General features: G+C 67.8%; 50 protein-coding genes and 1 riboswitch (3 of these 51 cut by a window edge). Of the genes, 27 read left to right on the top strand and 23 right to left on the bottom strand.

What is annotated here, in order from left to right:
* On the bottom strand, positions 1 to 3 hold the beginning of the coding sequence (locus tag ABLG96_RS01085; protein WP_353649590.1) for an ADP-ribosylglycohydrolase family protein. 1467 nt of this gene lie to the left of the window's left edge; 3 of the gene's 1470 nt are visible here — the first part of the coding sequence; it begins with the start codon at positions 1 to 3; its stop codon lies beyond the left edge, outside the window.
* Positions 1 to 884, bottom strand: the 5' portion of a protein-coding gene (locus ABLG96_RS01080; protein WP_353649589.1) for a DUF6569 family protein. 1 nt of this gene lie to the left of the window's left edge; 884 of the gene's 885 nt are visible here — the first part of the coding sequence; the start codon lies at positions 882 to 884; the stop codon is cut by the window's left edge — 2 of its three bases fall inside, at positions 1 to 2. The genes ABLG96_RS01085 and ABLG96_RS01080 overlap by 4 nt, the downstream gene beginning before the upstream one ends.
* A gap of 340 nt (positions 885 to 1224) precedes the next feature.
* On the opposite strand from ABLG96_RS01080, the gene ABLG96_RS01075 reads away from it, so the two are divergent.
* Positions 1225 to 1890 (top strand): NUDIX domain-containing protein, encoded by a 666-nt coding sequence (locus ABLG96_RS01075; protein ID WP_353649588.1) that lies wholly within the window; start codon positions 1225 to 1227, stop codon positions 1888 to 1890.
* A 20-nt stretch (positions 1891 to 1910) separates the two neighbouring features.
* Here the strand turns inward: ABLG96_RS01075 and ABLG96_RS01070 are convergent, their stop codons facing one another.
* The 3 genes from ABLG96_RS01070 to ABLG96_RS01060 form a co-directional block, all read right to left on the bottom strand.
* Positions 1911 to 2342: an HNH endonuclease signature motif containing protein gene (locus tag ABLG96_RS01070; RefSeq protein WP_353649587.1), complete on the bottom strand. Its 432-nt coding sequence runs from the start codon at positions 2340 to 2342 to the stop codon at positions 1911 to 1913.
* Between the two features lie 355 nt (positions 2343 to 2697).
* Positions 2698 to 5058, bottom strand: coding sequence for an Hsp70 family protein (locus ABLG96_RS01065; protein WP_353649586.1), 2361 nt, complete (start codon positions 5056 to 5058; stop codon positions 2698 to 2700).
* A 22-nt stretch (positions 5059 to 5080) separates the two neighbouring features.
* Positions 5081 to 5761: a hypothetical protein gene (locus tag ABLG96_RS01060; RefSeq protein ID WP_353649585.1), complete on the bottom strand. Its 681-nt coding sequence runs from the start codon at positions 5759 to 5761 to the stop codon at positions 5081 to 5083.
* Positions 5762 to 6152: 391 nt separating this feature from the next.
* Between ABLG96_RS01060 and ABLG96_RS01055 the strand changes: the two genes are divergently transcribed.
* The 4 genes from ABLG96_RS01055 (at position 6153) to ABLG96_RS01040 (ending at position 10174) form a co-directional block, all read left to right on the top strand.
* Complete coding sequence (locus tag ABLG96_RS01055) at positions 6153 to 6800, top strand: hypothetical protein (protein ID WP_353649584.1); 648 nt, start codon at positions 6153 to 6155, stop codon at positions 6798 to 6800.
* A 208-nt stretch (positions 6801 to 7008) separates the two neighbouring features.
* Positions 7009 to 7455 carry a hypothetical protein gene (locus ABLG96_RS01050; protein ID WP_353649583.1) on the top strand — a complete coding sequence of 149 codons (447 nt, stop codon included), beginning with the start codon at positions 7009 to 7011 and terminating at the stop codon, positions 7453 to 7455.
* 246 nt (positions 7456 to 7701) lie between these two features.
* Entirely contained in the window at positions 7702 to 9303 is a 1602-nt protein-coding gene (locus tag ABLG96_RS01045; protein WP_353649582.1) for a hypothetical protein, read from the top strand.
* A 1-nt stretch (position 9304) separates the two neighbouring features.
* On the top strand, positions 9305 to 10174 hold the full coding sequence (locus ABLG96_RS01040; protein WP_353649581.1) for a hypothetical protein: 870 nt from the start codon (positions 9305 to 9307) through the stop codon (positions 10172 to 10174).
* A gap of 531 nt (positions 10175 to 10705) precedes the next feature.
* On the opposite strand, the gene ABLG96_RS01035 is transcribed toward ABLG96_RS01040, so the two are convergent.
* The 4 genes from ABLG96_RS01035 to ABLG96_RS01020 are packed head-to-tail and all read right to left on the bottom strand — an operon-like array spanning position 10706 to position 14539.
* Positions 10706 to 11509: an energy-coupling factor transporter transmembrane component T gene (locus ABLG96_RS01035; protein ID WP_353649580.1), complete on the bottom strand. Its 804-nt coding sequence runs from the start codon at positions 11507 to 11509 to the stop codon at positions 10706 to 10708.
* Positions 11506 to 13251, bottom strand: a complete 1746-nt coding sequence (locus ABLG96_RS01030) for an ATP-binding cassette domain-containing protein (protein ID WP_353649579.1) — start codon at positions 13249 to 13251, stop codon at positions 11506 to 11508. The genes ABLG96_RS01035 and ABLG96_RS01030 overlap by 4 nt, the downstream gene beginning before the upstream one ends.
* Positions 13248 to 13859 carry an ECF transporter S component gene (locus ABLG96_RS01025; RefSeq protein ID WP_353649578.1) on the bottom strand — a complete coding sequence of 204 codons (612 nt, stop codon included), beginning with the start codon at positions 13857 to 13859 and terminating at the stop codon, positions 13248 to 13250. Before ABLG96_RS01025 ends, ABLG96_RS01030 begins: the two co-directional genes overlap by 4 nt.
* The gene (locus tag ABLG96_RS01020; protein WP_353649577.1) at positions 13856 to 14539 is read right to left on the bottom strand and encodes a YkoF family thiamine/hydroxymethylpyrimidine-binding protein; all 684 of its coding nucleotides are present in this window, start codon (positions 14537 to 14539) and stop codon (positions 13856 to 13858) included. Before ABLG96_RS01020 ends, ABLG96_RS01025 begins: the two co-directional genes overlap by 4 nt.
* A gap of 52 nt (positions 14540 to 14591) precedes the next feature.
* Positions 14592 to 14699: riboswitch (TPP riboswitch) on the bottom strand.
* A 551-nt stretch (positions 14700 to 15250) separates the two neighbouring features.
* Between ABLG96_RS01020 and ABLG96_RS01015 the strand changes: the two genes are divergently transcribed.
* The 8 genes from ABLG96_RS01015 (at position 15251) to ABLG96_RS00980 (ending at position 21155) form a co-directional block, all read left to right on the top strand.
* Positions 15251 to 16222, top strand: coding sequence for a histone-like nucleoid-structuring protein Lsr2 (locus tag ABLG96_RS01015; protein WP_353649576.1), 972 nt, complete (start codon positions 15251 to 15253; stop codon positions 16220 to 16222).
* Positions 16223 to 16307: 85 nt separating this feature from the next.
* Positions 16308 to 16841, top strand: a complete 534-nt coding sequence (locus ABLG96_RS01010; protein WP_353649575.1) for a hypothetical protein — start codon at positions 16308 to 16310, stop codon at positions 16839 to 16841.
* A complete protein-coding gene (locus ABLG96_RS01005; protein WP_353649574.1) occupies positions 16838 to 17485 on the top strand; it encodes an RES family NAD+ phosphorylase in 648 nt (215 codons plus the stop codon). Before ABLG96_RS01010 ends, ABLG96_RS01005 begins: the two co-directional genes overlap by 4 nt.
* Before the next feature lie 91 nt (positions 17486 to 17576).
* Positions 17577 to 18503, top strand: coding sequence for an NYN domain-containing protein (locus ABLG96_RS01000; RefSeq protein WP_353649573.1), 927 nt, complete (start codon positions 17577 to 17579; stop codon positions 18501 to 18503).
* The gene (locus tag ABLG96_RS00995; RefSeq protein ID WP_353649572.1) at positions 18463 to 18858 is read left to right on the top strand and encodes a hypothetical protein; all 396 of its coding nucleotides are present in this window, start codon (positions 18463 to 18465) and stop codon (positions 18856 to 18858) included. The genes ABLG96_RS01000 and ABLG96_RS00995 overlap by 41 nt, the downstream gene beginning before the upstream one ends.
* A gap of 594 nt (positions 18859 to 19452) precedes the next feature.
* A complete protein-coding gene (locus ABLG96_RS00990) occupies positions 19453 to 19755 on the top strand; it encodes a hypothetical protein (RefSeq protein ID WP_353651632.1) in 303 nt (100 codons plus the stop codon).
* Positions 19719 to 19817: a hypothetical protein gene (locus ABLG96_RS00985; RefSeq protein WP_353651341.1), complete on the top strand. Its 99-nt coding sequence runs from the start codon at positions 19719 to 19721 to the stop codon at positions 19815 to 19817. The genes ABLG96_RS00990 and ABLG96_RS00985 overlap by 37 nt, the downstream gene beginning before the upstream one ends.
* A gap of 759 nt (positions 19818 to 20576) precedes the next feature.
* Positions 20577 to 21155 (top strand): DUF2510 domain-containing protein, encoded by a 579-nt coding sequence (locus tag ABLG96_RS00980; RefSeq protein ID WP_353649571.1) that lies wholly within the window; start codon positions 20577 to 20579, stop codon positions 21153 to 21155.
* Between the two features lie 206 nt (positions 21156 to 21361).
* Here the strand turns inward: ABLG96_RS00980 and ABLG96_RS00975 are convergent, their stop codons facing one another.
* Positions 21362 to 21859 carry a hypothetical protein gene (locus ABLG96_RS00975; RefSeq protein ID WP_353649570.1) on the bottom strand — a complete coding sequence of 166 codons (498 nt, stop codon included), beginning with the start codon at positions 21857 to 21859 and terminating at the stop codon, positions 21362 to 21364.
* On the opposite strand from ABLG96_RS00975, the gene ABLG96_RS00970 reads away from it, so the two are divergent.
* Entirely contained in the window at positions 21852 to 22610 is a 759-nt protein-coding gene (locus tag ABLG96_RS00970) for a hypothetical protein (RefSeq protein WP_353649569.1), read from the top strand. The genes ABLG96_RS00975 and ABLG96_RS00970 overlap by 8 nt on opposite strands.
* A gap of 184 nt (positions 22611 to 22794) precedes the next feature.
* On the opposite strand, the gene ABLG96_RS00965 is transcribed toward ABLG96_RS00970, so the two are convergent.
* From ABLG96_RS00965 to ABLG96_RS00950, 4 genes are read right to left on the bottom strand one after another with little or no spacing between them, the layout of a single operon-like run.
* The gene (locus ABLG96_RS00965; RefSeq protein WP_353649568.1) at positions 22795 to 23982 is read right to left on the bottom strand and encodes a Wadjet anti-phage system protein JetD domain-containing protein; all 1188 of its coding nucleotides are present in this window, start codon (positions 23980 to 23982) and stop codon (positions 22795 to 22797) included.
* Positions 23979 to 27374, bottom strand: a complete 3396-nt coding sequence (locus ABLG96_RS00960) for an ATP-binding protein (RefSeq protein ID WP_353649567.1) — start codon at positions 27372 to 27374, stop codon at positions 23979 to 23981. Before ABLG96_RS00960 ends, ABLG96_RS00965 begins: the two co-directional genes overlap by 4 nt.
* Positions 27371 to 27994, bottom strand: a complete 624-nt coding sequence (locus ABLG96_RS00955) for a DUF4194 domain-containing protein (RefSeq protein WP_353649566.1) — start codon at positions 27992 to 27994, stop codon at positions 27371 to 27373. The genes ABLG96_RS00960 and ABLG96_RS00955 overlap by 4 nt, the downstream gene beginning before the upstream one ends.
* Entirely contained in the window at positions 27991 to 29448 is a 1458-nt protein-coding gene (locus tag ABLG96_RS00950; protein WP_353649565.1) for a DUF3375 domain-containing protein, read from the bottom strand. Before ABLG96_RS00950 ends, ABLG96_RS00955 begins: the two co-directional genes overlap by 4 nt.
* Before the next feature lie 118 nt (positions 29449 to 29566).
* Between ABLG96_RS00950 and ABLG96_RS00945 the strand changes: the two genes are divergently transcribed.
* The 9 genes from ABLG96_RS00945 (at position 29567) to ABLG96_RS00905 (ending at position 40861) form a co-directional block, all read left to right on the top strand.
* Positions 29567 to 32899, top strand: a complete 3333-nt coding sequence (locus ABLG96_RS00945; protein WP_353649564.1) for a DEAD/DEAH box helicase — start codon at positions 29567 to 29569, stop codon at positions 32897 to 32899.
* 62 nt (positions 32900 to 32961) lie between these two features.
* On the top strand, positions 32962 to 33849 hold the full coding sequence (locus ABLG96_RS00940; protein ID WP_353649563.1) for a hypothetical protein: 888 nt from the start codon (positions 32962 to 32964) through the stop codon (positions 33847 to 33849).
* Positions 33839 to 34576, top strand: a complete 738-nt coding sequence (locus ABLG96_RS00935) for an HIRAN domain-containing protein (RefSeq protein ID WP_353649562.1) — start codon at positions 33839 to 33841, stop codon at positions 34574 to 34576. The genes ABLG96_RS00940 and ABLG96_RS00935 overlap by 11 nt, the downstream gene beginning before the upstream one ends.
* A gap of 479 nt (positions 34577 to 35055) precedes the next feature.
* Positions 35056 to 36342: an extracellular solute-binding protein gene (locus tag ABLG96_RS00930; protein ID WP_353649561.1), complete on the top strand. Its 1287-nt coding sequence runs from the start codon at positions 35056 to 35058 to the stop codon at positions 36340 to 36342.
* Between the two features lie 11 nt (positions 36343 to 36353).
* On the top strand, positions 36354 to 37334 hold the full coding sequence (locus ABLG96_RS00925; protein ID WP_353649560.1) for an ABC transporter permease subunit: 981 nt from the start codon (positions 36354 to 36356) through the stop codon (positions 37332 to 37334).
* Positions 37331 to 38257: a carbohydrate ABC transporter permease gene (locus tag ABLG96_RS00920; RefSeq protein ID WP_353649559.1), complete on the top strand. Its 927-nt coding sequence runs from the start codon at positions 37331 to 37333 to the stop codon at positions 38255 to 38257. Before ABLG96_RS00925 ends, ABLG96_RS00920 begins: the two co-directional genes overlap by 4 nt.
* On the top strand, positions 38254 to 39306 hold the full coding sequence (locus ABLG96_RS00915) for an ABC transporter ATP-binding protein (RefSeq protein ID WP_353649558.1): 1053 nt from the start codon (positions 38254 to 38256) through the stop codon (positions 39304 to 39306). The genes ABLG96_RS00920 and ABLG96_RS00915 overlap by 4 nt, the downstream gene beginning before the upstream one ends.
* Positions 39306 to 40028: a glycerophosphodiester phosphodiesterase gene (locus ABLG96_RS00910; RefSeq protein WP_353649557.1), complete on the top strand. Its 723-nt coding sequence runs from the start codon at positions 39306 to 39308 to the stop codon at positions 40026 to 40028. The genes ABLG96_RS00915 and ABLG96_RS00910 overlap by 1 nt, the downstream gene beginning before the upstream one ends.
* A complete protein-coding gene (locus tag ABLG96_RS00905; RefSeq protein ID WP_353649556.1) occupies positions 40025 to 40861 on the top strand; it encodes an inositol monophosphatase in 837 nt (278 codons plus the stop codon). The genes ABLG96_RS00910 and ABLG96_RS00905 overlap by 4 nt, the downstream gene beginning before the upstream one ends.
* Before the next feature lie 34 nt (positions 40862 to 40895).
* Here ABLG96_RS00905 and ABLG96_RS00900 read toward each other — a convergent pair whose 3' ends face one another.
* Together ABLG96_RS00900 and ABLG96_RS00895 are read right to left on the bottom strand one after the other, a co-directional pair.
* Entirely contained in the window at positions 40896 to 41792 is an 897-nt protein-coding gene (locus ABLG96_RS00900) for an endo alpha-1,4 polygalactosaminidase (RefSeq protein WP_353649555.1), read from the bottom strand.
* A gap of 87 nt (positions 41793 to 41879) precedes the next feature.
* Positions 41880 to 42812 (bottom strand): hypothetical protein, encoded by a 933-nt coding sequence (locus ABLG96_RS00895; RefSeq protein WP_353649554.1) that lies wholly within the window; start codon positions 42810 to 42812, stop codon positions 41880 to 41882.
* Between the two features lie 617 nt (positions 42813 to 43429).
* On the opposite strand from ABLG96_RS00895, the gene ABLG96_RS00890 reads away from it, so the two are divergent.
* A complete protein-coding gene (locus ABLG96_RS00890) occupies positions 43430 to 44029 on the top strand; it encodes a hypothetical protein (RefSeq protein WP_353649553.1) in 600 nt (199 codons plus the stop codon).
* 259 nt (positions 44030 to 44288) lie between these two features.
* Here the strand turns inward: ABLG96_RS00890 and ABLG96_RS00885 are convergent, their stop codons facing one another.
* From ABLG96_RS00885 to ABLG96_RS00860, 6 genes are all read right to left on the bottom strand, one after another.
* Entirely contained in the window at positions 44289 to 44864 is a 576-nt protein-coding gene (locus tag ABLG96_RS00885) for a dihydrofolate reductase family protein (protein ID WP_353649552.1), read from the bottom strand.
* Positions 44865 to 45164: 300 nt separating this feature from the next.
* Entirely contained in the window at positions 45165 to 49076 is a 3912-nt protein-coding gene (locus ABLG96_RS00880) for an Ig-like domain repeat protein (RefSeq protein WP_353649551.1), read from the bottom strand.
* Between the two features lie 572 nt (positions 49077 to 49648).
* Complete coding sequence (locus tag ABLG96_RS00875; protein ID WP_353649550.1) at positions 49649 to 50467, bottom strand: carbohydrate ABC transporter permease; 819 nt, start codon at positions 50465 to 50467, stop codon at positions 49649 to 49651.
* On the bottom strand, positions 50464 to 51441 hold the full coding sequence (locus ABLG96_RS00870) for a sugar ABC transporter permease (protein ID WP_353649549.1): 978 nt from the start codon (positions 51439 to 51441) through the stop codon (positions 50464 to 50466). The genes ABLG96_RS00875 and ABLG96_RS00870 overlap by 4 nt, the downstream gene beginning before the upstream one ends.
* Positions 51416 to 52909, bottom strand: coding sequence for an extracellular solute-binding protein (locus tag ABLG96_RS00865; RefSeq protein WP_353649548.1), 1494 nt, complete (start codon positions 52907 to 52909; stop codon positions 51416 to 51418). The genes ABLG96_RS00870 and ABLG96_RS00865 overlap by 26 nt, the downstream gene beginning before the upstream one ends.
* 113 nt (positions 52910 to 53022) lie before the next feature.
* Positions 53023 to 54177, bottom strand: coding sequence for a PfkB family carbohydrate kinase (locus ABLG96_RS00860; protein WP_353649547.1), 1155 nt, complete (start codon positions 54175 to 54177; stop codon positions 53023 to 53025).
* 171 nt (positions 54178 to 54348) lie between these two features.
* Between ABLG96_RS00860 and ABLG96_RS00855 the strand changes: the two genes are divergently transcribed.
* Positions 54349 to 55098 (top strand): DeoR/GlpR family DNA-binding transcription regulator, encoded by a 750-nt coding sequence (locus ABLG96_RS00855; protein ID WP_353649546.1) that lies wholly within the window; start codon positions 54349 to 54351, stop codon positions 55096 to 55098.
* Positions 55095 to 56456 carry a 6-phospho-beta-glucosidase gene (locus ABLG96_RS00850; RefSeq protein ID WP_353649545.1) on the top strand — a complete coding sequence of 454 codons (1362 nt, stop codon included), beginning with the start codon at positions 55095 to 55097 and terminating at the stop codon, positions 56454 to 56456. Before ABLG96_RS00855 ends, ABLG96_RS00850 begins: the two co-directional genes overlap by 4 nt.
* Before the next feature lie 131 nt (positions 56457 to 56587).
* Here ABLG96_RS00850 and ABLG96_RS00845 read toward each other — a convergent pair whose 3' ends face one another.
* The gene (locus ABLG96_RS00845; protein ID WP_353649544.1) at positions 56588 to 57292 is read right to left on the bottom strand and encodes a spermidine synthase; all 705 of its coding nucleotides are present in this window, start codon (positions 57290 to 57292) and stop codon (positions 56588 to 56590) included.
* A 61-nt stretch (positions 57293 to 57353) separates the two neighbouring features.
* Here ABLG96_RS00845 and ABLG96_RS00840 point away from each other — a divergent pair, with 61 nt between their 5' ends.
* A protein-coding gene (locus ABLG96_RS00840) for a nucleotide pyrophosphohydrolase (protein ID WP_353649543.1) crosses the window boundary here: on the top strand, positions 57354 to 57671 show its 5' portion. It continues 57 nt past the right edge of the window; only the first 318 of its 375 coding nucleotides appear in the window; its start codon is at positions 57354 to 57356; its stop codon lies beyond the right edge, outside the window.

Here is a 57671-nt window from a genome sequence, read left to right as displayed (position 1 = left end):
CATGACGTCAGCTGCAGGAGGGGGTGGGTGATGTTGAGGGCGGACAGGTGGGCGATGCGGCCGTCGTGGGTGGCGACCCCGCGCACCCACAGCTTCGGGGTCTCAGCGATCATCGAGACTCCGAGGCCGGCGTCCTCGTGGCCGGTGAAGATGTCGACCAGCTCCAACCGGGCCGCCATCCGCCGGGCCCGACGACCGGGAGTCGGTTCCGCGTGCGGACCGACTGCCATCATCGCGTCCATCCGGGCCGCCTGCAGGATGGCGGGCAGGTGCTGGGTCAGCGCGGCCGGCGAACCGAACAGCTCGAGGCCCAGCGGCTGGTCGCCGAGGGCGATGAGCACCCCGCTCTGACCGGGCAGCGTGGGCGGCGGCTGATGGTGAACCAGGTGGTCTACCTCCAGAGTGCCGAGCTGATCGACCAGCGAGGACGTCGTGCTGTGCGCCATCGACTGGTAGCGCTCGACGTCGCTCCACACCCGGGACTGCCGCTCGTGCTCCGGGACGCGCAGGGCGCGCTGGACCAGCGGCGTGGCCCGTCTCAAGCGTCGCTCGTGACCACCGCCTCCGCCCCACCGGCCCTGTTCGACACAGGCGACCGCCACCCGGTCGCGGCTGTGCGGCGCCAGGATGACGTCGCGCACCAGAGCCCGGCTCTGCCATCCACCTTCGAGCAGTTCACCCTCGAGCATCAGCGCCGGCCGGGTGCCGCGGTTGGACAGCTCCAGCCAGGGGACGCTCGGGCCATCGGTCAGTTCGCCGACCTCAACCTGGGCGGCTGTACCGGTGACCAGGCCGCGGATCGGCGTGGCCGAGGTCCAGACCGGGAAGACGGTGATGCTGGACAGGTCGGTGCCGTTGCCGACGTGCAGCTGGGGGATCCTCATGGGTGACTCCTTCGATCTGTCAGAGCACATTTTGCGCTGATCTGATCTAAAGTTACAACAATGGTCCGACAGTGGGCTTGACGTGCAGTGATGCACTGCGAACCACCGGTGATCGAGCGGCGAAGGAGTCGAGATCAGAGGGTCTCGACTCGTTCCTCGCTCGACCATCGGGTTTTTGGTGATCGAGCGACGAAGGAGTCGAAGGGGACCGCCGGATTCATCGGTGATCGAGCGACGACGGAGTCGAGGTCCCAGAGCGGGAAGATGGGTCACGGGGTCTCGACGCGCTCGTTCCTCACTTGCTCGACCACCGAATTTCGGAAAAGGATGATTCAGAGTGATGGCTGGACATCGGGACAGTGCTGGGCGCCGGGTCGAGGACTACCCGCGGCCGTCCGTCGCGGTCGACACCGCGCTGTTGACGATCGTGGACGGCGTGCTGTCGGTGTTGCAGGTCCGTCGTCCGCACGTGCGCGGCTGGGCGCTGCCGGGGGCTTTCCTACATCCGGGCGAGCGGCTGATCGACGCGGTGAGAAGGTCGCTGCAGACCAAGGCGGGGATCGCCGGCTGTAGTCCGCGGCAGCTGCACGTCTTCGACAATCCCGACCGCGACGATCGCGGCTGGGTGCTGTCCGTCGCGCACGTCGACACCTGCCCGGAGTCGGCGCTGGAGACCCGCTTCCCGAACGACACCCGCCTGGTGCCGGTGAGTTCACCGGGCCGGCTGCCCTACGGGCACGACCAGATCATCGACTACGCCGTCGCCGATCTCCGAAACCGGTACAGAGCCTCCCCGGACCCGGACGGGCTGCTGCCCGAACCGTTCACCCTGCTGCAACTGCGGGAGCTGCACGAGGCGGTGGCCGGAGAGCCGTTGCAGCGCGACGGTTTCCGGCGCGCGATGCAGCCGCTGCTGGAGCCGACCGGTGAGCTGACACAGGGGCTGCGGGGGCGGCCGGCGGCACTGCTCCGAGTCATACGGGCCGACCCATCGCAGCGGGTATGAGCCTCGCCCGCCAACAGAAATCAGGCTCCGGTAGGAGCTGACTCCGGCCTGCTCTGCGCCCGCTCCCGCCGTCGCGCTGTCCGGGCAGCGCCCAGTGGGCGTCGGACACTGTTCCATCGGATCTCGTCATCGACCAGGTGCTTCGGTTGATGAGGAACGATCTGCGTCTCGAAGAACTCGTCGATCCACTCGTCCTGCTCAGTGGATGTCGGCTTCATGCGTTCGGCGGTCTTCGTCCGGTGGCAGGAGACGCACAGCAACTGTAGGTTCGACGGATCGTTGCTGTCACCCAGGATGTGGTCGATTTCGTCCCCCGGCTCCCCACACTGCACGCACTTCAGGGCATCGCGACTCCGGATCAGCTCTCGCAGATCTGCAGACAGCCGACGACCGTTCTCGTTGTATCCACCCGCCAGCAGGAAGGCAAGTTTGGTACTGATGGCGAACTGCACCTCTGGGTCACGCCATCGCTCGGGATCTCTCCACACGCGCCGGATGTACCGAATGACCTTCGCAGTCTCTTGACACAACCCCGAGCAGTAGAGACCGGACACGTCGTCGGCAAGAGGGGCCAGACAGTTCGCGCAGTGGTCGTCGAGGAAGACCGGCGCCGCAGCAGTCGGTTTCGGATGCCGGTTCGGAACCGAGCGATTCAGTGCTGCCTGCATCTGCTCGAAGCTGCTCGTTCCGCTCACGACTGACCCCTCCAGGTTGACCGGCAGGTCCGTTGATCACGACAGCGATCGATCTGTGTGCTGGACGCATCAGGGGCATTCGGCACGTGACGGCCACGACAGCCCGGTTGAATCAGCACTGCTCGTCGGCCAGCGGTTCACCGCTGTCGATGAGCTGCTTGACGGTCGATCCATCCAGTTGCTCGCTGATGGAGCAGGCAACGGAACGGGACGCGACGGGCCCGAAGAAGACCGCGTAGATGGGGTTGCCCTCGAGGTTCTGCACCAAGCTGGTGCACTCACGATCGGTGCGCAGGTAGCTCGTCCCCGGATTATCGGTCAGGAAGCGCTGGACATCGGTGCCGTAGGCCCCGGGCGTCACTGCCGCTCCTACAAAGACCACGAACTCCCCGTCGCACGGCACCGACGAGATCGGCACCGTCAGGTCCAGATCGCCGGGGTCGACCGGCGCTACTGGCGTAGTGGTGGTCTGCACCGTTGCGATGGGCTCGGGTGCGGTGCGTCGGTCGTCCGTCGGCACGGACAGGGCCTCTGCCTGGGCAGCTCCGTCGACGCATCCCCCGACGAAGTCCGCACGGTTCGCTGCCTCTACTTCGGCCAGATGCGCCTCGTACGAGCAGCTCTCAGCGAGGTCACCGTTGTCGCGAGCGGCGATCTCGGTGTGATGTTCCCTGCCCGTCTGATACCCGACCCGGTACACCGCGACAGCGGTGAGACCGTCCACGTCGACCGCGTTGCTGTCCTCGACCGCATCGAGCGTGCCGGCAAAACACCCGTCGATCCAGTCCCGCGACTGTGCACCTCCGATGAACGATCTGCGGTCATCGGAGCACCGGGTGGCGATCACCCGCTCAGCCTGATCGCCGGACGCGGGCACGAACGCCTCGGTGTCCTCCCGTGCCACCTGGTAGCCCTGGCGGTAGGCCACCGACTGCGTCCTGCTCCCCGGCACAGGTACCCGAGACGTGATCAGCGCCGTGGTGACGGGCACCGTGGTGGCGGGCGGTGCGCTGAACACGCTGGAAGGTGGCGTTGACCTCGGCGTGCTCGTGCCGGCCGACCGGACGCTCGAGCGGACAACGGGCGACGACACAGCCACCGGAGGAACCGGCGACGAAGGCTCGCTCATCGGCGAAGCCACCAGTGGCCTCGACCCGGTCTCAGGGGACACCGCCGTGTTCGCAGAACGTGGCAGGAGTAGCACCGTCGCCGCTGCGATCGCGGCGATCACCACCACCGCCCCGGCGAGGATGAGGGGCCGCGAGGATCGACGTTCCCGCGGGACTGTGTGGCCCTCCGCAGAGACTGCCCTGCGGGCCGGAATCGACGTGGTGACAGCGGAGTCCGCGGCACGTGCGCCCGGCAAGCCGGCCTGGGTCGTCCGCACGGTGTCCGTGCTGCGCGGAAGGGTCAGTGCTCCCAGAGCCACTGCAGTCTCGGGCTGGTCGAGCGCAGCTGGGGTGACCCCCAGGACCTCCTGGATGGTCCTCGCCACCAAGGGGATCCGTGATGAGCCGCCGACCAGGAAGATTCCTGCCAGGCGCTGCGGCGTCGTACCCGCCTGTCGGATCGTCTCCTCCAGGACCACGACCGAGCGCATCACCTTGGCGCGGATGAGCGATTCGAACTCGTCACGGGTGACGTGCACGTCCGGCATCGGGTCTGGCATCGCCAGGTCCGTCTGCGGATACCGCGACAGCGACTCCTTGGCCGAACGGATGTCCTCCGCGAGAGCCCGCGCAGCCCGCCGGGAGGACGCGTCAGACGGACGCAGTACCCGCGACCAGGCGTCTGCATCGACACCGTTCGCGACCTCGGAAGCGTGCTCGAGCAGAGCCTGGTCGAAATCCAGCCCGCCCAGATCCGGAAGCCCTCCCTCGGCCAGCACGGACAACTCACCCTCGCCGGAGCCCTGCGGACGACCGATCACCGCGACGTCGAAGGTTCCCCCGCCGAGGTCGTAGACGGCGACGGTCCCACCCCGCGACAACTCCCGACCGGGGATCCTGGTGAACTGGGCCGCCGCGGCCACCGGCTCGGGAAGCAGCGTGATGTTGGCCAAGCCGGCAGCGCGCGCTGCCGCGAGCAGCACATTGCGACGCGGCGCCCCCCACTGCGCGGGATGGGTCAGAATGACCGTATCGGGTGCCGAGCCACCCGTCTGACGAGCAGCTTCGTCCCGAACTGTCTGCAGCACAGCAGCAATGAGGTCGACCACCGGAACCGGAGTCGCTCCGAGCAGGACCTCGCCCTCGTCGATCCGGCGTTTCGGATTCGCTTCGAACCTGCTCGGATCGATGCGCGCACTGCGCAGGGCCTCGCGTCCGACCAGCAGCGTGTGGTCGTCCGCCAGGAACACAGCGGAAGGGAGCAGGCCGGATCCCTCGAATTCGAGGGTGTGTGGCGCGCGACCGGGGCGTTCGAGCGCGGCGACCGTGTTGGAGGTGCCGAAGTCGATGGAGAGCGTGATCATGCCCGTCCTCCGGGTGGCCGACTCATTCGCCGATCGTGCCGAAGTAGAAGAGCGTGTCACCGACGAGTTCGGCCTTCAGCTTCCCTCGGCTGGCCACCTCCACCAGGTAGACGTTGGAACCTCCGACCACATCGGAGATGGAGAACGACATCTTGCACGACGTCCCTGAGATCTCGGACTTGTCCAGAGACCCCGCCCCGGCGTTGTTGTTGGTCCCGTCGTACACGATCACGGTCGCACCGGTGGTGAGATCGTCGTAGCCGGAGTCCCCTTCACAACCACCTGTGACGGGCTTCCAGTTGTCCGCGCCTTGGATCTGGATCGAACCTTCGAGGCTCAGTGTCGCCGGCGCCTCCGGTGTCGCGGTCTCGGTTTCGGTTTCGGTCTCAGTTTTGGTCTCACTCTCGGTCTCCACCTTGGTGACAGTCTTCGGCGCCGGAGTGCTGACGACAGTCGCCGTGACGGTTGCTGTGGGCGTCGGTCGCGCGGCGAAGGATGCCGCACTGGTGTTTGCGCCGTTGTCGTAGCCGATGGCGGCGCCAGCCACTCCGGCACCGACTGCCACCACGACTGCGACGGCTATGAGCGTCGGGAGGAGCCACCTGCGCGTGGTGGTGGGGCCGCTCGGGGCGGGGTCTCCGCCGACCGGCCGTGGTGAGCCCTGCGAGTACAAGTTCTGATCGTTCGACTGCCAGTTGGTCATGCGCAAACGCCCCCGTTGACTGGGCTGCCGTGCGCACCCCCCTGTCGCACAGGTTAGGCCGAACGAGTGAACACCGTCAAGAGTTCATGATCCATACGGATGCCCGACCGGCAGCACGATGTAGCGCGGGAAGTCTGGCCGCGCTCCCTTCACCTTCGTCTGCCGTGGGATTCGGTCCGCGCATGAATGGACGGGCGTTCGCGCGGGGACCTCCGCACCGTCTTCCACGCGGAGATGTTCTCCGCGCAACAACCTCTGCGCGGCCGGACCCGGTGTGCGCAGTCACCAGGCACAGCGGCCGGAGTTCTCCACAGGCAGCGCAGATCTTCACACAAGCTCACATGATGAGCTACCGTGAGTCCAGACCAGTACGTAGAGGTGGAGGACGGTCATGACAGTCATCCACTCCCCTGAGCTCGAAGCGCTGGACGAACTCATCGCAGCGAGCCCGAAGACGCACGGCGATCACGACCGGGAGCTGCTCCGTCGCTGGCTGGACAAGATCCGGCGGCTCGAGGAGTTCAGCGGCGTCACCCTCGACACCCTGGTGGACGCGCTTCCCGATGAACCTGTGCTCGACGCGCGACCGGAGGCGGGTTTCACCGCCGACGAGCTGCACGCCCTGGAGTCCGTCGGCGCAGATCTCACCCCGCTGCCGCTGCTGGAACGTCCCTCGCTGCACACGAGCCTGCGCTACCGGCAGCTGCTCGACACTGCACTGAGCACCGCGGAGGCCGCCGTCCGTCTGGGTGTCGACGGCAGCCGCATCCGCCAACGGCTCGGCAACCACACACTGCTCTCCCATCGGGTCGGCAGTGCTCATCGACTGCCGTCATTCCAATTCACCGACGACGGTGAACTCCCTGGCTGGTCGAAGGTCGCCCCCCACGTCGCACCGAGCTGGCATCCGGTCGCAGTCGAGCGCTTCTTCACCAGCCCTCACGTCGATCTGGTGCTCGACGACCAACGCGTCTCACCACGGGAGTGGCTTCTCGCTGGGGGCCCACCCGAGACAGTCGCCGCACTCGCCGGTGAGTGAACGACTGCCCGACCCCAACCCGCGCGCCTGGCCGTCCGATCCACACCGATGGATCTTGGAACTACCGACCGGGACGGCGCTGAGTCGACTCTTTCCCGCCGGCGGTCCACACCCGACCCGATGGAACACCTTCCGCAGTTGGGGCCCCACCGGCAGCCGCTTCGACCACCACCCAGACCCCGTCGGCGACCACCCCACCATGGGTGTCATGTACCTCGGCAGGGCAGGAATCATCCAACACAGCAAGGCATATCCCGCATTCACCTGTTCGATCGGCGAGTACTACCAGGGCCGGAAAACTGTCGACCCGGACGGAACTCTGGATCATCACGCGGTCTTCACACTGGCGCGGCCGGTCAGGGTGCTCGACATCGGCGACACCGACTGGGTCACGAGCGCCGGCGGGAACGCCGCGATCTGCTCGGGCGAACGGTCCCAAGCTCGCAAGTGGGCCAGGGAGATCCATCTCCGTTACCCCACGATCGAGGGCATCGCCTACTCCTCGTCGGTGAATCCCGCCGGACGAGCAGTCGCCCTCTGGGAGCGTGCCGCGACCTCACTCCCACCAGCGCCCGCACTGTCAGCACCTCTGCGCTCCATGATGAACGCCGTCGAGCGAGCGGCGGCCCAGATCGGTTACGGCGTCATCCTCTAGGCCGTCTGGCATCGGACTGGCCGCACGTCTCTGTCCATTGGCCGTCCCCGGTGCCGGCGTCGCTGAGAACCGAACCCGTCTCGTCAACAACCCGAGAGCGTCGGTCCAGCCGGGGGGCTGATGCGCTCTCCCCGCTCGGGCGGGCCCACGCGCGAGTTGTCCACATTCTCGCGCACTCTCGTTCCGGCCACTCCGACTTCCCTACCGTGATTCAGGACTGGAGATCAGGGGACGGGGGTCGATGAGATGTTCACGCTGTGCGGCGATCCGGCTTCGATCCGGGGCTCGGGGCGGCAGTGGTCGTCGTTCGCGCAGAGCGCGACAGCTGCCGGTGACGACATCCTGCGGCTGGATGCCCAGCAGTTCCTCGGCGACGAGGCCGACACCTACCGGCAACGGATGAACGACGGGCTCCCGCCCCAACTCGCCCGGACCGCAGAGAGTTGGGGCATCGTCGGAGCGGCGCTCACCCTGTACGCCGATGAGTTGGAGTCCTACCAGAGCAGACTGGCGCGGCTCGATGCCGATGCGCAGCACCAACAACAGCTGGTTGATTCACGCCGAGCGAATGTCGACCGCGCACGCGTCGCAGCCCGCCAACCGGGCGATGATGCTGCGGCGCAGGCAGTTCCAGCTGCCCGGGCTGCCGATACCCGACTGACCGAAGCGCAACTCACGGTGCAGCGCACCACCGACGCCGCCAACGGCGTCCTCGCCGAGCATCGCCAGTCGGTGGCACGGTGCGGTGCCGAGATCGACCGGGCGAAGGTGCTGCGCTTCGAGGAACCGCCGGGGTTCTGGGGACGGGTGTGGAACGCGGCCTGCACCTGGGTAGCCGAACACGCGGACGTCATCAGGTTCATCTCCGGCGCGCTGAAGCAGCTGTCGTCGATCGCCGGGCTGTTGGCGATGATCCCGATCCTCGCTCCGGTGATGGGTCCGATCGCGATCGGTGCCGGCGCAGCAGCAGTCGGCCTCGATGCCGGCGTGAAGGTGATGACCGGTGAGGGCGACTGGGGCCAGATCCTGATGGACGGCGCCTCGATGATCCCGGGGGCCCGTGCCGCAAAAGTGGTGGCCGTCGGCACCGTCGGAGTGACCGCGGTCAACGTGGCCCAAGGCAAGGCCGGCTGGGAAGACCTCGCGATGACGACCGCGTTCGGAGTGCGCGGGCTGAAGAACAGTGGCGGCGCGAAGTACCCCGGGTCGAAGACGGCCAACAGTGCGAAGCCCTCGTGGATGGGCGATCGACCCAACCGCAAAGAACTCCGCGAATACCGGGAGGTCCCCTTCCGCGAGGTCGAACGCGAGCCCTACTGGCCCCGGAACCCTGACGACCGTCTCCGCACAGGTCAACCGGTCTGGCACGACCCGCTCGTCACCACTGTCGGAGGTGACGACGTCACGATCCTGAACCGAGGCCACGCGGGAACCTCTCCGGGCGAGCACGATGTAGTCGTGCACGGACTCGCAGATGGTCGCCCCACAGCGCCTCAAGGTTTCACCAGGCACGAGGGACGAGGCAACGACCATGCCATCGGCACCGGACAGGTCGCCGATGCTGTTCGTGCCTCACCTCACTACGTCCCCGGGACACCGGTCAGGTTCATCTCCTGCCACGCCGCCCGGGGCAGCGCCCAAGAGCTCGCTGATCAGCTGGGAGTGCCCGTGCGTGCCTCGCAGCACGAAGTAGCCCTCGACGAAGATGGGATGGTCTGGGCGAAGCACTTCGACGAGAACGGAGACCCGTTCGCTGTCGAGGCTGAACTCCAGCAGTTCTGGCCCAAGTCGTCGGACAGTCCATCGATGGTGCCGTCAGGTCCGCGCCCGAGCGAGAAAGGTGAATGACGTGCTCAAGCCTTTGGGCATCTTCGGGACGCCATTTGCCGGTGACACAGGCCTTCTCTGGCCGCTGACCCAGCAACTACATCCTGACTTGCGCGAACCCATCGCGCGCTACCTCGAGCAGGGCGTGCTGATAGGCCCGTCATGGATGAGTGCCATCGATGATCCGTTGCAGGGGCGGGCGAGTTGTCGCAGTCCCGGGAACTGGATGACCGACGGGATCTACCACTGGCGCGACTCTGCTGCTGCCTTCGTGCGTGAGTACGGCATCGGGCTGTCCGAAGAGGTTGTCGACCACTGCCTTCACGAGCAGGGCAACTTTGCGGAGGCGCAGGGCCGGACCAGGGAACTGTGGACCGAACTGCACGAGACGGTCCTGCCAACCCTGTCGGAGGGCGGCAACATCGGTTTTGCGCGCAGCGCTTGGCGGGAGGCGTCGACGATCAACGCCATCAACACTGCATCGTTGAGAGTCATCGGCGACGTGTGGGGTAAAGACGCTGACACAGCAGTGATGCGAGTACTCGCTCAACGCCCCCTGCCCTATGCGGTCCACCGAGCGGTCGCCGCCCGATTTCGCCGATCTCCGGTGGTCATCGAGAACACCCGAGACCGTTCCGACGATGTCCTGCACCCCGCGTGGACGAGAGTCGCTCCCCGGACGATCCGCACCGACGGCAAGTACGTCTGGCGGGAGGACTACGCCCACTACGTCCGCCTGCACGGTGTCGCAGCACCGGTCGATTTCGTCGCCGATGCCATGACCTACCAGCCACCAGAGATCACCGCTGCTGTTCTTCGTCAGATCCGAGAGTTGCTGGACTCTGGCGATCTCGCACGCCCCGAGCGTCGTTGGATGCCAGTTTCCGGCTGACCGTCCGCAGCCGCTCACGTTCGGGTCACCCGCTCACGTTCGATCGTGAGCAACGTGGCGAAACGTGAGCGGCTGCGGGCCAGGACGGGATCTCGACTCCTTCGTCGCTCGATCAACGGGGGTCGCTCGATCAACGGGGGGGTCGCTCGATCAACGGGGGGGTCGCTCGATCGACGGGGGTCCGCTCGATCGACGAAGCGGGAGACGGCCTCGGATGATGCTGTCTGGTTGCAGCCGACGGTCTGCGGGTTGACCGGTTCCAGGGTCTGCAGTGCTGTGAATGCCAGGGAACCTGCTGCGTCGACGGTAAGGATGCCAACACCGACCAGCATCAGGTCGCTCCTTGACCGGATCGACGCGAGCACCGACCCGGCGCCGGCTCGACGCAGCTGACGGGATCAGCCACTCACTGGTACGGCGTCGGAAGTGTCGACGCCCGGCCATGTCCGAGGCTTGTCGATCAGCAGTACGAGACCCAGCCCGGCCGCGCCGAACAAAGTCGATCAACACTCGCCGCCGAGGTCATCGTCATCAAAAGAGCGCACCAGGTCCCTGCAAGATTCCCAGGGCCGCGCTGCCGACGACCACAGCGGTGAGGACGGTGAGGACACCGGCGGCGAGCCGCCAGTCGGCGCCGGTCACCCGGACCGGCCGCCAGGTCGTCCGCGGCTCGAGCCCGAGACCGCGGGACTCCAGCGCCTGGGCTGTCCGCTCACCTTTACGGACCGAGACGATGAGGAGTGTGAAGACAGCCCCGGCGAGGTGTCGCGGATTCCGCGGTGGGCGGGCGTCGCCGCCGCGCAGGTCCGCCCGCACGGTGTGAGCGTGGCGAATCGTCGACCATTCCCGGGGCATCTCCTGGAGCATCCGGTACCCGGCGAGGATCGCGTAGGTGACCCGGGCGCCGAGGCGGGCGTTCTGGTGCAGGCTCGTCATGAGCGCGACCCCGTCAGTCGAGAGCAGGAACCCGACGGCGAGCACCCCGATGAGCAGGGTGCGGGCCGCGAGCGCGGCCCCGACGCTCAACCCTTCCTCGGTGACCCGGAGCGGGCCGGCCTGCCAGATGACCGTCCCGGATCGGGAGAGCACGTTGACGACGAACACGCTGAACGCGAAGGCGAGGAACGGCACGTGGGCGAGGGCAAGCGTGCGCGCCGGTACTCGCACTGAGATCGCGACCCCGACCAGCCCGAGAACGTACAGGACGGCTGGGGTGATCGGGTCGAGGAGGAACATCGCGGCGAGGGAGACGATGACGAGCAACGCGAGCTTGACCGTCGGATTCCGGCGAGCAAGCGGGGATTCGGCGGCAGCGGCTCCGGTCAGGACGCTCATCGGATCACCTCCTTGAGTGTGGATGTGGTCACGGCGTCGTCCAGCTGGCCCAGCACGCGTGCGACTGCGCCGGCCGTGTGAGCCAGGAGCCAGGCAATGAGCGGAGGCAGGCTCAGCCCCGCCCGGGCGAGCGCCGCTGCATCGGAGAACACCTCTTCGGTGGGGCCCTCGGCGAGTACCCCACCGTCGCCCAGGACGATGACGCGATCGGCCAGACCGCCCACGAGCCGCAGGTCGTGGCTCGCCAGGACGACAGCGCCGCCGCGCTCGGCGACGTCCCGCAGGATCGCGGCGGTCGCGATGGCATCACGCCGGTCGAGCCCGAGGGTGGGCTCGTCGGCCAGCAGCACGGGCCGGTCGTGGGCGAGCATGGCGGCCAGGCTGAGCCTGCGTTTCTCACCGCCGGAGAGCCGAAACGGATTCTGGTCGGCGAGATGGGTGAGCCGGTGGCGGCGCAGCTGCCCGTCCACCACCTCCTTCGCGGTCTCCGGCGGCAGCCCGTGACCGATCTCCTTGCGCACGGTCGTGGCGACGAACTGGTGCTCTGCGTTCTGGAACACCAGGCCCGGCCGCGGGCCCTGCACGGTGCCCACGAGTGGAGGCAGGAGCCCGGCCAGGGTGAGCAGCAGCGTCGACTTCCCGACGCCGTTGGCGCCGAGGACGGATACCACTTCCCCGGACCGTACGGTGACATCCACGTCGGACAGAAGCGGCGGACATTCCTGCAGGTCAGGCACGGGTCGTCGACGGTCGCGGCGCTTCTTCCGGCCTGCAGGCGCCTCCGGGCCGACCGTGATGGCGCGGGCCGACAGGAGCACCTCTTCACCGGACCGGTGGGGAACGGGTCCGTCGGCGAGGGCATGCAGCAGGTCGGCGTTCACTTCTGTTCCGAGCCCGCCCGCCGCACCGGTGAGCGCGTACAGCTCGGCATCCAGCGGCAGCCAGCAGCCGGCCGCGTGGAGGGTGCCGGCGTGGTCGCGCAAGACGATGTCGGTCGGTCCGTCGGCCAGCACCGTTCCGGCATCGCCCAGAACGAGAGCTCGACCGGGCAGCCCGGCGGTCCCGGCCACGCCAGCCCATTCGTCGAGCCGATGCTCGACGAGGACCATCGCGGGCCGGTACCTCTCGATCGCCCCGGCCAGCGCCCCGCGCACCGAGGCGACCCCGGCCGGGTCGAGCATCGATGTCGGCTCGTCGAGCAGGAGCACCTCGGGCTCGGTGATCAGGGCCGCCGCGACGGCGACCCGCTGAGCCTCCCCGCCGGAGAGACGTGCGGTAGCCCGGTGTCGCAAACCGGCGGCGCCGACGGCATCCAGGACGGCACTGACCCGCGGACCGATGGTCGCCGGCTCGGTCGCCTGATTCTCCAGCGGCAGAGCGAGCTCCTGTTCGACCTGCGGCAGGCAGACCGCCGCGGACGGGTCCTGGGCAAGGACCCCGAGGTGCCGGGACCGTTCGACGACGGAGCTGGCATCACTCGTCCCGGCGACGATCACCCCGCCGGTGATGTCCGCGGTCACGGTGTGCGGGACGACCCCGGTGATCACGTGCAGGAGCGTCGACTTACCCGACCCGGACGCGCCGAAGACGACCATCTGTTCTCCCGGTGCGAGCCGCACCGACACCGCGCGCAGCACGGGCTCGTCGCGCCGGGCAAAGGCCACGGTGATGTTGTCCAGCTCGACGACGGCCGCACCGCCCGCCCCGTCGGCGCAGACGGCCGGCGGCGGCCGGCTACTCACCGCTGGCCCAGCTCGCGGCCGATCGCGAAGTTGTCGACAACACCGGTGCGGGCCAGGGCGTCGACGATGAGCTTGGCGAGCAACCCACCCAGGACGATCCCGGACAGGGCCTGCATGGCCAGGCGCAGGAAGAAGATGTCCTGTCCGTACCAACCGGACCGGAAGGCGGAGTAGAAGAACACCAGGCCGGCGCCGAGAAGGCCGGCCAGGGCGAAGACGCCCCAGCCGAATCGCCGGTACCTCGTCAGTGCGAACGGCAGCTCGCTGCCCGCGCCCTGGATGGCTGCGGCGATCAGAAGCGTCGGGCCGACCGGCGAGCCGAGAAAAACGACCTCGATGACCGCGGCGAGGATTTCGGCGATCACGCCGGCGAAGGGCCGGCGGATGATCGCGACGGCGATCGGGGAGACCAGGAGCCATCCGCCGAACAGGATGTGTTGGGAAAGGTCGCCGGCCGGACCCATCAGGATGCTCAGCCCGTTCCAGCCCTGGACGAGCGCCCAGTAGGCGAAGCCGAACACGACACCCAGGACGACGAGGAGGACGAGGTCCTTCATGGCCCAGCCGCGATGGGTCCGGATGGGAGAAGAGTTGCGTTTGGCGGTCACGGCGCGTTCGTTCCTTTCGAGTCCTCGGCCGGGCTCGGCGAGCCCACCGAGACGGTGAGGTGGGACACGACGTGCGGGACGACGGCGCCCACCTGAGCCCACGCGTCAATGGCGGTGGCCAGGACCTCGGCCACGTCGCCAGTCAGCTTCGTGGCGTAGTGATTCGCCCGGGCCGCGGCGCCCCGGGTACGCGCGGAGGCGATTGCGGACTCGATGTGCGACATGTGGTCGCCGTGACCGGAACCGCCGTCCAGGAGCGGGTACAACGACCACTGCGCTGCCGCACGGACACCGGTGGGCTCCAGCTCCACCGGCGCCGCGCTGGGCAAGCCGGTGACGTCCAGGTCGCAGGACACCTCACCGGGGCAGCCCCGGGACAGGAGGATATGGGTGACAACGTGCCCCCCACCGCAACGCTGAGACACGGCGGCGATGAGGGCAACGGCGAACGCAGCCAGTCGCTGCTCCGCGGGCTCGGTGCGCGCACCGACGTAGCTGCTGACCTCGTCGGTCTCCACAACGAGGCCGTCGCTCAGGCCGTCGCCGGTGACGTCGGCGAGCGCGCCGAGGATGACGTTCGCGAAGTCGTCGCAGTGGGGGTGGACGCTCAGCCGCATTCCAATGCCGAGCTGCTCAGGCGTCGCAAAGGTGGCCACCTGCTGGTCGTGCTGGGTGCTCATCACGGGTCCCCTCAGGCCCGCGGATATATCAAGGACCCGCGCCGACTTCCGATGTCGGACAGGCACCCTGCTCCCTACGCCGGTACGAACCGGATCAGGTTGACGGGTCTGCGGGCAATCCGCACTCTCAGCGCCGATCGGCGCTCCCCGGGGGTCTCTCCCAACCGTACCCCCAGCGCACGGCTGTCCCGTCTCGTGGCAGGAACCCTTGTCAACACAGAGACCCAGCGACGCGGCCATCAGCCGCGTCTACTGTCCACGGCCGGCGTGGTCGACCTGATCGGCGTCGTCCGGCATTGAATGGGCGGACGTTCCCAGCGTGAGCGGCTGCCTGATCAGGACGGGATCTCGACTCCTTCGTCGCTCGATCAACGGGGGGGTCGCTCGATCGCTCCCCGGACCCTGCCGCTCATGTTCGGGTCAGCCGCTCACGTTCGACCGTGAGCGAACGTGCCCAGCGTGAGCGGCTGCGTGATCAGGACGGGATCTCGACTCCTTCGTCGCTCGATCAACGGGGGGTCGCTCGATCGCTCCCCGGACCCTGCCGCTCATGTGATCAGGACGGGATCTCGACTCCTCCGTCGCTCGATCAACGGGGGGTCGCTCGATCGCTCCCCGGACCCTGCCGCTCATGTTCAGGTCTATACGGGATCTCGACTCGTTCCTTGCTCGATCAGCGCTGGGACGACGCGCTCGTGCCACCATGGAGCGGTGCCGGACGACCTGCTGATCGCGCGCAACCCCGAACCCGACTCGAAGCTGCCCTACCTGGTCCGCATCCCGCTCGGGGCCGAAGGAATCGTGGTGAAGGCGCGCGAGACGTGGCCCCGAGCGTCGAAGGTGTTCTGTCACCGGTCGACCGAGTGGCCGGCGGACGCGGAGATCATCGAACGCTGGCCGGTGCGCGCCTGCACCCGCCGCGGACCGGCCATCGACCTGATCCTGGAGCGTGCGCGGGAGAACCGGTCGCAGTTCGTCGTCACGATGGCCCGCGGCCGCGAGATGGTGTTCTGGCAGTCGCCCCGGACGACGAAGCAGGCCCGCCCGAACGTCACCCTGCCGAGAGCCCGCGCCCACGGGCAGGTCCTGGAGATCCTGGTCGACAGCGCCGAGAAGTACCCGTGGCGGTTCTCGGCGCAGCAGGCGACCACCCGCCGGCAGCGCCTGACTGCCGGCGACTACGCGGTGGAACTCGACGGCGAGGTGATCGCCGCCGTCGAACGCAAGACCCTCGAGGACCTCGCATCCTCCCTGCTCAACGGGAAGCTGCGGTATGCGGCAGCCGAACTGGCGACGCTGCCTCGCGGCGCGATCGTCGTGGAAGACCGCTACAGCAAGGTCTTTGACCTGCCGCACGTCGCCGGCGCCACGGTCGCCGGGGCGTTGGCCGAGTTGCAGGCCCGCCATCCGCAGATCCCGGTCGTGTTCACCGAGAGTCGGCCGCTGGCGCAGGAATGGTCCTACCGCTGGCTGGGTGCCTGCCGGGCAGAACTGCTGCAGCACAGAGCATCCGAGGACACCGACGAGTTCGTACCGGCCGGCCCGGTACCGCCGAAGCCAGCGAGCGAGGCCAGCGCCGCCGAAATCCGCGCCTGGGCCGAAGAGACCGGCGTGCAGGTGAACGCGAAAGGGCGGATCCCGGCGACGGTGCGGGCGGCTTTCCAGGCACGGCACGACAGCTGACCGGCCGGCACCGGGGCCGCACATTCGTGCCACCCTGAACGTGCGATTCCGTGCACTGCTCTTGATCGCACGGTAAGCTCGTCGCATGTCCACTCTCGACCAGCTGCTGGTCCGCCATCACGTCGATCTCGACCAGGCCGAGCGGGCCCTCCGACAGATCCTCGAGCCTGCTGTGCCCTTGACCGCCGGCCAACTCGCGGAGTTGGCGGACTCCGGCTTCCATCTGGATGCTCATATCGACACGACCCACGCGCTCAGCGCCGAAGCAGTGCGCCAGAACCAGCTCGCAACCGCCCACACCGGCGCCGAGGTGGCAGCCAACAATGCCATCTCTGCTGGACGAGTCCGCAGCCGAGCCGCTGCAGGCGAGCTGGTGTCGGTACTGGTCGACGGGGTGCAGCGGTTCCCCCGGTTCCAATTCGACGAGGCGGGCCGACTCCGACGGGGTCTGGACAAGGTGTCCCCCCACATTCCCGACGACTGGTCGTGGATCGGCTACGACAACTACCTGGCCACCCCGTCACTGGCTCTGGACGGCGACATCGTGACCCCCATCGCCTGGCTGGCGGCCGGAAAACCGGCAGCCGTCGTCATCGCCAACATGGGCAACAATTGGTGAGCGGCACGCCCAAGTTCCCAGGCCCTCCTGCGGCCCTGCCACCAGTCGACCAACGGGGCGATCTGATCGAGATCAGCGGACCGCTGTGGCGGATCTTCCCCACGACCAGCGTGCATGCCACAGCCTGGAACACGTTGCGGCGCTGGGGACCTGTCGCGGCTCGCTTCGACCCTCACCCGCCACCCCCAGCCGAGCATCTGGACCACGGAGTGCTCTATGCCGGTGGCGATGCGGTGACCGCCCTGGCCGAAGCGTTCGGGACCAACCGCACTGTCGACGTCCGCGCCGGGAGTCCCTGGCTGGTCAAGTTCACGCTGGGTGCTGGTCCGGCGCAGTTGGTGGACCTCACCAGCACCTGGCCGACCAGAGCCGGTGCATCCCAGGAGATCTGGACCTCACCCGATCGACGACGGACCCAGAGTTGGGCCCGGGCCATCGCCGCCGCGTTCCCCGATCTCGGCGGGCTGCACTACGGCTCGTCGATGCACGGAGACCGCGCCTTCAACGTCGCCCTCTGGGAACCTGCGGAAGCGGCACTGACCGCTGCCACCGTCCACTTCGCAGAACCGTTGGCCCATCCGGCGTTGGCTGCGATGATCCAGGACGCCTGCGGCCGACTCGGCTACCACTTCCTCGGCCAGTAGGCCACGTCGGGATCTGCTGCTGCTCCCATCAGGCTCGAGGACGGGACCGCAGTTACGCTGCAACCTGCTGAGCCGACCGGGGACGTGAGCGATGAACCGCTGCGCAGTGTTGATCGACGCGGGTTACCTGCTGGGAGCGGCTGCGTCCGTGCTCAGCGGTGACGCCAACCGGACCCGACTGGCAGTCAACTACGCAGAGCTGATGCGAGCGATCGCCGGCGAGGCCGCGGAGCAGACCGGGGTGCCGGTGCTGCGGTTACTGTGGTTCGACGGAGCACGCGACGGTCGGCCGACCCAGGACCATCGAGCTCTGGGTCTGCTGCCGGACGTGAAGGTCCGGCTCGGGCTGACCGTCACCCACGGCGGACGCGTACAGCAGAAGGGCGTCGATTCGTACTTGCGACGTGACCTCACCACCCTGGCCCGCAACGGGGCCATCTCGGACGCGGTGCTGATCGGTGGTGACGAGGATCTGCGGCAGGGCGTCGACGAGGCCCAGGACCACGGCGTCAAGGTGCATCTGTGCGGTGTCGAGGCTGCCGCGACGGAGTACAACCAGTCGCACACGTTGATCGCCGAAGCCGACCGGCGCTGGATCATCAGCGCAGCGTGGATCGGCCGGTTCGTGACGCTCCGCCCGGTCGGGCAGCCGACCGCGCCCGCGGTTCCCTCCCAGGAGCCTCTCGAGCCGGTGGGCCCGGGGGCTGGAGCCCGAGGCCCCACCGCAAGCGGTCGCGGCCGAGCAGCCCGTCCCGTCCGAGGCGCCCGTCAGCCCCGAGAAGCCGCCCGCGCCGAACCAGCACACGCCCGTCGAGTCGGCGCCCGCCGCAGCACCGACGCCGACACCTCCCCGCTCGTCCCCGGTGGTTCCGCCGGTGCTGCACCGACCGGGCCAGCCGACTGTGCCGCCGGCCGAGACGGTTGTCGCGACCGGAGCCGACCTGGAACGGTTGCGGGAGTACATCCGGGGCGGCGGAGTGAGTCATCTCGGGACTCCGGCAGCGCCGCCGACGCCTGACCTGCCGCGACTACGCGAGCTGACCGACGACCGGCAGAAGTGGTCCGACAACGAGGAGGACGCCAACACCGGCGCCCTCACCGCCGAGGAGATCGGACACCGCTACGGGCGACGTTGGGCGATGCGCGCCGACCCTGCCGACCGGTCCACGATGCTCGCGCTGCGTCCGCGGATGCCACGTCACCTGGACGCTGAACTGCTGCGCTACGCCAACGATCTCGGCTTCGACACCTGGGAGGACGAGCAGCAGAAGGTTCGACATCCGGGCCGCCGCCTGGGAGTCGATCGCCGCCGAGCCGTCACCGGCCTGAGCGCGGGCTGGCCCGCGCCACGATCCAGCTTCAGTGCCCGGTGACCGGAACCTCCGGACCAGCGCATGTGGACAAGCAGATGCGACGAGCTCCGCACGGCATTACCCTTCGACCCGGAAGTCCGCGCAGCGTGAACGGGGCGACAGTGGTTCCATTCAAGCGACTGACCTGGATCGTGATCTCTGCTGCGGTCCTGGAGACGTCCGCCTGCACCTCCCAGCCGGCACAACCACCGACCCAGTCCCTGGTCCCGATCACCGTCAGCCCGTCGGTCGCCGGCGCCATCGAGACGAAGACCGGCCCAAAGTTCAACTTCGGACGAAAGAACAACTTCTATCGGAGCTCGATGGTCCGCACTACGTCTGCCTGCACCGTGTCGCCGCGCCTGACGATTTCGTTTCCGATGCCATGACCTACCAGCCACCGGAGATCACCCCCGCGGTCCTCCCTCAGATCCGAGAGTTGCTGGCGTCCGGCGAGCTGGCTATGCCCGAGCGCCGCTGGATGCCGGAGATCGGCTGATCGGGCGGGCGACTACGCAGTGGAACTCGACGGCGAGGTCATCGTCGCTGCTGAACGGCAACCTCCGTTTTGCGGCGGCGGCGGCGCTGGCGTCGCTCCCGCGGACTGCCATCGTCGTGGAAGATCGCTACGGCAGGGTGTTCGCACTGCCGCACGTCGCCGGCGCCACCGTCGACGAGGCGCTGGCCGAGCTGCAGGCTCGTCAGCCCCAGATTGCCGTCGTGTTCGCGGAGATCCGACCGCTGGCGCAGGAGGGGTCCTACCGATGGCTCGGAGCGTACCGGGCAGAACTGTTGCAGCGGAACGTATCCGAGGAATCCGGCACGTTCCGGCCGGCTGGCCCGGCTCCCGCTGCTCGCCGGCAGCTGCGACCGCGGCAGAGATCCGCGCCTGGGCTGCACGCATCGGCGTGGAGGTGAACCTCAGGGGCCGCATCCCGGCGGCGGTGCGGGAGGCATTCGAGGCGGAGCAGCCGGGCTGACCGCCGCAGCACGCGGCGGACCCGGTTCGGCGGGTCGCCTGCCACAGAGCCGATGGCCCAGCCAAGCGCAGGGCGCCCTGCCTGCGCGTGCTCCTTGTGGACAACCGAGCGCCATCGGCCGGTCCGCGATAGGCTCCGCGGAATATGCCGGACGGGGCGGTACACAACGTCGGCGGGGGTCGATAGTGCGCCACGTCAAGTGGTGGACGATCGCTGAACGGGGGGCACTTGAATGAACGGCCTTGGATTGATATCCACGGGTGTGTGGTCGGCACGACCTCGCTCCTGGACCCGGACTTTGCGTGGTCCCTGGCCGGGCGGTCGGCAACCGGATGCACGGTCTCGCGCCGGCCGAGCCCACGCCGCACGCGACCTACACCCGTGTTTCAGCACGACACTTCTCGGCGCCTGGCCATCAGGAACATCCCCATCGCGCCGGCAATCGATCACGCGCCGCTGCCGCACACCACTCCGCTCCCGGGCGATGACCGTTCGATCTGCGGTCATCACAACGCGCCGCGGCCACCACGCCGTGACCGAACCGGCCAGGGTCAGTCTCGACAGTCACACACTCGATGACGATCCCCCGGACCGCGGGCCGTGCCGTGCTGAGACCCGGCATGCCGCGTGCCGCCTTCAGCAGAAATTGATCCGTGGACACAACCACACCTGTTGCAGCCCAGGCCATCGCACCACATGCCTGTGGTCACGCACCACGACAACGTCACAAGAGACAACCGTTGAGAAGACAGGATTCAGATGACGCAAGCAGGGTGGTACCCGGATCCGCACAACGCTGCGGGGCGGCGCTACTGGGACGGCGACGACTGGACGGAACGCACCGATCCACCTGCAGCTGCGCCGAACCTCCCAGCGATCACCGTCGTGGAATTGGACAAACAATCCTCCGCTGAGTCGACCTCGGCTGAGTACGGTTCGGGCTGGTATCCGGATCCGCAGCAGCAGGGTGTGCAGCGCTACTGGGACGGAACCGCATGGACCCAGCACACAGCGCCTGCAGTCCACCAGGCCGCATTCGGCAGCAGCCAACAAGTGGTGATCGTCAACAACTCCCAGAAATCTTCCGGTCTCGCGTTCATCCTCGGACTGGTGTTCGGGCCGCTCGGAATGTTGTACGCCACCGTGCCCGGCGCGATCCTCATGTTCCTGTTCATGACGATCGTCGGGTTCATTGTTGGCTTCGCCACGTTCGGGTTCGGGCTGGCGGTGTTCCTTCCGCTCAGCTTCGTCATCTGTGGGATCTGGGCCGCGGTGTCCTCGAACCGCAAGAATGTGAACCCGCACATCGTCATGGCCAACAACAGCTACCACCACTGACCGGCGGTGCAGGTCCCACCGCACACCTCTCCTGTCGGCGCCGAACCTCGAACAGCACCCAGCTGACAGGACTGGCGCGAGCGGGGTGAGTCTCCGCTCACCTCGTAGGGCGAGTGAAACCCGCGGCACGTGCCCAGGTCGCTGTGCTGAGCCTGGGTCGCAATCGGCAGCTCAGCGGCTCCGCTGGGGCAGGGGCAGCGACCGGGTCAGATCTGGAACGCATGTTGCCGGAGCCGCTTCCGCACAGAAGAATTGAAGAAGGGGAGGAGAACCATGAGGGTTCGCAACTGGTTGAGGAACGCGACCGTCGCAGCAATCGCGACCGTGTTGGTCGCCGGCTGCGGAGGAGTCGTTGCGGGCCAGCCCGTGTCGGCCGGCACGCAGCCGAGTCGGGCGTCATCTCTGGCGCCGTCGGCAAACCCGGGCAGTTCGTCGACGTCGAGTAGCGAGTCAACCACGACGCCGTCCTCATCGACCAGTACACCTTCGGCGGCCGGAACGCCCTCGACGCCAACGGCCACCCCGCCCTCTACGTCGGACCCAGCTGCGCCGAGCAGGCCGTCCCCGCAGTCGACAGGTTCGTTCGAGCGGCCAATCTCGCCGTCTCGAACCACCATTGTCGCAACGCCGCGCACCGCCGCCTCCACCGACCTCCGTCCGGCGGATCCGGTGTGGCCGGGAACGGATTGGGCGAAGGTGATCACCCCGGTTCTCGGATGCACGGCCGGGCCAGCTGACGTCATCCAGACCCCACAGTCAGCCGACCTCGACGATGACGGCATCCCGGAAGCGGTGATCACCGCGCAGTGCCCAACCAGTACTTCGCCCAGTTCGGTCGTGGTTCTCGCGTTCTCCGGGGTGTACGCCCCGTCTTCCGCGAAGGGGCTCCTCGCGAGCTACGCGGCCGCGGAGCGATTCGTGTCCGCAACCACCACTGTCGCGCCCGGCAAGATCGCCGTCGCCGGCGTCGGGCGCTCGATGGCGACAGCCAACTGCTGCCCGGACGTGAAGGTCCGGTTGACCTACACCACCATCGGTACCGACCCGAAACCAGTAAGCCGCGTCGTCGAACTGCTCCCCACGACCGAACCGGGCTCCTATCGCGGGTTCATCACCCCGTCCAAGAACATCGTCTGTGGGGCATTGTCGCCGGACATGCCGGAGAAGGGCGCGATTTGCAACTTGACCGTCGTCGACTACCCCACCCAGGCCTGCGACGACGAGACCGAACCCGGGAACGTGTGGATCGTCGACCCATCCGGGCGGATACAGCAGAACGAGCCGAAGACGTGCCGCGGCGACCAAGCCATGTACCGCTACCGGGTGCCCATCCCGTACGGGACCACCGTGGTGATCGGCTCGGTGTCGTGCGCGGTGAGTGAGCAGGGTGTCACGTGCACAAACCGAGATGGGCACGGCATCACCATGTCCAGGTCCGCGTGGAGAGTGTTCTGACCGATCACCTTCGTAGCCCTGACCGCAGCGGCCCTGCATTTCGCGGAGCCGCTGGCCCATCAGGCCATGGCCGCCGTGATCCAGGACGCCTGTCGTCGTTTCGACTGTCACTGCCGCGGAAGAGTCGCCCACCCCACCCCCCAGTCTGCGCCGACGGCGACGGGCGCGTTCCTGCCCCCGTCGACTACTGCGCCTCCAGCCGGTCCAGCACCCAGTCCCAGTCGAGGCGCTCCTGCTCCAGCCGCAGTGACGGTGCGTGGACATCTTCGACGAGCTCCTGGTAGAGCAGCTGCTCGTCGTCGAGCAGATGATCGAGGCGGGCCCTGGTCGGCTTCGGATCACGTCCCCAGCGGTCGCGGTGCTGCAACAAGGTACTGCGGTCCATCAGCATCGAGCGGGTGTGTGGGAGCTGGCTGCGCACCAGCGACAGGATCGCGAACCCGTGGCTGTCCAGGTCGCCGGCGTAGGCAACACTCGGCGCTGAACGCATCCACGGCATCCTGCCGAGCCGGCCCGCAGAGAATCCAGCGCCCCAGATCACCACTCCCTCCGCCGGGATCGGTACTGCGGCATACGTGACCAAGTTCTCCACGATGAGCACCTGCTGCACGGCGACCTGCAGCCGAGCCGCCTCCTCGGGTCGTAGCGCCAACTCCGACACCGCGGATGGAAGTCCGAGAAAGCCTGCATCACATCGGATCCGGACCAGATCGGGTACGGACTGCAGCCCGTACCGTTCCGCGAACTGCCTGGTCCTGGATCGCTCGGAGCTGATCCGTCCGGTCGGCATCACGGCGTCCAACAGGGCAGCGATCACACTGAGATTCGTTTCGATGAACTTGGTGTCGATCCCGTCGAGATCGATCTCGCGCAGATACCGGCCGGCGCCTCGCTCGGCGACCCACCGGGTCGCGCGCAGGATCCGCTGCCAGTCCGCGGACACCCCGATCACCCGCAACGGTTCGCACAATACCCACGGCTCGGCCTGTGGCAACAGCTCCCAGGTCTCCGCGAGCGCCTCGTCCAGCGCCCGCGCCTGCCGCGCGACCCCGAGCAGCCGCCACGCCTGCTCGTACTGCTCGACCACCGCCCGGCTGGGAAGCTCGTTGCGTCCTACCGAACGGCCACCCACCGCCCTGTGCTGCAGCGAGAATGCCGCCCCGTTCGCGCTGGCCTCGAGCAGTGCCGTACGCCATCGACCTACTCCGGTCAGGTCTTGCGCCAGCTCCGTCGCCGTCGGACCGCGCAGCGGCACCTCCACCCTCGGGAACGGCTCGCGTTTCAGGTAGGCCCGCGGCAACGACCCGTCGTCCCAGCGCCGCCGCAGCTGCGCCCGGACGTGCTCGGGTGTCGACCAACCCGCCGCGCTCATCGTCCGACGGCCTCGGCCACCAGCGCCGCTTCCCGGGCAGCGCGTTGCTGCTGGAACTCGGTGATCGTCAACGTTTGCAGGCGCGATCGGTCGCCGGTCCGGTTCTCGACGAATCCCACCGCGCTGACGTGCGGTTCGATGATCCGCACCTTCTGCAGCGGGGTGACGATCAGCAACTGAAGACCGAGTTTGCCGAACAGGTCGAGGGCATAGCGCGTCGAGACGTCGGACCCACGCCCGAACGCCTCGTCGATCACCGCGAAGCGGAAGTCCTTCGACGCCCGCACCCCCCACTCCAACCTGAACTGGTAGGCCAGTGAGGCAGCCAGGATCGTGTATGCCAGCTTCTCCTTCTGCCCACCGGATTTGCCGTCGGAATCGGTGTAGTGCTCCCACTCCTCGCCGGTCTCCCGCGACCGCTCGGACGCCGCGAAGGTGTACCAGTTGCGCACATCGCTGACGTACTGCGTCCACCGACGATCGACCTCGGTCAGACCCTCCCGCCCGACGAATCGCTCGATGATCTGCTGGACGCGCAAGAACCGCTCCTCCGAGTACCGGTCGTCGTGCGCGAGTGCGTCGTCGGTGCACGCCCGCAACGCCTCCCGGAACTCACGCACCTCCGCGTTGACGGTCGGCTGGGCGACCAGCCGGATCAGGCGGCCGGGGTTGTACTCGATCGTGTGCAACGATTCGTTGATCACGTCGATCCGTTCCCGGATCTGCCGGGCCGCCTTGTCCAATGACGCCTGAAAGCTGGCGATCTCGTGGATGGCGTTCGTGTTCAGCTGGCGTTTGAAATCGGCCTCGAAGCGGGGCAGGTCGTCGTGCGCGATGCGTTCGTGCAGGGTGCGGAACTCACCGGCGGATGCCAGATCCACATCCACGTCGACCGTTTCTGTGGGCCATTCCTGCCGGAACTTCTGCATCATCCGGACGGCTCGTTCGCCGATCGATTTCTGTCTGACCGTGTATTGGTCCTTGGTGCGAGCGAGTACGGAGCCCAGTTCACGCTCGTGCGCGGCGCACTCCGGCAGGCTCGCCGGCAGCGCGGCAAGCGCGGCCAGGGTGTCGTACGACGTGCGCATGACGGTGATGTGGTCCGGCTCGACGGCCTGCACCCGGGAATCGGCGGCGCGCCGGTCATTCTCGTTGTCCTGCACTCGCTGTCGCAGGGCACCCAACCGTCCCTCGAGCTCGGTACGCGAATGCTCGGCGGTGTCGATCTCATCCTCCACCCGATCCAGCTGCGCGGTCAGCTGGGCGAGCGCTGCGTTGCCCTCCCGCAGCGTGCGGGCCTCTGCTTCCAGCCGGTTGACGGTCGCGACCGCAGACCACCAATCGAGCTCGGTCCACGTCCGGTACTCAGCCAGACCCACCAGGTGTTGGATCCGCGTCCGGCACTGCTGCTCGCCCTCGACCGCCGTGTCGAGCGTCGATCTCAGTGTGGTGGCCTCGCGCTGGATCTGTCCGGCCCGCTCCAGCAGTGCGGCGATCTTGTCCTGGTTGCTCCAGCCGAGCACCCACCGGGTGCGATCGTCCACCGCGAAACGATCGTCCTTCTCGTGTCGTCCGCCGGCGGATTTCAGCTGGCCCTGCCGGGTGACGGCCTTGCTGTGCTGGGCGAACTCGGCCATCGTGTCCGCGCACACCAGATCCGCGCGGCGCAGCAGTTGGTTGTCCATCCACTCGGCGAAGCCTCCCGGCTTCACCTCGAGCACATCGGCGAGAATCATCCGATCTGCCAACGGTTTCGGGGTCATGGTGACCCGCGGACTGACCCGGTAGTAGACGAACCGCCCGTCGAGGTGGTGGTCGTTGACCCAGGCGGCGGCTCTCTCGTACTGCTCGCTCGGCACCAGGACCGACAATGCGAAGCCGCGCAGCACGCGCTCCGCGGCACCGTGCCACTGCGCGTGTTCGGATCGGACCTGGATGAGCTCGCCGGCGAACGGCAAGCTCGCGGCGTCGACGTCCAACGCCTGAGCCAGACGTTCGCGCAACGCCAGACTGCGATGGTCGATGTTGGACTGGCGGCCCTCAAGACTGCGCAACTCCAGGTTGACCTCACGACCAAGGTCGTCGACCCGGCGTTTCTCGACGGCCAGCTCGGTGCGTCGATCGCCGAGCTCGTCGATCTCGGCTTCCGCGGTCGTCCGCTGCTCGGCGACCAGCGCGACGGATGCGGCGAATGACCTCGCGTCGGTGATCGGCGGCAGGCCCGCTTCGGACACCAGTAGTTCGTGACGCCGGAACCGCCGCCGTCGCTCATCCCGCCGTCGCGACTCCTCGTCGATCAGCCGTTCCAGCTCGCCCAACCGCTGGCCACCGGCCGTGTCTCGGGCCGAGATCAGCCGGTCGCGGTCGACCCGCAACGCCGTCAACTCCGCACCCTGCCGCTCGTGCTCGGCCTCCGTCTGTGCGAGTTCCGCAGCGAGCTGCGCGCCGAGTGCGTCCGACAACGTCACCAACTGCTCGGCGATCCAGATCGGCAGCGCCGTCGTCAGCGCATCCGCGCGCACGAGGTCGGCGGCCAGCTCGTCGTGTTCGTGCAGCGCCACCACCAGCGGTTCCAACTGTCCCAGCTGCACACTCGCGGTGCTGACGGCGGCGTGCGCCCGCGACAGGTCCTCGAAATGCCCCACCAGCGAGCTAATCCGTGTTGCAGCATCAGCACTCTCGAGCATGTGCGCCCGGACGAACTCGGTGAGGCTGCCCACCGACTTCATCGAGATCGTCTGGTGCAGCAGCTCCAGCGCCTGCTCCGAGCCGATGCCCAGCAACCGGCGGAACCGGGTGCCGTATTCCGGGAAGTGATCGTGGACCCCCGCCCCGGAACTGCGCAGTCGACGTTTCAGACCGGCGATCTCGGCCCCGAAATCGGCGAAGTCCGCGCTGATGTCCAGGGCGCGCTCCGCGGTGACGAAGAACCTGTTCGGTGTCCCCTGCCCGGTGTCCCGCATCCAGAAGACCTGCGCCAGGGTCACTTCCTCGTCGCTGCCGGCATTGGTGAACACCGCCAGCACCACCGAGTAGTGGCGATGATCGCGCAGACCGACCGGTCGCGACGATCCGGTGCTCTCGCTGAGCTCGGACCTGTAGTGGCCCAGCACATACGATCGCAGCGACCGTTCCCTGGTCTCCGCGCCCGCAGCCTTGTTGTAGTTGATCCGGTTGGCGGGCAACAACAATGTGGTGAGCGCGTCCACCAGCGTGGACTTGCCGGAACCGATGTCGCCGGTGAGCAGGGCGTTGTCGCCGCCGAGCCGGAGTGTCACCACCTCGTCGTGGAACGTGCCCCAGTTGTAGACCTGGAGCCGGTCGAGTCGATAACCCGGTCGCGCATCGACCGGTGCGCCGAGTTCCAGCGAGGAGAACAGTCCGTCGCTCACCCGCCGTCACCCGCTTCGTCGTCGCGCCCGACAGCCGCGTACTCCGCCAGCCGACGATCGAACTCGGACAGCCACTGGGCGTCGATGAAGGCCTTGATGATCCGGCGGACCTCCCAGGACGGCGGCCCGCTGGACACCGGGCGCAGGAAGCCCAGGTCGACGACCTTGGCGATGGTCCGGTCGACCTGATCGACGATCTTCGCCTCGTTCGTCGAGTCGCCGAGGAAGGTGCGCAGGTCGTCCACGAGCCGGGTGCGGGTGAGTACCAGCCGTCCTTCCCCGCTGGTCGCGTCGAATTCTGCGACGGCCTTGCGGACCAGGGCGAGCAGCAGGCTCACCGGATAGGAGAGTCGATGGCGCGGGATCAGGCGCGGCAGCGGTGCGTCCGGATCGTCGGGCAGGCTCGTCAGGTACGCATAGCCTTCGGCCTCGTCGATCCTGACCTGCAGTCCGAGGACGGCGAAGTGATCGCGAACCGCGTGCTGCAGGGTGAGCAGGTGCCGCCACTGCAGCTCGTGCTGGTCGCGGTACACCGCCCCACGCATCAGCGCGATCGCGACCACCGACAGCGGCGCCGGTCCCGTCTCGCTCCGGTCGGGAAGAGAGTTCGGGACGGTCACGGGTGCGCTCCTCGAACGGCCCGTCGACGCACGAAGGTGACCTCCGGGACACCGACCACGCGGTCGTTGCCCGCGTCGTCCACGATCGGCACGGCGGAGGGCGGCGCTGACGGATCGCCGACCACCTCGAAATCGTCCTCGTCCAACCCGAGGTAGCCCAGGATCTCGGCGAGCCCCTGCTCGGGAGGGTGATCGTGCAGCAGCTGCGACAACGACACCTGGTCACGTCGCCGGAGAGCTGCGCGGGTCAAGCCGGCCAGCTCGGCAGAGTCGACGTGGAACTGGTCGAACAGCACCGTCGGATCGACGACCGAGGTCGATGCGAGCACCTGGGTGTCGGCGAAGGACGCCGTCATCGAGGGCGCGTACAAGGGCCGGGACAGCGCCAGGTTGATCCGCGGGGCGACGGCATCGAGCTCGGTCTCCACCGCCGGCCGGGGCTGCTCACGCAGGACGAGGGCCGACCGTTCGATCGAACGCAGCAGATCCATCACCCGCCGATTCTCCAGCCAGACCTTGTCGTCGAGGAACCGGCGCAGCTGCTCCGACAGAGTGCGGACGGTCTGCTGGGTGCGCTCCGCGGCATCCATCCAGCCGTAATGGACATGGCGCACCGATCTGTCGACGCTGATCTGGTCGAGCTCGGTGAGTTTGTCGAGCAGCTCCGTCAGCTCCTCCTGGCTGCTCCGGGACAACAGGAACTCGTAGAACGCCTGGAAGCTGCGCCCCTGGTCGGAGGCGGCGATCGAGTTCCGGTCGCCGAGCAGTTCGTCCAACAGGTCGCCCTTGGAGCCTTCCCACCCCGCGATCCGCTCCCGGGTTGCACGATCCAGAGCGCGGAAGTTCTCCTCGACCTCCCGGAAGTCGGCCAGCAGGTCACGGGCTGTCGCGGTGAAGTGCTGGTAGCGGTCGGCCAGCGCCGTGCGATCCAACGGAGGGTCCAGCCCCGCCTCGGCTCTGGCCAGTTCGGCATCGATCTCCGCCCGCCGATCGGTGAGCGCAGCAATGCGGCCGGCGGGATCCACCGATGCGCCGTGCACCATCTGCCGCAGCAGCTCGATGACCGTCTGCAGCCGTGAAGCGGTACCGACGAAGCTGCGCGCCTCCAGCCCGACCACCCAGGCGTAGGCCTTCTCCAGATCGGAGGTCGCGTCGTAGTGCGGTTCGTCGGACTTCTCCGGGTAGTACTTCCGCAGCCAGCCGTGTTCGGTGTCGCACCAGGTGTCCAGGTACTCATGGGCACTCCGTGGGTAGGCCGGGCTCGCGGCATCCTGGTTGAGCGCATGCAACTGGTCATCCAGCCGGGCCATCAGCTCGGTCTCGGGCAGGCTGCGGGCGTTGTCGACGACGAATGCCACGCCGAGCACGCTCAACACGAGCGGCGCCGAATCTGCGCGCAGCAACCGCCATGCGGCCGAATGGGTCCGCAACGAAGCGATCCGATCGTGCTCCATCCCCGCCTCCGTGGTCGTCTCCGGTCAGTCTCAATCAGTTCATCACGACTCCCCGACAGCCGGCCGGTCCACGATGCCCGTCCGGGTGCACCGATCCGGGGAGGTGAACCGCTGCGCTGTGCTGATCGACGCTGGTCGACGCTGGCGGCCGGGGCGTTCGCGATCTTCGGCCGGCCTATCTCGACATCCGCACCGCCGCCTGGGAATCGATCACCGCCTACCCCTCGCTACCCTGACGCACGTGCCCTTCCCTGAGCTCACCGACCAACTGATCCGGACGATCGTGGGGACCGCCACCTTCGAGCGCGGGCAGGTCTACTTCGCCCAGGGTCGGGTGGAGTACGTGGTCGAAGAGGAGGACGGCACCGTCAGCGGCGTCGTGCGGGGATCGGCGCGGCGGCCGTACGAGGTGGTGCTGCTGCCCCTCGGGAGCGGATTCACCAGCTGGTGCTCCTGTCCGATGGAGATGGACTGCAAGCACGTTGCCGCCGTGGCAATCAGTCTGATCCGGAGCGCCCGGCAGACGCACACCCCCCGGAAGGCGGACTGGGAGCGGACCCTCGGTGGACCGAGCAGCGCCACCGCCTCAGGCGGCCGCGGCAGAACGCAGCCCGGCCTACCGGACCCGCTGGCGCTGCGCTTCGAAGTTGCCTCCGATCGTGACGGTCGGCGGCGGCTCAAGTTGACCGTGCACGGCCGCACCAAGTCCGGCACCTGGTCCAAAAGCGCGATCTCCTGGAGCCAGTTCTCCCCGGGCTACGGCCGATCCTTCGACCGTCACCCTGCTGCCCCGGTGCTGACCGAACTGCAGGCGGCGGCAAACCCGGACAACTACTACGGTTACGGCTACGGCGCACAGCCGGTTTACCTGGACGCCGTCGGTCCCGGGATCTGGCGGTATCTCAACCGACTCACCCGAGCAGGCGTCAGCCTCGTCAGCGGCACCGGCCCGACGTCGACAGCGGTCCGGCTGATCAAGGAACCGCTGCGGACCTTCCTCGACCTGCGCCGAGCGGGTGCCGACGTGCAGCTCAGTGGCGAGTTCGCCGGTCCGGTGACCATGCCCGACGGACCGGTAGTCGTCGTCGGGAGCGCGATTCCGCTCGGCCTCGCGCAACTTCCCGAGGATGCACCCGACGGTCGACTCACCCTGTGGCGCTTCGCTTCCGACCCGCCGGAGGCGTTCTTCCGGTTGATCAGTGCGCCGGCGGTGATTCCGGCCGACGAACTGCCGTGGTTCCTGACCGGCTACCTGCCGACCCTGCGGGAGGAGATCGACGTCATCTCCTCCGACGACTCCGTCGAGCTGCTCGAGCCCGAACCGCCCCGCCTGCGGTTGCACGTCAAGCTGATCGGACCGCACCGGGCTGTCCTGGAGTGGTTCTTCGACTACCCGATCGGCGATCGTCGGCTGAGCGCGAACGCTTCCAGGCCGTCCGGCGAGCCGTTCCGCAACCCCACGCTCGAGCAGGAGGCCGTTCAGAACCTGCCCACGGGACTCCCAGGCCTCGACGTCCCCACGGACCCCTCCGACCCGATCTCGGGTTCGGCGGTGTCCGGTCGGGCGCTGGTCGACGTCGTCGCGGTGACAGTTCCCGCTCTGCGCGCCGCCGGGGTCGAGGTCGAGGTGGACGACATGGTCCCCGACTACCGGGAAGCCGTGGACGCGCCGGTGATCGAGCTGGGAGTCAGCGACAGCGACACCCGTGACTGGTTCGACCTCGCTGTACGGATCACGTTGGAGGGCATCGAGATTCCCTTCGCCAAGGTGTTCCAGGCACTGGCGATCGGAGAGCCGCTGATCCTGGACGACGGCCTGATCGTCGATCTGGATCGGCCGGAGTTCCATCGTCTGGCCCACCTGATCGAGCAGGCAAGGCTGATGCTGGATCCCCAGACCGGGAAACCGCGGCTGAGCGTGCTGCAGGCGGGGCTGTGGGAGGAACTGGTGACACTCGGCGTCGTCACCGAGCAGTCGCAGCGTTGGCGCGAGCTCGTGACGAAGCTGCAGCACGTGCCGGCGGAGCCCGTACCCGTACCCGTTGCGCTGCAGGCAGAGTTGCGCCCGTACCAGCAGGACGGCTTCGGCTGGCTGTGCCGGCTGGTCGACCTCGGGCTCGGTGGTGTCCTGGCCGACGACATGGGCCTGGGAAAAACCGTGCAGGGGCTCGCGCTGATGCTGCATCTGCGGGAGACCCGCCCGGTGGCCAAGGTCCTGGTGGTGGCGCCGACGTCGGTGGTCGGCAACTGGGTGGTGGAGGCCGGCAAGTTCGCTCCAGGCCTGCGGGTGACCGCGGTGACCGCCACCGGTGCCCGCCGGGCCGAGCCGCTGGCCGACCTGCATGCCGCGTCGGACGTGGTGATCACGTCGTACGCTCTGCTGCGCCTCGAGGACGCCGACTATCGTTCCCTGGACTGGGATCTGGTGATCCTGGACGAAGCTCAGCAGGTGAAGAACCGGCAGTCCAAGGCCTACCAGGCAGTCCGGCGGTTGAACGCGAGCACGACGATCGCCATGACCGGCACACCGCTGGAGAACTCGATGATGGACCTGTGGTCGATGCTCTCCCTCGTCGCACCGGGGATGTTTCCCGATCCGGAGCGGTTCCGAACCGATTACGCGCTGCCGATCGAGAGTGGCCGGGATCCTGAGCTGCTGGCAGTGCTGCGCGGTCGTATTCGTCCGTTCATGCTGCGCCGTACCAAGGATCGGGTGGCGCTCGACCTCCCGGCGAAGCAGGAGCAGGTACTCACCGTCGAGCTCGCGCCCCAGCACCAGCGCGCCTACCAGACACGTCTGCAGCGGGAACGGCAGCTCGTTCTGGGTCTGCTCGAGGCCGACGAGACCTCCGGCGCCGGCCGCATCCAGATGCTCGCGGCCCTCACCCGACTGCGCCGCCTCGCACTCTCGACCGACCTGGTCGAGGGCAGCCCACCTGGGATCCCGTCGGCGAAGATCGAGCTGCTGGTCGAGCACCTCGTCGAGCTGGCCGCCGAGGGTCACCGCGCCCTGGTGTTCAGTCAGTTCACCGACTACCTGAAGTTGGCGCGAACACGACTGGACGCCGAGGGGATCCGCTACAGCTACCTCGACGGGCGGACCCGCAACCGTCAGCAGCGGATCGCCGAGTTCGTCGACGGTGACGCGCCGGCGTTCCTGATCAGTCTCAAGGCGGGCGGTTTCGGTCTGAACCTGACTGCTGCGGACTACGTCTTCATCCTGGACCCGTGGTGGAACCCGGCTGCCGAGGCGCAGGCCATCGACCGCACCCACCGCATCGGCCAGGACAAGCCCGTCATGGTGTACCGCCTGATCTCCGCGGACACCATCGAGCAGAAAGTGCTGGAGCTGCAGGAGACCAAACGCGACCTGTTCCGCCGAGTGGTGGACGAGTCCGACTTCGTCAGCACCGCAATGGGTGTGGACGACCTGCGGGCGTTGCTGGACTGAGTCGTGGGCTGCCGGGTGCGCGCGCTCGACTTGCTGTCGGTGCGGTGCCGGACACTGATCGCATGTCTTCATGGGAATCGGTGGACGTCACCGACTGGACGGTCGTGGACGACGAGCCGATGGGCACCAAGGACAAGCGCTGGCTGGAGGATCCGGACGGTCAGCGATGGCTGTTCAAATCCTGCCGGGTCAAGAACGAGGTGGTACGCGGCGAGGACTGGGCTGAGTGGATCACCTGGAGGCTTGCCGGCATGCTCGGGGTTCCCGCCGCTCAGGTCAGGCCGGCCCGACTCTCCGGTCACCACGGGGTGTTGTCCCTGTCCATGGTCGAGCGCGACGAGCGGCTGGTGGCCGGGAACGAGCTGCTCGCTCGCGGGGACGGCACCTACGACGAATCAGTTTCGCGGTCGAATCCTCGCTACACGCTGAGTGCGGTACACGGGGCCCTCGACGGCATGCCGGGACTGTCATTCGTGGCACGGCCGACATCGTTCAGTGCGTTCGACGTCTGGGCGTCCTATGTCCTCCTTGACGCCTGGGTTGCCGGCCGGGACAGACACCACGAGAACTGGGGGGCCATCGAGGCCCCCGATGGATCGCTACGACTGGCTCCGTCGTTCGATCACGGCAACGGGCTGGGGTTTCAGGAATCCCCGGCCCGGCACGCGGCGCTCAGCGCTGATCCAGAGGCGCTACGGCGCTGGGCCGAGCGTGGACGGAGTCATCACTTCGCCGGACGACCTTCGCTGGTGGAGGTCGCACATGGTGCGCTCCGGATGGCGCATCCCGATGCCGAGCGGCACTGGCTCGATGCGCTCGCCGACGTGGACCAGGACCAGGTCCGGGACGAGATCCGTCAGGTGTCCGCCGACGTACTGTCGGAGACGAGCGCTATGTTCTGCCACAGGCTGTTGACCGTGAACCGGAGGAGGTTGCTCGATGTCCGCTGAAGTCTCTGCCGTTGGCGTCGCTGCTGAGACCGGCCATCCCCGGACCTTGCTGCTGATCTGGCAGAATCCTGACACTCGAGTGTTCCGTCGCGTCGGTGAACTCGTGGAGCTGGCCGACGGGATGTTCACTTTTCGGTACCTCGACGGGGCACGAGACGACGGCGCCTTCCGACCGCTCGCGCAGTTCCCCGATCTCGAACGTCTCTACGGGCCCGGCCGCCTCCCTTCCTTCTTCCGGAACCGAGTGATGTCCCGGCACCGGGACTCATATCGGGAGTACCTGCGCTGGATCGGGCTGGACGAAGCCCTCGACACCCCTGTCGAGGTGCTACTACGAACTGGTGGTTCCCGGGCGACCGACACCTTTCATGTAGTTGACGACCTCCGCCAGATACCGGGTGGACCACTTGTCAGTCGATTCTTCGCATCGGGGATCCGCTACCTGCCCGGGGCCGAAGAAGCTCTCGCCGGCGTCGCTCTCGGGCAGCGCCTGGAGCTTCGTCCGGATCCGGCCAATGCCTACAACGACCGCGCGATGCTCGTTGCCGTTGTCGATGGCCGTCCCGTCGGCTACGTACCGGAATGGCTGCTCGAGGATCTCCATGAGCTTCGTGGCCGAGCACGTTCACTGTCGGTCATCGCCGAGCTGGTCAATCTCGATGCACCCTCGCATCTGAAGTTGCTGTGTCGAGTGGAGGCCGTCCTCGCCGGCCCAGCGGGCGACTGAGGTTCGACGGCGTAGCCGCGCGGCCGGCGACAGATTCTGGAAAGACCTCGCCAACAGGCCGGCAGCATCGCCGGGATCGACAACTGCGTGAGCCTGTTCTGACTCGCCACGTACCGGTGCCCCCGTTCGACCTCCTGTCGGGTCGGGCGGGGGCACCAGTGTGAGCGGCGATCTGTTGCGGGATGGGGTCTCGACGCGCTCCTTCGTCGCTTGCTCGACCATCTCAGAGTCGTGTGCTGAACGACGGGGCGGGTCGATCGCATGGGTCTCGACGCGCTCCTTCGTCGCTTGCTCGATCAACGGGGAAGTAGCTGGCTCGATCAGCGGGAAGTCGCTCACTCGATCACAGACAGTGCGCGCGGATCACCCATTGGGGAGCCATTCACCCGCAGGACACCCGGGCCTCGACTGGCAGCCACCGGGGAGATCGACGATGATCTGCCCCAGCAACTTGCCCGGGCACACCAATGGAGGTCGCCGTGCGTGCAGTCAAGATCGTGGTCCCGGGTGCTGTCGCACTCACCGTGCTGCTCGCCGCGTGCGGTGGCTCCACCGACATTGCCGGCGGGTCGAACACCCCCGCTGCCGCGCCGTCGACTGCAGCGGCGGCGCCGGCCACCAGCGGCGACTCGTCGACCTCTGCCTCCAGCGGGGACGCGACGAACTCGTCGGCCCCGGCGAGCTCGGCCGCCGGCAAGTACACCAAGGCGGCATTCACCTGCCCCACCGACGCGGACACCTTCACCTTCGCCTCCGGCGGCGACGTGAACATCCAGGACCTGTGGCAGAAGACGCTGCTCCCCGCATGGAAGACGGCCTGCCCCAGCGTCACCATCAACTTCACCTTCGACACCCACAGCGCCAATGCCAACCTCGACGTGGCCAAGGTCGGCGCCGCCCTCAAGGCCGGCAAGGAGCCCTCGGTCGACCTCACCGACAACTTCTCGCAGGCCGCCGTCCAGGCGGGCATCGCCGAGCCGGTCACCGCCACTGACGTGCCGAGCCTGGTGAACGTCAGCGCGGATCAGCTGGCCGCCCAGCAGAACTCCGCCGTCCCGTTCCGCGGCTCGGCCGTGCTGCTGGCCTACGACTCCACCAAGATCACCGCACCGCCCACCACGCTGGATGCGCTGGTCGCGTGGATCAAGGCCAACCCCGGCAAGTTCACCTACAACAGCCCGGCGACCGGCGGTTCCGGGAGCAGCTTCGTCCAGACCGTGGTCGCGGCCGGAATCCCGGCCGACGCACTGACCAAGATGCAGACCTCCTACGACGCCGCGCTGGATGCGAACTTCGCGCCGGGCCTGGCAGCCCTCAAGGAGCTCACTCCTTCGATGTACCAGCAGACCTATCCGCAGGGGAACCAGGCCGTGCTCGACCTGCTGGGCAAGGGTGAGATCGAGATGGCCCCCGTCTGGTCGGACCAGTTCCTGTCGGCCCAGAAGGGCGGCACGCTGGGCGCCCAGTACAAGGTCGTGCAGATCTCCGAGCCGTCGTTCACCGGCGGATCCACGTTCCTGACGATCATCAAGGGCAGCAAGCACAAGGCCGCGGCTGCGGCGTTCGTGAACTGGCTGCTGCAGCCGGAGCAGCAGGCCACCATCGTGACGACGATCGCCGGGTTCCCGGCCATCCCCATCGATGCGCTGCCCAGTGACGCGCAGGGCGCCTTCGCCGGGATCGACACCCAGGACCTGCGCCCGGAGTTCGAGTCCAAGACCAACGCAGACCTGCAGAAGCAGTGGGCCGCAACGGTCAGCGGCTGATCGTGGTCGACATGATGACGTCGCCGAAGACGTCGCCAGAACCGGTCCCGGACGCACCGGACACACCGCTGCGCGCCCGGGACAGTGCCTGGGGCCGCCGCCTGCGTCGGGTGGGCCTCGGCTGGCTGATGGTCTCGCCACCGGTGCTGGTGATGGTGGTGTTCATCGGCATTCCGGTCGTCTCCGGGATCCTGTTCTCCCTCGGCTACACCGGCGGCGCCAACAGCATGGCCACCACACTGTCGTTGTCGGTGCTGCAGAACGGCGGCTCACCGACGTTCGACGTGTTCGGGAAGATCTTCGCCGACCCGGCCTTCGTGCGCGATCTGTGGGTGACGATCACCGTCACCGTCGTCACGGTCGCGGTCGTCACCGTGGTGGCCTGGGCGATCGCCCTGTACGCCAGGCTGTCCGGCAGCCGGTGGGGTCAGATCCTCACCGGCATCGCCATCGTGCCGCTGTTCATCCCCGTGGTGATCGGCGCGTACGCGATCCGGAACTTCTACCTGGCCACCGGGTTCTGGGGCAGCGCCGGCCAACTGCTCGGCCTGGACCTGTCGCCGCTGAGCTACCACACCTCCGGCATCATCGTCGGCCAGATCTGGGTCTCGCTGCCGTTCGCCGTGCTGCTGATCTCCTCCGGGGTCGCCTCCGTCCCGGACGCGTTGATCCACGCCGCCCGGGACGCCGGGGCCTCGATGAGTCGGACCGTGTGGTCGGTGATGCTGCCGATGGCGACCGTGCCGACGGTCATCGTGGCCACCTTCACCGGCGTGGGGGTGCTCGGTTCGTTCACGGTGCCGTTCATGATCGGCCCGGCCTCCCCCACCATGCTCGGCGTGGACATGCAGACCAATTACACCGCCTACCTGCTGCCCCAGGACGCCCAGGCCATGGCCGTCGTGGTGTTCGCACTGGCGATCCTGATCGGCTGGGCGTACGTCTGGGCCAACGCCCGGCAGGCCAGATCGTCCTCGGTGGTGGGGTCGTGACAGCGCTGAATCCGACCGTGCTGACCGATCAGGTCGCGGCGGAACCCGAGCAGAAACCGTTGGCGCGCATCGCCATCAGCCCGTCCCGGCGGATGCTCACCAGCGGAGAACGAACGCGACGGGTGCTGTTCGGCGCGCTCGGGGTGATCGCCTCGGCCGTGCTGGTCATGTTCGTCCTCGGACCGCTGGTGTGGCTGGCGTTGTCGGCGTTCTCCGACAACTGGCGGGCCCCGTCGTTGCTGCCGCAGAAGTGGACGCTGTCGTGGTGGAGCAAGGTGTTCACCCAACCCGGACTCGGCCGGGCATTCTGGCTGAGCCTCAAGTACGCCGTGCTCGCGACGGTGCTGTCCGCACTGGTCTGTCTGCCGGCGGCCTACGCGATCGGCCGCCGCAACTTCCCGGGACGCCGCGTCGTGCTGCTCGGACTGTTCGCCACCAACGCTTTTCCCCGGATGGGTCTGTTCACCTCACTGGCCACCCTGCTGTACGCGCTGAACCTGATGGAGACCCAGACCGGGATCATCATCGTGCAGCTGCTCGGGACCGTCGTCACCATGGTGTGGATCCCCGCAGCGGCCTTCGCGTCCGTGCCACCGAGCCTGCTCGAAGCCGCCCGGGATGCCGGCGCCGGTGCCTGGCGGACGTTCCGGGCGATCACCCTGCCGCGGGCCGTTCCCGGCATCGCGGTCGCGGTGATCCTGTCGTTCCTGGCCTGCTTCGACGAGGCGCAGGGCACCTACCTGGTGGGCGGCAGCGATGCCGGGACGATGCCCACCGTGATGTACACCCTCGTCGACAACTACCCGGCACAGGCCGCTGCCGTCTTCGCGATCGTGCTGACGGTGCCGAGCATCGCGTTGCTGCTGTTGGTGCGCAAGCATATTCTCGGCGGGCACCTGGCGGAAGGATTCCAACTCAAATGACCGACGGCCTCACCCTGTCCGGCATCTCCAAGGTGCTCGGCGGTCGCACCATCGTGGAGGAACTCGACCTCCGGGTGGACCGCGGCGAGCTGGTCTGCCTGCTCGGGCCCTCCGGCTGTGGCAAGACCACCACCCTGCGGATGATCGGCGGCTTCCTCGAGCCGGACGCCGGCTCGATCACCATCGGCGGCAAGGACGTCACCCACGCGAAGCCCGAGCACCGGCCGACCGCCATGGTGTTCCAGAACTATGCGCTGTGGCCGCACATGTCGGTCGCCAAGAACATCGCCTTCGGACTGAAGGTCCGCAAGCTGCCGGCCGCGCAGATCAAGGAGAAGGTCGGCTGGGCGCTGGATCTGCTGGGCCTGGAACACCACCGCGACTCCATGCCGGCCCGGATCTCCGGCGGCGAGCAGCAGCGGGTGGCGCTGGCCCGTGCGCTGGTGCTGGAGCCCGAGGTCCTGCTGATGGACGAGCCGCTGTCCAACCTTGACGCCCAGCTCCGGGTGCAGGTCCGCGACACCATCCGGGAGATACAGCAACGACTCTCGATCACCACGGTGTTCGTCACCCACGACCAGGAGGAGGCGCTGTCGATCGCCGATCGGGTGGCCGTGATGAGCGGCGGCCGGATCGAGCAACTCGACGCCCCCGCCGATCTGTACCGCCTGCCGCGCACCAGCTTCGTGGCCGGGTTCGTCGGCAGCATGAACACCCTGCCGACCGGTCCCGGTGACGGCGGCATACCGCTCGAGGACGGCACCCTGCTGCCCAGCCCGCCGCTGGGTACCAAGGGCGACACCGTCCGGCTGCGCCCGGAAGATCTGGAGATCACCGCGGCTGACGCGCCCCACTCCGCCCGCGCGGTGGTACTGCGGGTGATCCCCCGTGGCCACTACCGCGAGGTGGTGCTGCAGTCGCACGGCACCACGCTGCGCTGCTTCACCGACAGCGATCCGGAACCGGAATCGGTGGTGGGGATCCGTGCGGCACGGGCACTGGTCTACCAGGGTGATCTGTTGCAGGACACCGTGTCCGGGACCGTCTGATGAGCGGCGACGTGCTGGCCGTCGCCCATCGCGGCGATCCGATCGGGCACCCCGAGAACACCCTCGTCGGTATCGAAGCAGCGTTCCGTGCCGGCGCTCCGATGGTCGAGATCGACGTGCGGCTGACGAGTGACGGCGCTCCGATGCTGCTGCACGACGCTGACCTCACCCGACTGTGGAACCGGCCGGAGACTTTCGCCTCGCTCACCCGTCATGAGGTGCGCACGCTGGTCGACCCCGCCGGCCAACGCCTACCCGACCTGGCCGAGGCCGCTGAGCTGGCCGTGCGCTACGACGGGCAGTTGATGGTGGACCTGCCGGAGGCGCAGGCCGGACCTGTCGCCCATGACGTGTTGGCGAAGGCCGGCGAGCTGGACCGGATGCTGTTCGCCGGCCACTGCGTGCCGCTGCGCTCCCATGCCCCCGGTGCCCGGATCGCGCTGAGCTGGGCCGAACGCGCGGAGCCGACGGAGGACTTGCTCGGCTGGCTCCGGCCGGAGTACTTCAACCCGTACTTCCTGCTGCTGACCCCTGAGATGCTGGAGCGCATGCACGCGCGGGGAATGTTGGTCTCGGTGTGGACGGTCGATGACGAAGATGCCATGCGCGCGGTATTGGACCTCGGCGCCGATGCGGTGATCTCCAACCAGATCGCGCTGCTGCTCTCGGTGATCGCCGGTGCAACATCCGACGCGGCACCTGCCGTGGGGCTGATCCGGTGACACCGCCGCCGGACGAGCAGACCGCTCTGGCGCTGGAGTTGGCGTGCGACGCGGCTCGGCAGATCGCCACCCACCGGGCGCAGACGATCACCACCAAGGCGCATGCCGCCGATCTCGTCACCGAACTCGACACGTCCATCGAGCAGACCGTGCGGGCAGCCGTCGCCGCGCGTTTCCCCGAGCACCGGTTCGTCGGCGAGGAGTTCGGCGCGACCGGCGCTGACGACGCGTCGATCAGTTGGTACTGCGACCCCGTTGACGGCACCACCAACTTCGCCCACGATCTCGGGTGGAGCTCGTTCTCGTTGTGCGCCAGGGATTCCACTGGGCCTGCGTGGGGAGTGATCGCGCATCCGACCCGACGCGAGGTGTTGGTCGGACAGCGCGGGGGCGGCGCCTGGCGGATCGCCCTGGACGAACACTTCCGACCCACCCAGGAGTGGGAGCCACTGCGCGCCTCGAGCACCACCTCGCTCGCCGGGACGGTGTTCACCACCGAGCTGCTGAGCCATCGGCCGTGGCCCGGCACCAGCGCGATGATCGGGTTGCTGGCGGACCGCTCGTGCACGGCCAGGATCATGGGCTCGTCGGCCCTGACGTTGGCCCAGGTCGGCGCCGGCCGCGCCGCGGGTGCCATCATCGGGCGGTTCTCCCCCATCGACAACCAGGCGGCGATCCTCATCGGACTCGAAGCCGGGGCCCGTTGTCTCGACGAGTCGGGGCAGGACACCACCTGGCCGGCCGGGGGCGGCGTGCTGCTGGCCGCACCCGGCGTCGCCGACGAGCTCAGTGAGCTCTGGCGCCAGGCTCGGGAAGCGGCATCCGAGACCTGAGGCGAGGGCCACGGTGGCGCACCGGCTGGCGGGATCAGCAGGAGCGGTACAGGTGACCCGGACGCCCCGCGGCGCGCAGGTCGCGGTCCCGCAGGATGGTTCTGGTCGCCCGGTCCCGGGACCCACACACCTGCGCGAAGCTGCTGCGGCTCAAAGAATCCGAGTACTCGATCTCCAGCACACGCGCCCCGTAGACCGAGATGAAGGAGCCGCACTCCCGGTAGACGAAGCACTCCTCGACCACGGCGAAGTCGAAGCCGATCGAGCGGCGGCCGGCCGATCCCAGCTCGACGGTGTTCTTCTGCGCGATCACAAGCCCGGCCCCGTGAGCGATCGCCACGTACTCGCGCGCCAATGCCATCGCTCCCGACCTCGTCACCAGGCCAGTGGTGCGGGAGGTGAACCGGGTGAAGGTGTCGAGGTTGTCGATCTCGACGGCGGCGAACCCGCGCCGTGCACACTCGCGGATCTGCGGACCGATCATGGCCAGAATGTGCTGCCGCTTGCCCAGAGTGGACGGGTCGAGCACGAATTCGTCCGGCCAGTCGGGGTCCGTCGCCAGCCGGCCGGTTGCGGTCTTCAGCAATGCTGACAGTCTTTTGGTCCGCCACACCGATGCCTGGCCCGGCTGGGTCTGGAAGCCGTTGACGTAGCAGATGCCGTAGGTGCCTGCAGCGGGTCGATCGGTCACGTCGCGGGCAATGATCGTCACCCCGGCAGGCGGCGGGTACGCGCCTCCGAGTTGGTAGTCGAACCGGCCGGTCTTCGGGAGCGGTCGTACCGTCGGGGCGGCCGCGATGGAGCGTGCGCCGACGGAAACCTCGACTCGCGGCTCAGTCGGCGCCGCTGAGACGACGGCGGCTGCCACCGGCGACACCAACAGCGCGGCAACGAGCGTCGGCACCGCTGCGAATCTGGCGATGACCCTCACCGTTCCATCCTCACGGGTCCAAGCGTCTTGAAGCAATCAGGTCGCTGCGAACCTGCGTGGCGGACTCCTCAGCAGTCGGCGGCCGACTCAGGCACCAAGACCGCGAAAGAACGCGACGACGGTGAAGACCGCCAACAGCGCGGGCAGCACGAAATCTTTGCCGAAGTCCCAGCGATGGCGGTCGCGGAGCGGAGACACGAAGCGCACTTCGTCCTTGTCCGGTTGCAGCGACCCGTGCAGTGCTTCGCCACTGCGATCAGGCAGTGCGCCATAGATCTTGGTCCGCAGCGCGACCAGCAGATCCGCACGCCCGACGGCCATCAGCCCAACGGCATCCGTCACATACGCACGCCAGCTGGAGATCAACTGCACCTGCCGCTCGTGCGTGGTCGCGGACTCCGGGAGGTACACCGACATCAGCGCATACGCCGGAAGCAGTGCCCGATCGTCCAGCGCCGGCGCATGGTGCGGTGTCCACGGACCACCCGACCGCCTCGAATAGAGCTTTTGGGCTGCCCTTGCGCACGAACGAACCGGAATCTGCAGGTCAACCGGCAGCACAGGGCCACCGCTCCGATGTTCTGCAATCAGGCGATGCTCGATGCCGGAGAGGCAACGAGCACCTGCTCCCAACGCATCCATCACCGGGCCGTTGCCAAGGGCGATGGACAGCGTGGCCTTGGTAAGCCCGAGGATTGCGAAGTGCATGCCGGTCACGACGATCACTGCCACCACCGCGGCATCGATCCGGGGCACGAAACCAGCGAAAGCGACAGCCACAGCGATGACAGCGACCACGTCAAGCAGGCCCACCGCGATCGGCCAGTAGCGTCGCCACCGGTAGCGCGAAAGGCGCTCTTCGTAGAGCCGAGTCCACGGTTGACCCAGCTCGCCGAGGAGCGCGCGCACTCGAATCAGCTCCACAGCGGGTCGGGCCAGACCGCGGTGGCTCGACGTCGGCTCGTGTCCCTGCGCCTCCCCGGCTGCGGCGGCCGTGCCTGGTGTTGCGTTTGTCGTCATTCTCGATCCTTCGTCCTGCGGTGCCGCCTCCGAATTCGGTGCGACAGCCACCCATCGGGCAGCCGAACAGAACATCAGCGACTACCGACAACGGCTTTCACCTGCACGGATGCGCGCTGAGACCCCTGGGTCAGGTCGGCTCGGCGAACGGCAGCAGACCTGGTCGCTCCGTGAACGAGCGACGGACGGACTGGGACGAGCGCATCAGCACGGGCCGCGTTTGAAACCCGGTCGATATCGACGGGGTCTTGACTCCCTCATTCCTCGGTCGCTCGATCACCGAACGGCCGAGATCCCCGGCGGGCATGGGTGTGGGCCACGGGAGACAGGGTACAAATTGGCAGTGTTCCGTGGAACCTGCGAGTCATCCCGTGACCCACACGGAAATTGTGCACCTGACCGGCGCCCGTGTCACGTGTAGATCTGCACCGACGAGTCCGGAGCACGGTGGGGAAGTGGCCGAGGTCCCGACGCACCTCGTCGCTGCCGTGATGAGCCGCTGCCGGTGGCCTCGGAGAGAAGTAATTGATTTTTCCGTCTGCGACCAGTCCGCGCCCCTGATCCGACGGTATGAATTGGCCAGGTCCTTTCCGGTCGGCAGAAGGAGTGCGATTCAGATGATGCGCAAGAAGATCCAGAGCCTCGGCCTGGTGGTGGTGATGGCGGTCGGGATGATCGTCGGCTCGACGAGTGCAGCCTCCGCAGCACCCGTCCATACTGCTGCCGCTCCTGCGGCCGCCGAAATGGTCGTCCTGTCGATCGGCGGTGAGCGGATCGCGCTGACCGCAACGGATCTGCAGGAGATCGAGCAGGCGCTCGCGCCGACGCCACGAGCCGAGATCACTGCCCCGCGGATCGCAGCGGCCGTCGCCCCCTCGTTGGCCCAGATCCAGATCTCGGCGATCCGGTTGATGTGGGTCAACCCGCTCACCGTGGCGAAGTGCATCCTGGAGATCGGTTCGTTCATCTTCGGCAGCGCCGGGAAGCTTGCGTACATCGGCGCGAAGATCATGAAGGTGGTCAACAAGTCGGCGAAGCTCAAGGCGCTGCTGAAGAAGGTCGGCGGCATCAAGGCGGCGCTGAAGGGCCTGTGGGACAAGCTGAAGCACAAGAGGATGTCGGCCAAGCACCGCGCTGACGTCGACGGTTTCTGGAAGGGCCTGGCCAAGCAGGCCGGCAGCATCGTCGGTATCGGCAACTGTCTGAGCCTGTTCTGACGTACTGACTTCTGCTGCGCCGACGCCCCCGTTCGACCTGATGTCCCGGGTCGGGTGGGGGCATCGGCGTTGGTGTCGGCGGCGGGTCCCAGACGGGATCTCGACTCACTCCGTCCGCTCGATCGTCGTCAACTCGGCTCAAGGGACGAGCGCCGAGATCACCGGCGGAGATGGGGGTGGGCCCCGGGAGACAAGCCGTGCGAGCGCAAGTGGGATCGCGTCGCGCGAATTCGTCGCTTGCTCGACTGCCGAAGGGGCCTCAACCGTGGCGGGTCGGCCGGTAGGTGAGCACCTGGGTGTTGCCGTCGAAGGTCTGGGCGTCGAGCAGTTCGAGGTCGAAATCCTCGACGCCCTCGAAGATCCGGTACACCCCCGTGCTGCCGGAGATCACCGGGAACACCATCACCTGGATGGCATCGATGAGACCTGCATTCAGCAGGGCTCGATTGAGGGTCAAGCTGCCGTGCGAGCGCAGCGGCACGTCGGACTCGGCCTTGAGCCGCGTCACCAGCTCCACCGGATCACCGGACTCGATCGTGGTGTTCTGCCAGTCGTGCGGCTCGGTGAGCGTGCCGGACAGCACCGTGACCGGAGCGTCGTACATCCGCAGGATCCACTCGTCCAGTTGACTGCGGTCGAACTCCGGGTCGGCGAACGTCGCGTTCTCCGCATAGGTGGTGGCCCCGAGCACGACCCGCTGCGGCTCGCGATAGATGGCGGCGCGGTGCTCCAGGAACTCCGGGCCCTGCTTGCCCCAGTAGCCGCCCCAGTCGCCGCGGTGACTCGCGTAGCCGTCGAGCGTGGAGAAGATGTCGAAGGTATAGGTGGCGCTCATGGTGACTCCTCGGCAGGTGGTCGCCCCGGCGGCGGCCTCACCGGTACTACGAACGACGTCGACCGGATCCGACAGGACCGGTGGAGTTCTTTCTGCCGGTGTACCTGGTCGAGACATGACGGGTCTCGACACGCTCGTTCCTCGCTGCTCGACCACCTTCAAGGGCGTGAGCGTGGACGGGATCTCGTCGCGCTCCTTCGTCGCTTGCTCGATCGCCGGAACGGCGCGATTTGATCCGAGACAGCACGTTGCCGGAGCCCTGAGGACCCCGGCACCGTTGCTGCTGCTACTGCCGGACTGCTACTTCGTGACGGTCACCGTCACCAGGGCGCTGGAGGAGCCGCCCGTCGTGGCCGGCGAGCTGGGGTAGAACTTGGCGATCACCCGATGGGTGCCCACCTTCGTCGTCGCCGGCAGCGTGTACCTCGCGGTGCCCGCCGAAACCCGCACGGTGGCAACGACCTTGCCGTCGAGCGTGAAGTGCACCGAACCCGCGACAGTCTGCTGCGTGTTCAGCGTGACGCTCGCCGTCAGCAGCACACTCCGACCGGCCTTCACCGTCGTGGTGGCTGCCTTCAGGGTCGTCTTGGAAACCGCCCTGCTGACGATCACCCTGGTGGTCCCGGAGGATCCGGCCGTGGTGCTCGACGAGCTCGGGATGAACTCCGCACTGAAGTTGTGGTTGCCCATCGACAGGGTTCCCGACAGCTTCATCGTCGCCACACCACCCGAGAGGGCCTTGGTCGCGATGATCGTCCCGCCGTCACGGAACTTGACCGAACCCACTCCGGCGACCCCGGTCCCCAGCTTCACCGTTGCGGTGAGGGTCGCCGGGTTCTTGGTGCCGTACGACTGGGTCGCGGCCGAGGTCACGAGCTTCGTCGACGAGCTGGTCTTCTTGACGCCGAAGAGGAAGATCTTCGTGCCCGAGGTGTTGCCGGCCAGGTCGATCGCGTTGTAGCGCACCAGGTAACGACCCTCTGGGTAGCCAGTGGTGTCCACCGTGTGGGTCACCGTGGTCTCGCCGTTCGCGACGGTCTGGCCCGGCCGGTAGATGCCGGCACGGTCCTTGAAGACGTTGACCACGATCTTGCCGAGCGCCACGTCATCGGTTGCCCGGAACTTCAGCTTCGTTCCCGGGACCACCCTGGTGGCCGTCGGCGGGAGCTGCTGCACGACAGGAGCAACGGTGTCCGGGACGACCGGGAACGACCAGGCGTTGACGCCTTCCGACGCCGACTCGAACGAGACCAGCACCAGGCTGTCCGCGGCGAGCTTGCCGTGCACCGTGGCGTCGATCGGCAGGCTCAGGGTGCCGGAGCCGACGGCCACCGGAGCCTGGAGCTTGCCGAGCAGCCGCCCACCCATGCTGGTTCCCCACGGGGGTGCGGCACCGTCAGCCGGCGAGCAGGCCTCGAAGCCGTACTTGTCGCCCGTGCAGCTGGTGGTCCAGACCGGGACGAACTTCGGATCGCCGTTCCACAGGAACACCCGAGCGGTACCGGCCTCGGTGGTGGCGACGTCGAGAGTGACTGCGCTGTCGGTGATCTTGACGGCGCCGACGCTCATCGCCCGGCTGGGCTGCTTGCCCGAGAGGGTCACGCCGCGGGTGGCGGACTGGAACACCGACATCGGGGACTGCACGCTCTCGAGCGCGGTGTCCGGGATGATCGGCTCCGCCGGAGTGGTGGAGCGACCGGTCGGCGGGGTGTACCCGTCGAGGTACGCGTGACCCCAGCGGTACGGCTCCGACTGCTGACCACCGATGGCGGACCACGCGAGCCGGGTGTCACCGATGAAGTTCAGCTGATCCGAGTCGTACGGCGTGACGTTCAGTCCCATGAACGCGGGATCGACATCATTGGTCGCTGCGTCGCCGGTGGGTGCCTTGCTGGTCTCGCCGACTGCTGCGGGCAGGTTGGCCAACGGGATCTTGACCTCCACCTTCCACTGACCGCCTGAGTAGCTGCCGTCCGGGTTGCGGACAGCGGACACCGCGACCTGCTGACCGGGAGAGTTCAAGCCGCCCTTGACCTGTGCGGCCAACGGACCGGTCGAGAAGCCCTGGTGGTTGTCGGCGTCCCGGGACCAGCAGGGTCCGTCGACGCCGTTGCCGTTGCTGTTCGACGGGTCGTTCGTGAACGGGAAGATGCCGGACTTGAAGGTGGTCGACGTGTCCGCCGAATCACCGCGCGGGTCCAGCAGGATCTCCACCGAGTCGACCAGCCAATGACCGAAGCAACGCTCCGGAGGTGCTGCCGCACTGGCGGTGTCGTCGACGACGACCGAAGTGACGTACAGGTCGTCACCGAACCAGCCGAGCTGCGCGACGCTGGCGCCGCCGCAGTCGGTGGCGCTGGCGCAGGCAGCGCCTTCCCAGACTCCGGCCGTGCTCAGCGCGGGGCCGTAGCCGGCATCAGCGGTGCCGTCCATCTCGGGTGCTGCGCTCAGCTCCGGGATCACCGTGGTCGGAACCACGTTCAGCGTCACCGTCTCCGAGGAGGTGATAGCGCCGGCGGTGGTGGTGATCGGCATGCTCTGGACGCTGGCGAGTGCCGTCCTGACGGTGTGCGTGATGACGAAGTTGACCGTCACCGTGCCACCGGCCGGGATGGCGGTGAACGGCTTGGTCAGCGCGTCGGCGGTGACTCCCGCGGGCGGGGCAATGGTGACGGTGCCCGTCTGCGCGGTCTGCGACCGGTTGGTGACGACGACCGGAACAGTGATCGTCTCACCGGCACCGATCTTCGTGATAGCCGCGGAACGGCCACCCAGCCAGGTGTAGTCGGCAGCCCAGACGTCGTACTCGGCGGGATTGCCCGCACGCTGGAAGCGGCCCTCGACCTGCTGGACGAGGCTGACCTGGGTGTCGTTGTAGGCAGTGATCGGGCCGTTGTCCCAGGTGGCCGAGATCTTCGCCAGGGTGTTGACCGCGGTCGCCGGCGGGGTGACGGTGAAGCTGCGGGTCACGGTGGCGTCGGTACCGACCGAGCCGCTGAGGCCTGCGCCCCGAACTGTCCAGCCGTCGGGAACCTGCAGGGCGACATCACCGGTGTCGAGGGTGCCCTCGCCGGAGCGGATGCTCACCGTGGCGGTGAACGGGACGCCCGGGGCGACGAAGTAGTTCGGGGTGTCGACATGGAACATCGAGCCGAGCGGCATGCCGCCCGGATCGGGGATCGTCGCGCCGAAGAAGATGGCGTCGTCCCGGCCACCGGCCGCGGCCGAGTTGGGCTGGATCGGCACCAGCGACTTGGTGACGGAGTAGCGGTTGCAGGACGGTGCCTGCAGGCCCTTCTCCATCACGCGAGCCTGGGTGGGGTGTGCCCGGCCGCCCTCGCGACCGACCTGCGCCCAGGTCTTCGGGCTGCCGGCGGGCTGACCCTGGACATTGCCCTCGAGCCACTTGTAGGGGGAGTCGTAGCCGTTCCAGGTGCCGACGACGGTGAACGGGTTGGCGGGGACCACCGGGAGGACACCAGGGGCACTGGCGACGGCAGGCGTGAAGCCGACGGTGCAGTTCGGGCCGGCGACACCACCGGTGCCGGTGACCGCTCCGCCGCCGATGATCTTCTTGACCTGCCAGGTGTGGACGGCGTCCGGACCGGTCAGCTGCTCCGGGTACATGGCCGGGTCGGCGGCCGCGCGGGACGCCTCCCAGACCATCCGGCCCTGTGCGTACTGGTGGTTGCCGTGGCCGGCAGCGACGGGGCTCGAGGCGAGCAGGATGTCGGGCTGGGTCTCACGGATGATCCGGACCGTCTGGCGCAGACCGATCTCCTTCTGCCACACCTCCGCCGTCAGCGGCGCGCTGGTGTTGTAGAAGAAGTCGACCATGTCGACGTTGTAGACGTTGACGGTGCCGGAGCGGATGTGCGAGGTGCGGTCCTCGTTCTCCCGGCGCAGACCCAGATCGGGGCCCGACTCGGGACCGACGGAGTTGGAGCCGCCCTCACCGCGGGTCTCCATGATGATCCCGCAGGTGACGTCGTACAGGTCCTGCCAGACGCCGCACGGCGTGGTGACGCCGGCGTCATCATCAGGATGCGCCCACAGGCCCATCACGTTGATCTTCGTCGGGCTGACGGCGGTGGCCACCGACGGCGCCCCTACCGTGAGCACCGGTCCTGCGGCGACCGCAGTTCCCTGGGCAACGCTCGTCGTCATGCCGGCGACCAGGAGCAATGACGCTCCCCAACTGATCCGTTTCACTAGATCTCCATCTTCGGGCGAGGCCACCACACGGCAGCGGGAGTGATGCACGACATACTGCGCAGACCCTAACCAGCGTGCGCACAAATGCGCAATAGTGCGCACCGAGTTGGTGCGAGTTCGTGCAACATGCCAGAAATGAGCAGCCGGGCGGCACGAAGAACTCCCTCGCGCAGGGACGGGATCTCGACTCGGTCGTTCCTCCCTCGCTCGATCACCGAGGGGCTTGCTCGATCACCGGGAAGGAGCAACCCGTCGCGTGCGGACGGGATCTCGACTCGGTCGTTCCTCCCTCGCTCGATCACCGGAGGGCTTTCTCGATCAGCGGATGCGCGAGAGCCGGTCGTGCACGGACGGGATCTCGACTCCTGCGTCGCTCGATCGCCGGAGTTTCTCGCCAACAAAGCGGGAGTCGCACGATCACTCAGGGACCGCGGAGGTGGGCGCTGCGCAGCCCTCTGCAGCGATGGTCGAGCGGGTGAGCCTGCGAGCCCACTCGACCGAGCGTGTCTCGTCACGCTCGTTCCTCGCTGCTCGACAACCGGAGTGGTCGAGCAATGATGCAAACCCGGCTACTCGCGGACGGCTCCTTCGATCATTCCGCGGATGAAGTGGCGCTGCAGGAACAGGTAGACGATCACCACGGGCAGCGCGATGATCACTGCGGCGGCGGCGAGCAGGGTGGTGCCCTGCACGTACTGGCCCTGGAAGATGGCCAGCGCCAACGGTGCGGTGCGCACCTCGCCGCGGGGCGACATCACCAGCGGGATGAGGAACTCGTTCCAGGTCCACATGAAGCTGAGCAGCACGAGCGTGACGATCGCCGGCCGGGCCGTCGGCACCAGCACCGACCAGAGGATGCGGTGGTTGCCAGCACCGTCGATCCGGGCGGCCTCGGTGATGGCGACGTTGGTGCTGCGGAAGTAGGTGCGCATCCAGAAGGTGCCGAACGCGACGGACTGGGCGATCTGCGGCAGCGCGACACCCCAGATCGTGTTGGTGAGGCCGGCGGAGCGCAGGTCGAAGTACAGCGGCACGATGATCGCCTCGGTGGGCACCATGATGCCGAGCAGGAACAGGTAGAACAGCACCTGCTCGCCCTTGAACCGCATGGTGCCGAACGCATATCCGCTCATGATCGAGAAGAACACCGCGACCACCACGACGATCACCGACACGGACACCGAGGTGGTCAGGTGCCTGCCGAGCTCGCCCTGCTCCCACGCAGCGGCGAAGTTGCCCCAGTGCAGGCTCGTCCCGTCCTGCGCCGCATCGGCGTTCTCCGGGCCCAGCGCGGTCTTGACGATGGTGAACATCGGGCCGAGCGCGAACAACGCGAACGCGATCAGGATGACGTAGTTCGCCGCCCGTTCCAGATTCGACGACTTCATCGGTTGGACCGGTCTCCCCAACGGTTGATCGCGAAGTTGATCGCGAAGATGAGTACGGTCAGGGTGACGCCGACGGCCGCCGCCGAGCCGACCTCGCCGGTCTTGAACGCCCGGCGGTAGACCTCGAAGCTCGGCACCGAGGTGGTGTTGCCCGGCCCGCCACTGGTGGTCATGTAGATCAGGTCGAACGTCTTGAGCGCCGCGATGATGGTGAGCGTCAGCGCCACGGTGATCTCGCCGCGGACGCTCGGCAACGTGATCGAGAAGAACTCCCGCACGGCGCCCGCGCCGTCCATCCGGGCGGCCTCGTACTGGTCGCTCGGGATCCGCGACATGCCGGCCAGCAGCAGCACCGTGACCAGGCCGGTGGACACCCAGGTCCCGATGAATCCGACCGCTGGCAGGGTCCAGGTGTAGTCGCCGAGCCAGCTCTTGGTCAGTGAATCGAGGCCGACGTCGCGCAGCAAGCTGTTCAAAGACCCTTGCGGCGCATAGATCTGCCGCCAGGCAACCGCGACGACAACCATTGCGATCACCTGGGGCAGGAAGACCACCGTCCGGAAGAACGGCAACCCGCGTGCCTTGGTCCGGCTGAGGATTGCGGCGAGTACCAGACCGATCATCACCGGTAGCACGGAGTAGAAGAAGATCAGCACCAGTGCGTGCAGGAATGATGCCCGCAGAGCCTTGCTGGAGAACACCTCTGCGTAGTTGTCGAGGCCGACGAAGGTGCCGACCGTCAGCCCGTCGTAGTCGAACAACGACAGGTGAACCGACCGCAGCAGGGGGTAGAGCAGGAACGCCGCGTAGACCAGGAACGCCGGCAGGATGAAGCCGTAGGGCGCGAGTTTTCCCCAGCGCCCGCGGGTCGATCCACCCTTGGTCGTCCTGCTGCTGACGGCGCGCCCCGGCGCCGGGCGAGTGATCTCGCCCCGCGCCGGTGGTGCGTCAGTTCCCGTCGACGAACGCGGCATAGTCGTCCTCGAGCTGCTGGGTGAACTCCGCCGGATCCACCTGTGCCGCAATGAGATCCTGCAGCGACTGGCCGAGCACGTCACCCGCGGTGGGGGTGGCGTAGTCGAGGTACGGCAGCAACGCGCCCTTGGTGGTGACCTCACCGAAGGCAGCGAACACCTCGGCCTGGACACCGGACTTCGGAGCCAGTTCGGCGGTGCGGTTCACCGGCAGGTTGCCGGTCTTCGCCAGCACCTCCATCGCAGCATCATTGGTGATGAAGTCGATGTAGGCAGCGGCGACGTCCGGGTTCTTGGAGCTCTTGGTGACCGCGAACGGCAGGCCGGTGCCACCGGTGGTGGCGACTGTCTTGCCGGCCGGGGGCGGCGGGGCGAAGAAGCCGATGTTGTCCTTCATGGCCTTCTCCAGATCCGCTGCCAGCCAGGAGCCGCCGATCAGGAACACACCCTGGTCCTTGGTCAGCGCTTGCCAGGCGGCGTCGTAGTCGGTGCCGTTGGGACCCTCGTTGAAGTAGCCCTTGCTCACCCAGTCCGCCAGCTTCGCGGCGGCGGCCTCGTTCTCCGGGGTCTTCCAGCTCGCGCCGGCATTGCCGAGGCCCAGATCGGTGATCTGGTCGGCGGCGACGAACTGACCCTGGATCGGGCCGAACACGTGCCCGGCAGGCCACTTGTCGAGGTTGCCGAGCTCGATCGGGATCTCACCGGCAGCCTTCGCAGCAGCCAGCGCTGCCTCGAACTCCTCCCAGGTCTTCGGCGTCTCGAGCTTGAGGGCCTTCAACTTCTTCTTGTTGTAGTAGACGCCGACCACCTCGCCGACCTGCGGCAGACCGTAGATGTTTCCGGTGCCGAACGTCTTGCCGTCCTCGCTGTAGGTCGAGTACTGCAACACGCTCTGCGGGAACCGATCTGTCCAGCCGTACTTGTCGGCGTAGGTGTTGAGCGGCAGCAGCTGCCCGGCGGTGACGAACGCGCCCATGGTGTTGCGGCCGTTGTTGGCCTGCACGACGTCGGGCGCCTCGTTGTCGGTGAGCGCCAGCCGCAACGTGGTGGCGAGGTCGTCGAAGGACTGCGAGTTACGGGTGATCTTGACGTTCGGGTACTTCTTCATGAAGGCGTCGTTGAGCTGCTTCATCTGCTCGTTCTGACCGCCGCGGACCTCCTGGTCCCAGACCGTCAGCGTCACCGGATCGGTGGTGATGGCGGGCTCGGCTGCGCTGGACGGCGCGCTCGAGCTCGAGCCGGCGGGGCTACTGCTCTGGCCTTCGCTCGAAGAGCCGGAGCCGGAGCCGGAGCCGGCGGTGCCGGTTGCCGAACTGGTTGCCGCTGAGGAGGACGGCGCCGCGGTGGTCGGGGCGGCGGGGGTGGTGGAGCCGGCCGTGCTGGAGCCGGGGGCACACGCCGCCAGGCCGAGGACGGCGACGGCCGCCACGGCTCCGATCCGCCATCGCGGGATGGAGTGGGAGTTCATCGCTGGGTCCTGCTTTCGTTCGACGGGACGTGCGGGGACGGAGCTGGCACAACGGTGTTCGTTCAGGTGCGGTGTTCGTTCAGATGTGGTGGTCGATCAGCTGCGGTGTTCGATCAGCTGAGGGTGGCCGGGTGCAGTTCTGGAAGGTCCGATTGGGTCGCGATCGTGGCATGTGCGCGGCGGACCATCCGAACCGGGAACGGTGGCACGAGCGTATCCAGGAAGCGGTAGCGGTCGACGACGTCCGGATCGACGCCGCCGACGGACGCCTTCGTCACGGTCCACCAGTCGCTGATGTCGCCCCAGCCCGGCGCCGACAACGACCCGCCGAACTGCTGCACTGCGAGGGCGGAACACAGCGCGGAGAAGGCCAGCCGATCGCCCAACGACCACCCGGCCACCGAGCCGAGCACCAGCGCGGCCCCGAAGACGTCACCGGCTCCGGTCGGGTCGATCGCGAGCACCGACAGTGCCGGCACGTGCGCCTGTTCGCCGGTGCTCGCATCGATCGCCATCGCCCCGTCGGCGCCGCAGGTGACGACGGCCAGCGGAACCCGATCGGCCAGGGCGTGCAGCGCCGCCTGCGGCGAGTCGGTCCTGGTGTAGGCCATCGCCTCCACCTGGTTCGGCATGAAGGCATGGCACGAGCCCAGCGCGTCCAGGGTGGCGGTGTCCCACGCCCCGGTCGGGTCCCAGCCGACGTCGGCGAAAACCTTCGTACCCTGGGCTGCGGCCTGCAGCCACCAGGGTTCGGTGCCAGCATCGTGGGTCATCAGGCTGAGCTCGGCGATCGCCGCGGCCGAGGCCGGCGGTGTGCCGATCAGCTCGTCGGCGCTCATCGGCACCGGATGGCCGTGGGTGATCATGCTGCGGTCTCCGGAGTGGGCGACGGACACCGTGACGGCGGAGTGGGTGTCGGCGAACTGCCGGGACAGGCTCAGGTCGACGTGCTCCTGCCGGGACAACACATCCCAACACCAGTCGCCGTAGACGTCGGCGCCGAAGCCGGCGGCCAGGCCGGTACGCAACCCCAGCCGGCTGGTGGCGACCGCGAGGTTGCAGATGCCACCGGGTGAGGACCCCATGCCGTCGGCCCAGATCTCGGTGCCGGGCGTGGGTACGTCGGCCAGTCCGGTGAACACCAGGTCGAGGAAGACCGAGCCGGTCAGCAGGACGTCCAGATCGGGTGAGTCCGCGGCGCGCACACCCGCCAGGGGATCCCACCGGCCGTCCGCCAGTGCCTCGCCGGTACTCGCTGCGCTGACCACCTGTTGACCTTCCCTCACACCTCGACAATGCCTGTCCGACATCCGATTCGGGCCGCGCTGCAGGGGCGCTCCGACCGCGAGTGCCCGGTGTCCGGCTGTCCACAGGATGTTGCCCGGACCGTACTTGATGTTGCTCGGAAATGCACGCTTTTGACTGCTACGCTCGGCGCCATGCTCACGGTCACGCGGCACGCGAAGATCCTCGAGGTCCTGCGCAGGTCCGGGGAGGTGTCCGTCGACGACCTGGCCGGGCAGTTCGGGGTCTCGTCCTCGACGATCCGGCGCGACCTGAACGCGCTCAGCGCGGACAAGCTGCTCAAACGCGTGCGCGGTGGCGGCGCGGTGGAGCCGGACGCGGTTCCGTTCGGCGAGACCGCCCACCAGGCCCTCACCGAGAAGACCCGGATCGCGATGGCCGCAGCGAACCTGGTGAACGACGGCGACGTGGTGCTGATCGACATCGGCACCACCACCGCCCTGCTGGCGAGATTCCTGCGCGGCAAGCACATCACCGTGCTCACTTCCAGCCTCGCGGTGGTCGACGAGCTCCGCGACGACGAGGACGTCGAGGTGATCGTGCTCGGCGGGGTGCTGCGGCGTACCTATCATTCGCTGGTCGGGATCCTCACCGAACAGGCGCTGAGTCAGCTGCGCGCGCACCTCTGCTTCATGGGCACGAGCGGCATCCGCCGGGACGGCTACGTGATGGATTCGACCGGGATCGAGGTACCGGTGAAGAAGGCCATGATCGCCTCGTCCGAGCGCACCATCGTGCTGGCCGATGGATCGAAGTACCCGGGTGCCGGTCTGCTGACGGTGTGCGCGCCGTCGGAGATCCACACCCTCATCACCAACAGCGACGCCGACGCCGCCACGCTGGAGCTGTTCCGCTCCGCCGGCGCCGAGGTGCTCACCGTATGAAGCTGACGATCATCGGCGGCGGCGGCTTCCGCGTCCCGCAGGTCTACCAGGCCGTCGCCGCTCAAGACGCCCCGGTGCGGCTGGACGAGGTCGCGTTGTACGACGTCGACGTCGGGCGGCTGGACGTGATCCACCGGATCATCACCGAGCTCGCGCAGCAGCTCCCGCACGCACCGCGGCTCACCGTCACGACAGATCTCGACGAGGCACTGACCGGGGCCGACTTCATCTTCGCGGCCGTCCGCATCGGCGGTCTGCGGGGCCGCATCGGTGACGAGCGGGTGGCGCTGGACCTCGGCGTGCTCGGCCAGGAGACCACCGGTCCGGGTGGCCTGGCCTACGCGCTGCGCACCGTACCTGTGATGACGGCGCTCGCGCACAGGATCGCGCAGCTCGCACCGGAAGCGTGGACGATCAACTTCACCAACCCGGCCGGCATCGTCACAGAGGCGATGCGAAAGGTGTTGGGAGACAAGGTCGTCGGCATCTGCGACACCCCGATCGGACTGATGCGCCGCACCAGCGCGGCGGTGGCTGCCGCGTCCGGCTCCCCCCTCGAGACCGTGCAGCCCGGCTCCTTCGACTACGTCGGGCTCAATCACCTGGGCTGGCTGAGATCCGTTGCAGTGGAAGGGATCGACCTGCTGCCGACGCTGCTCGCCGACGACAGCCTGCTGGACGGGATCGAAGAAGCCCGACTGATGGGCCACGACTGGGTGCGAGCGCTCGGTGCGCTGCCGAACGAGTATCTGTACTACTACTACTTCACCCGCGAGGCGACGGCGAAGATCCGCGCCGCGGAACACACCCGCGGGGAGTTCCTGCAGCAGGAACAGTCGGCGTTCTACGCCGAGGTCGGGCATGCCGGGTGCGGGTCGCTGCAGACCTGGCTGGACGTCCAGCACCGTCGCGAATCCAGCTACATGGCCGAGAGTCGTCCCGACGGTGCGGCCGGGGCGCGCCGGATGGACGACGTGCAGGGCGGCTACCAGCAGGTCGCTCTCGATCTGATGGCGGCGATCGCGAACGACCGACCGGCCACCATGATCCTCAACATCGCCAACGACGGGCTGGTCCCCCAGTTGCCGGACGAAGCGGTGATCGAGGTCGGCTGCGTCGTGACGGCGGAGGGTGTGAAGCCCTGGCCGATCGCTCCGGTGACCGGACACATGCTCGGCCTGATGGCATCGGTGAAAGCCGTGGAGCAGTTGACGATCGAAGCGGCGCTGACCCGCTCGTCCGAGCTGGCATGGAAGGCGTTCGCGCTGCATCCGCTCGTCGACTCGATCGCAGTGGGACGCGCGCTGCTGGACGGCTATCGGCAGGTGCACCCGGGCCTCGCCCGTGCGCTGGACTGAGATTCCCCCGTCCTGGGGGGTCCTGGAGCGGGCCGGCACGGCGGTGGAAAGACGCCAGTTGTGTCCCTCTCGGCGGTGCAATTCCGTGACCCGCAGGTCGAACGGGACCGGCGTCCGTGCGCGACCCCAGGTCAGCCTGCGCCGCGCGGACCTCGGCCCAGATAGACGGTGTTGGTGGACTCCCCGCCGGTCAGGGGATTGGCGAAGGTGACGACGTGCGCGTCGGCATGCTCGAAGGCGGTGCGCAGCATCGCGACGAAAACCGACTCCGGCGGCTCGTCGGACCACAACGACAGCACCCCGTGTGGCAGGAGCATCGACGCGGCGGAGCGGAGTCCCAGTTCGGTGTAGAAATCGCCGTGATCGGAACGTAGGTGCCAGTCAGGGGCGTGGTCGATGTCGATGAGCAACGCGTCGTAGGGCTCTTCGGTACGGCCCGAGCGGACCAGGTCGAAGAAGTCGTCCTGCACCAGCTGGACGTGCGGATCCGTTGCGAGCCCGCGGGTGTCGTCGAACAGTTCGCTGCGGTGCCAGCCGATCACCTGGGGCAGGGCTTCGATGACGACGAGCTGGTGGACGCGCGGATCCTGGATCGCGGTCCACGCGGTGTAGCCCAGCCCCAGCCCACCGACCAGGACCCGCAACCGATCCCCGACAACGGCGGCGAGCCCGAGCCGCGCGACCTCCTCCTCACCGAGGGTGAACTGGCTCGACATGAGGAAGTCGTCGTCGAGCTTGACCTCATGGACCAGCTTGTCGGTGACGCGGTCGTGGCGACGGCGCAGGCTGATGGTGCCCCACTCCGTCTCGGCCCAGTCGAGCTCCTCGATCTTCATCCACGAAGCGTAGGGGGCCGCCACCCCACCCGCCGCCATCCGGTTCTGCGATGCTGGCACGGTGCCTGAACCGCAGCCTCACCTCGACTACGACGCGTTGCACGCCGACATCCGTGGATTCGCCGACGAGCGCGACTGGCGGCAGTTCCACGACCCGAAGAGCTTGCTCATCGCGATGATGGGTGAGGTCGGCGAGGTGTCGGAGCTGATCCAGTGGTTGCCCGCCGCCGAGGCAGGGGCACTGGTGACGGCCGAACCGCTGGCCGGGCGGATGCGCGCGGAACTGGCCGACGTGTTCATTTACCTGATCCAGCTCGCCGACGCCTGCGACGTCGACCTGATCACCGCAGGTGCGGAGAAGCTCGCCGCCAACGCACGG

Origin of the sequence: Nakamurella sp. A5-74 (assembly GCF_040438885.1) — a bacterium.
Lineage (GTDB): Bacteria > Actinomycetota > Actinomycetes > Mycobacteriales > Nakamurellaceae > Nakamurella.
Note: the sequence above shows the minus strand (reverse complement) of the source record. Positions and strands in the feature narration are given on the sequence as shown.

What these genes read in the sequence shown, in the direction of transcription:
- ABLG96_RS01075 (WP_353649588.1), top strand. Translation starts at nt 1,225, where the DNA reads ATGGCTGGACATCGGGACAGTGCTGGGCGCCGGGTCGAGGACTACCCG.
- ABLG96_RS01065 (WP_353649586.1), bottom strand. Translation starts at nt 5,058, where the DNA reads ATGATCACGCTCTCCATCGACTTCGGCACCTCCAACACGGTCGCCGCG.
- ABLG96_RS01060 (WP_353649585.1), bottom strand. Translation starts at nt 5,761, where the DNA reads ATGACCAACTGGCAGTCGAACGATCAGAACTTGTACTCGCAGGGCTCA.
- ABLG96_RS01055 (WP_353649584.1), top strand. Translation starts at nt 6,153, where the DNA reads ATGACAGTCATCCACTCCCCTGAGCTCGAAGCGCTGGACGAACTCATC.
- ABLG96_RS01050 (WP_353649583.1), top strand. Translation starts at nt 7,009, where the DNA reads ATGTACCTCGGCAGGGCAGGAATCATCCAACACAGCAAGGCATATCCC.
- ABLG96_RS01045 (WP_353649582.1), top strand. Translation starts at nt 7,702, where the DNA reads ATGTTCACGCTGTGCGGCGATCCGGCTTCGATCCGGGGCTCGGGGCGG.
- ABLG96_RS01035 (WP_353649580.1), bottom strand. Translation starts at nt 11,509, where the DNA reads ATGAGCGTCCTGACCGGAGCCGCTGCCGCCGAATCCCCGCTTGCTCGC.
- ABLG96_RS01020 (WP_353649577.1), bottom strand. Translation starts at nt 14,539, where the DNA reads ATGAGCACCCAGCACGACCAGCAGGTGGCCACCTTTGCGACGCCTGAG.
- ABLG96_RS01010 (WP_353649575.1), top strand. Translation starts at nt 16,308, where the DNA reads ATGTCCACTCTCGACCAGCTGCTGGTCCGCCATCACGTCGATCTCGAC.
- ABLG96_RS01000 (WP_353649573.1), top strand. Translation starts at nt 17,577, where the DNA reads ATGAACCGCTGCGCAGTGTTGATCGACGCGGGTTACCTGCTGGGAGCG.
- ABLG96_RS00980 (WP_353649571.1), top strand. Translation starts at nt 20,577, where the DNA reads ATGACGCAAGCAGGGTGGTACCCGGATCCGCACAACGCTGCGGGGCGG.
- ABLG96_RS00965 (WP_353649568.1), bottom strand. Translation starts at nt 23,982, where the DNA reads ATGAGCGCGGCGGGTTGGTCGACACCCGAGCACGTCCGGGCGCAGCTG.
- ABLG96_RS00950 (WP_353649565.1), bottom strand. Translation starts at nt 29,448, where the DNA reads ATGGAGCACGATCGGATCGCTTCGTTGCGGACCCATTCGGCCGCATGG.
- ABLG96_RS00940 (WP_353649563.1), top strand. Translation starts at nt 32,962, where the DNA reads ATGTCTTCATGGGAATCGGTGGACGTCACCGACTGGACGGTCGTGGAC.
- ABLG96_RS00935 (WP_353649562.1), top strand. Translation starts at nt 33,839, where the DNA reads ATGTCCGCTGAAGTCTCTGCCGTTGGCGTCGCTGCTGAGACCGGCCAT.
- ABLG96_RS00925 (WP_353649560.1), top strand. Translation starts at nt 36,354, where the DNA reads ATGATGACGTCGCCGAAGACGTCGCCAGAACCGGTCCCGGACGCACCG.
- ABLG96_RS00915 (WP_353649558.1), top strand. Translation starts at nt 38,254, where the DNA reads ATGACCGACGGCCTCACCCTGTCCGGCATCTCCAAGGTGCTCGGCGGT.
- ABLG96_RS00910 (WP_353649557.1), top strand. Translation starts at nt 39,306, where the DNA reads ATGAGCGGCGACGTGCTGGCCGTCGCCCATCGCGGCGATCCGATCGGG.
- ABLG96_RS00895 (WP_353649554.1), bottom strand. Translation starts at nt 42,812, where the DNA reads ATGACGACAAACGCAACACCAGGCACGGCCGCCGCAGCCGGGGAGGCG.
- ABLG96_RS00890 (WP_353649553.1), top strand. Translation starts at nt 43,430, where the DNA reads ATGATGCGCAAGAAGATCCAGAGCCTCGGCCTGGTGGTGGTGATGGCG.
- ABLG96_RS00885 (WP_353649552.1), bottom strand. Translation starts at nt 44,864, where the DNA reads ATGAGCGCCACCTATACCTTCGACATCTTCTCCACGCTCGACGGCTAC.
- ABLG96_RS00875 (WP_353649550.1), bottom strand. Translation starts at nt 50,467, where the DNA reads ATGAAGTCGTCGAATCTGGAACGGGCGGCGAACTACGTCATCCTGATC.
- ABLG96_RS00870 (WP_353649549.1), bottom strand. Translation starts at nt 51,441, where the DNA reads ATGCCGCGTTCGTCGACGGGAACTGACGCACCACCGGCGCGGGGCGAG.
- ABLG96_RS00865 (WP_353649548.1), bottom strand. Translation starts at nt 52,909, where the DNA reads ATGAACTCCCACTCCATCCCGCGATGGCGGATCGGAGCCGTGGCGGCC.
- ABLG96_RS00855 (WP_353649546.1), top strand. Translation starts at nt 54,349, where the DNA reads ATGCTCACGGTCACGCGGCACGCGAAGATCCTCGAGGTCCTGCGCAGG.
- ABLG96_RS00850 (WP_353649545.1), top strand. Translation starts at nt 55,095, where the DNA reads ATGAAGCTGACGATCATCGGCGGCGGCGGCTTCCGCGTCCCGCAGGTC.
- ABLG96_RS00845 (WP_353649544.1), bottom strand. Translation starts at nt 57,292, where the DNA reads ATGAAGATCGAGGAGCTCGACTGGGCCGAGACGGAGTGGGGCACCATC.